This window comes from Shewanella sp. Iso12 (assembly GCF_012030025.1).
Lineage (GTDB): Bacteria > Pseudomonadota > Gammaproteobacteria > Enterobacterales > Shewanellaceae > Shewanella > Shewanella algae.
On sequence record NZ_JAAUHW010000013.1, the window covers coordinates 1 to 57,671 of the forward strand.

The 57,671-nt window shown below is 53.6% G+C and carries 49 protein-coding genes and 1 other RNA gene (1 of these 50 running past the window's edge); 25 read left to right on the forward strand and 25 right to left on the reverse strand.

Annotated elements, in window-relative coordinates; translation table 11 throughout:
- Positions 1-219 precede the first annotated feature (219 nt).
- Positions 220-1,494, forward strand: a complete 1,275-nt coding sequence (locus tag HCX89_RS18230; protein WP_167716950.1) for a CinA family nicotinamide mononucleotide deamidase-related protein — start codon at positions 220-222, stop codon at positions 1,492-1,494.
- 87 nt (positions 1,495-1,581) lie between these two features.
- On the opposite strand, the gene HCX89_RS18235 is transcribed toward HCX89_RS18230, so the two are convergent.
- The 3 genes from HCX89_RS18235 to argE form a co-directional block, all read right to left on the reverse strand.
- The gene (locus HCX89_RS18235) at positions 1,582-2,121 is read right to left on the reverse strand and encodes a DUF1439 domain-containing protein (protein ID WP_101057634.1); all 540 of its coding nucleotides are present in this window, start codon (positions 2,119-2,121) and stop codon (positions 1,582-1,584) included.
- A complete protein-coding gene (gene ppc / locus HCX89_RS18240) occupies positions 2,118-4,754 on the reverse strand; it encodes a phosphoenolpyruvate carboxylase (protein ID WP_167716952.1) in 2,637 nt (878 codons plus the stop codon). Before ppc ends, HCX89_RS18235 begins: the two co-directional genes overlap by 4 nt.
- 144 nt (positions 4,755-4,898) lie before the next feature.
- Positions 4,899-6,050, reverse strand: coding sequence for an acetylornithine deacetylase (gene argE / locus HCX89_RS18245; RefSeq protein ID WP_167716954.1), 1,152 nt, complete (start codon positions 6,048-6,050; stop codon positions 4,899-4,901).
- 264 nt (positions 6,051-6,314) lie between these two features.
- On the opposite strand from argE, the gene argC reads away from it, so the two are divergent.
- The 5 genes from argC (at position 6,315) to argH (ending at position 11,719) form a co-directional block, all read left to right on the forward strand.
- Positions 6,315-7,295 carry an N-acetyl-gamma-glutamyl-phosphate reductase gene (gene argC, locus HCX89_RS18250; protein WP_167716956.1) on the forward strand — a complete coding sequence of 327 codons (981 nt, stop codon included), beginning with the start codon at positions 6,315-6,317 and terminating at the stop codon, positions 7,293-7,295.
- Positions 7,296-7,328: 33 nt separating this feature from the next.
- Positions 7,329-8,111: an acetylglutamate kinase gene (gene argB, locus HCX89_RS18255; protein WP_167716957.1), complete on the forward strand. Its 783-nt coding sequence runs from the start codon at positions 7,329-7,331 to the stop codon at positions 8,109-8,111.
- Between the two features lie 11 nt (positions 8,112-8,122).
- The gene (locus HCX89_RS18260; protein WP_025889295.1) at positions 8,123-9,028 is read left to right on the forward strand and encodes an ornithine carbamoyltransferase; all 906 of its coding nucleotides are present in this window, start codon (positions 8,123-8,125) and stop codon (positions 9,026-9,028) included.
- Between the two features lie 34 nt (positions 9,029-9,062).
- A complete protein-coding gene (locus HCX89_RS18265; RefSeq protein ID WP_025889296.1) occupies positions 9,063-10,286 on the forward strand; it encodes an argininosuccinate synthase in 1,224 nt (407 codons plus the stop codon).
- A gap of 65 nt (positions 10,287-10,351) precedes the next feature.
- Positions 10,352-11,719: an argininosuccinate lyase gene (gene argH, locus HCX89_RS18270; RefSeq protein ID WP_167716959.1), complete on the forward strand. Its 1,368-nt coding sequence runs from the start codon at positions 10,352-10,354 to the stop codon at positions 11,717-11,719.
- A gap of 84 nt (positions 11,720-11,803) precedes the next feature.
- On the opposite strand, the gene HCX89_RS18275 is transcribed toward argH, so the two are convergent.
- Positions 11,804-14,338: a penicillin-binding protein 1A gene (locus HCX89_RS18275; protein WP_167716961.1), complete on the reverse strand. Its 2,535-nt coding sequence runs from the start codon at positions 14,336-14,338 to the stop codon at positions 11,804-11,806.
- A 182-nt stretch (positions 14,339-14,520) separates the two neighbouring features.
- On the opposite strand from HCX89_RS18275, the gene HCX89_RS18280 reads away from it, so the two are divergent.
- The 9 genes from HCX89_RS18280 to HCX89_RS18320 all read left to right on the forward strand — a co-directional run bounded on the left by HCX89_RS18280 (position 14,521) and on the right by HCX89_RS18320 (position 23,672).
- On the forward strand, positions 14,521-15,600 hold the full coding sequence (locus HCX89_RS18280) for a pilus assembly protein PilM (RefSeq protein WP_025011592.1): 1,080 nt from the start codon (positions 14,521-14,523) through the stop codon (positions 15,598-15,600).
- Complete coding sequence (locus tag HCX89_RS18285; protein WP_028780990.1) at positions 15,588-16,175, forward strand: PilN domain-containing protein; 588 nt, start codon at positions 15,588-15,590, stop codon at positions 16,173-16,175. The genes HCX89_RS18280 and HCX89_RS18285 overlap by 13 nt, the downstream gene beginning before the upstream one ends.
- Complete coding sequence (locus HCX89_RS18290; RefSeq protein ID WP_025889304.1) at positions 16,172-16,792, forward strand: type 4a pilus biogenesis protein PilO; 621 nt, start codon at positions 16,172-16,174, stop codon at positions 16,790-16,792. The genes HCX89_RS18285 and HCX89_RS18290 overlap by 4 nt, the downstream gene beginning before the upstream one ends.
- Positions 16,789-17,307, forward strand: a complete 519-nt coding sequence (locus HCX89_RS18295; RefSeq protein ID WP_025011594.1) for a pilus assembly protein PilP — start codon at positions 16,789-16,791, stop codon at positions 17,305-17,307. Before HCX89_RS18290 ends, HCX89_RS18295 begins: the two co-directional genes overlap by 4 nt.
- A 21-nt stretch (positions 17,308-17,328) precedes the next feature.
- Positions 17,329-19,383, forward strand: a complete 2,055-nt coding sequence (gene pilQ, locus HCX89_RS18300; RefSeq protein ID WP_025011595.1) for a type IV pilus secretin PilQ family protein — start codon at positions 17,329-17,331, stop codon at positions 19,381-19,383.
- 317 nt (positions 19,384-19,700) lie between these two features.
- A complete protein-coding gene (gene aroK, locus HCX89_RS18305; RefSeq protein WP_025011596.1) occupies positions 19,701-20,216 on the forward strand; it encodes a shikimate kinase AroK in 516 nt (171 codons plus the stop codon).
- Between the two features lie 8 nt (positions 20,217-20,224).
- Positions 20,225-21,301: a 3-dehydroquinate synthase gene (gene aroB, locus HCX89_RS18310; protein WP_167716963.1), complete on the forward strand. Its 1,077-nt coding sequence runs from the start codon at positions 20,225-20,227 to the stop codon at positions 21,299-21,301.
- Positions 21,302-21,317: 16 nt separating this feature from the next.
- Entirely contained in the window at positions 21,318-22,784 is a 1,467-nt protein-coding gene (locus tag HCX89_RS18315; protein ID WP_167716965.1) for an AAA family ATPase, read from the forward strand.
- Between the two features lie 48 nt (positions 22,785-22,832).
- Positions 22,833-23,672 (forward strand): Dam family site-specific DNA-(adenine-N6)-methyltransferase, encoded by an 840-nt coding sequence (locus HCX89_RS18320; RefSeq protein ID WP_028780988.1) that lies wholly within the window; start codon positions 22,833-22,835, stop codon positions 23,670-23,672.
- Positions 23,673-23,693: 21 nt separating this feature from the next.
- On the opposite strand, the gene HCX89_RS18325 is transcribed toward HCX89_RS18320, so the two are convergent.
- Positions 23,694-23,882, reverse strand: a complete 189-nt coding sequence (locus tag HCX89_RS18325; protein WP_025011598.1) for a DUF2970 domain-containing protein — start codon at positions 23,880-23,882, stop codon at positions 23,694-23,696.
- Positions 23,883-24,233 (reverse strand): hypothetical protein, encoded by a 351-nt coding sequence (locus HCX89_RS18330; RefSeq protein ID WP_025011599.1) that lies wholly within the window; start codon positions 24,231-24,233, stop codon positions 23,883-23,885.
- 192 nt (positions 24,234-24,425) lie between these two features.
- On the opposite strand from HCX89_RS18330, the gene rpe reads away from it, so the two are divergent.
- Genes rpe through trpS form a run of 3 tightly spaced genes read left to right on the forward strand, consistent with a single transcriptional unit; the run spans position 24,426 to position 26,797 of the window.
- A complete protein-coding gene (gene rpe / locus HCX89_RS18335) occupies positions 24,426-25,094 on the forward strand; it encodes a ribulose-phosphate 3-epimerase (protein ID WP_025011600.1) in 669 nt (222 codons plus the stop codon).
- 6 nt (positions 25,095-25,100) lie between these two features.
- A complete protein-coding gene (locus HCX89_RS18340) occupies positions 25,101-25,784 on the forward strand; it encodes a phosphoglycolate phosphatase (RefSeq protein ID WP_167717035.1) in 684 nt (227 codons plus the stop codon).
- An 8-nt stretch (positions 25,785-25,792) separates the two neighbouring features.
- A complete protein-coding gene (gene trpS, locus HCX89_RS18345) occupies positions 25,793-26,797 on the forward strand; it encodes a tryptophan--tRNA ligase (protein WP_093981879.1) in 1,005 nt (334 codons plus the stop codon).
- Positions 26,798-26,854: 57 nt separating this feature from the next.
- Here trpS and HCX89_RS18350 read toward each other — a convergent pair whose 3' ends face one another.
- On the reverse strand, positions 26,855-27,745 hold the full coding sequence (locus HCX89_RS18350) for a LysR substrate-binding domain-containing protein (protein WP_167716967.1): 891 nt from the start codon (positions 27,743-27,745) through the stop codon (positions 26,855-26,857).
- A gap of 122 nt (positions 27,746-27,867) precedes the next feature.
- On the opposite strand from HCX89_RS18350, the gene HCX89_RS18355 reads away from it, so the two are divergent.
- Entirely contained in the window at positions 27,868-28,743 is an 876-nt protein-coding gene (locus HCX89_RS18355) for a DMT family transporter (protein WP_044733485.1), read from the forward strand.
- Positions 28,744-28,782: 39 nt separating this feature from the next.
- On the opposite strand, the gene HCX89_RS18360 is transcribed toward HCX89_RS18355, so the two are convergent.
- From HCX89_RS18360 to HCX89_RS18375, 4 genes are all read right to left on the reverse strand, one after another.
- Complete coding sequence (locus HCX89_RS18360; RefSeq protein WP_025011605.1) at positions 28,783-29,352, reverse strand: BON domain-containing protein; 570 nt, start codon at positions 29,350-29,352, stop codon at positions 28,783-28,785.
- Entirely contained in the window at positions 29,349-29,942 is a 594-nt protein-coding gene (locus tag HCX89_RS18365) for a phosphoheptose isomerase (RefSeq protein WP_028780981.1), read from the reverse strand. Before HCX89_RS18365 ends, HCX89_RS18360 begins: the two co-directional genes overlap by 4 nt.
- Before the next feature lie 96 nt (positions 29,943-30,038).
- Positions 30,039-30,365 carry a YraN family protein gene (locus tag HCX89_RS18370; protein WP_025889313.1) on the reverse strand — a complete coding sequence of 109 codons (327 nt, stop codon included), beginning with the start codon at positions 30,363-30,365 and terminating at the stop codon, positions 30,039-30,041.
- Positions 30,366-30,373: 8 nt separating this feature from the next.
- Positions 30,374-32,203, reverse strand: coding sequence for a penicillin-binding protein activator (locus tag HCX89_RS18375; protein ID WP_107006164.1), 1,830 nt, complete (start codon positions 32,201-32,203; stop codon positions 30,374-30,376).
- A gap of 88 nt (positions 32,204-32,291) precedes the next feature.
- Between HCX89_RS18375 and rsmI the strand changes: the two genes are divergently transcribed.
- Both rsmI and rnpB read left to right on the forward strand, forming a co-directional pair.
- Entirely contained in the window at positions 32,292-33,134 is an 843-nt protein-coding gene (gene rsmI, locus HCX89_RS18380; RefSeq protein WP_144221170.1) for a 16S rRNA (cytidine(1402)-2'-O)-methyltransferase, read from the forward strand.
- Between the two features lie 44 nt (positions 33,135-33,178).
- Positions 33,179-33,548: RNase P RNA component class A (rnpB, locus tag HCX89_RS18385), an RNA gene on the forward strand.
- A gap of 45 nt (positions 33,549-33,593) precedes the next feature.
- Here rnpB and HCX89_RS18390 read toward each other — a convergent pair.
- The 3 genes from HCX89_RS18390 to HCX89_RS18400 form a co-directional block, all read right to left on the reverse strand.
- A complete protein-coding gene (locus tag HCX89_RS18390) occupies positions 33,594-34,388 on the reverse strand; it encodes an ABC transporter substrate-binding protein (RefSeq protein ID WP_167716969.1) in 795 nt (264 codons plus the stop codon).
- 68 nt (positions 34,389-34,456) lie between these two features.
- Positions 34,457-36,106, reverse strand: coding sequence for a hypothetical protein (locus HCX89_RS18395; protein ID WP_174840170.1), 1,650 nt, complete (start codon positions 36,104-36,106; stop codon positions 34,457-34,459).
- A 157-nt stretch (positions 36,107-36,263) separates the two neighbouring features.
- Positions 36,264-37,484 (reverse strand): threonine/serine exporter ThrE family protein, encoded by a 1,221-nt coding sequence (locus tag HCX89_RS18400; RefSeq protein ID WP_025889321.1) that lies wholly within the window; start codon positions 37,482-37,484, stop codon positions 36,264-36,266.
- 216 nt (positions 37,485-37,700) lie between these two features.
- On the opposite strand from HCX89_RS18400, the gene HCX89_RS18405 reads away from it, so the two are divergent.
- Together HCX89_RS18405 and HCX89_RS18410 are read left to right on the forward strand one after the other, a co-directional pair.
- Positions 37,701-38,105, forward strand: coding sequence for an MAPEG family protein (locus tag HCX89_RS18405; RefSeq protein ID WP_025011611.1), 405 nt, complete (start codon positions 37,701-37,703; stop codon positions 38,103-38,105).
- Positions 38,106-38,280: 175 nt separating this feature from the next.
- On the forward strand, positions 38,281-40,647 hold the full coding sequence (locus HCX89_RS18410) for a YgiQ family radical SAM protein (protein WP_167716971.1): 2,367 nt from the start codon (positions 38,281-38,283) through the stop codon (positions 40,645-40,647).
- Between the two features lie 58 nt (positions 40,648-40,705).
- On the opposite strand, the gene HCX89_RS18415 is transcribed toward HCX89_RS18410, so the two are convergent.
- Positions 40,706-41,317 carry a TetR/AcrR family transcriptional regulator gene (locus tag HCX89_RS18415; protein WP_071237687.1) on the reverse strand — a complete coding sequence of 204 codons (612 nt, stop codon included), beginning with the start codon at positions 41,315-41,317 and terminating at the stop codon, positions 40,706-40,708.
- A 545-nt stretch (positions 41,318-41,862) separates the two neighbouring features.
- Here HCX89_RS18415 and HCX89_RS18420 point away from each other — a divergent pair.
- On the forward strand, positions 41,863-43,320 hold the full coding sequence (locus HCX89_RS18420) for an MFS transporter (protein WP_167716973.1): 1,458 nt from the start codon (positions 41,863-41,865) through the stop codon (positions 43,318-43,320).
- Here HCX89_RS18420 and HCX89_RS18425 read toward each other — a convergent pair.
- The 5 genes from HCX89_RS18425 to speFL form a co-directional block, all read right to left on the reverse strand.
- A complete protein-coding gene (locus HCX89_RS18425; RefSeq protein ID WP_167716975.1) occupies positions 43,317-46,010 on the reverse strand; it encodes a DEAD/DEAH box helicase in 2,694 nt (897 codons plus the stop codon). The genes HCX89_RS18420 and HCX89_RS18425 overlap by 4 nt on opposite strands.
- A gap of 271 nt (positions 46,011-46,281) precedes the next feature.
- The gene (locus HCX89_RS18430; RefSeq protein ID WP_107006159.1) at positions 46,282-47,436 is read right to left on the reverse strand and encodes a porin; all 1,155 of its coding nucleotides are present in this window, start codon (positions 47,434-47,436) and stop codon (positions 46,282-46,284) included.
- A 78-nt stretch (positions 47,437-47,514) separates the two neighbouring features.
- Positions 47,515-48,834: a putrescine-ornithine antiporter gene (gene potE / locus HCX89_RS18435; RefSeq protein ID WP_028780970.1), complete on the reverse strand. Its 1,320-nt coding sequence runs from the start codon at positions 48,832-48,834 to the stop codon at positions 47,515-47,517.
- Between the two features lie 58 nt (positions 48,835-48,892).
- Positions 48,893-51,058 carry an ornithine decarboxylase SpeF gene (speF, locus tag HCX89_RS18440; RefSeq protein WP_025011933.1) on the reverse strand — a complete coding sequence of 722 codons (2,166 nt, stop codon included), beginning with the start codon at positions 51,056-51,058 and terminating at the stop codon, positions 48,893-48,895.
- Positions 51,059-51,326: 268 nt separating this feature from the next.
- A complete protein-coding gene (speFL, locus tag HCX89_RS23120) occupies positions 51,327-51,458 on the reverse strand; it encodes a leader peptide SpeFL (protein WP_363325324.1) in 132 nt (43 codons plus the stop codon).
- 407 nt (positions 51,459-51,865) lie between these two features.
- On the opposite strand from speFL, the gene HCX89_RS18450 reads away from it, so the two are divergent.
- Complete coding sequence (locus tag HCX89_RS18450) at positions 51,866-52,201, forward strand: YkvA family protein (protein ID WP_025011932.1); 336 nt, start codon at positions 51,866-51,868, stop codon at positions 52,199-52,201.
- A 36-nt stretch (positions 52,202-52,237) separates the two neighbouring features.
- On the opposite strand, the gene HCX89_RS18455 is transcribed toward HCX89_RS18450, so the two are convergent.
- The 5 genes from HCX89_RS18455 to HCX89_RS18475 all read right to left on the reverse strand — a co-directional run.
- Positions 52,238-53,296, reverse strand: coding sequence for a porin (locus HCX89_RS18455; protein WP_167716977.1), 1,059 nt, complete (start codon positions 53,294-53,296; stop codon positions 52,238-52,240).
- 103 nt (positions 53,297-53,399) lie between these two features.
- A complete protein-coding gene (locus tag HCX89_RS18460; RefSeq protein WP_045283600.1) occupies positions 53,400-54,365 on the reverse strand; it encodes a formate dehydrogenase subunit gamma in 966 nt (321 codons plus the stop codon).
- Between the two features lie 18 nt (positions 54,366-54,383).
- Complete coding sequence (locus HCX89_RS18465; RefSeq protein WP_167716979.1) at positions 54,384-55,007, reverse strand: molecular chaperone; 624 nt, start codon at positions 55,005-55,007, stop codon at positions 54,384-54,386.
- Positions 55,004-55,552 (reverse strand): 4Fe-4S dicluster domain-containing protein, encoded by a 549-nt coding sequence (locus tag HCX89_RS18470; RefSeq protein WP_062793521.1) that lies wholly within the window; start codon positions 55,550-55,552, stop codon positions 55,004-55,006. Before HCX89_RS18470 ends, HCX89_RS18465 begins: the two co-directional genes overlap by 4 nt.
- An 11-nt stretch (positions 55,553-55,563) precedes the next feature.
- Positions 55,564-57,671, reverse strand: the 3' portion of a protein-coding gene (locus tag HCX89_RS18475) for a molybdopterin-dependent oxidoreductase (protein ID WP_025011929.1). 94 nt of this gene lie beyond the right edge of the window; 2,108 of the gene's 2,202 nt are visible here — the last part of the coding sequence; its start codon lies off the right edge, out of view; the stop codon is at positions 55,564-55,566.

A 57,671-nucleotide genomic window follows, 5' to 3' on the forward strand; every position in this document is an offset into this window, starting at 1 on the left:
TTATCCGCAGACTTTTTATCCAGTTCTGTGGTGAATTTTACCCCGCGATAAATCGATTTTTGCCTCTGAAAATTAACCCGCGCACAACTCTCTAAACTGCGTGTCATGTTGGTTTTCCACTCTCCCTGTTTCTCCCTTTCTTGTGTCTTCCAAGCCGTGCTTGCTATTCATCCAGTGGTTACTTAACGTATATGCAGTTTTTGCCAAAGGGATCTTTGAATGAAGTTAGAGATGATTTGTACCGGAGAGGAAGTGTTGTCCGGTCAGATAGTAGATACCAATGCCGCCTGGTTTGCCAATGTGATGATGGAGCATGGGATTGAGGTGCAGCGCAGGGTCACAGTGGGGGATAGACTCGAAGATCTGATAGCCGTATTTCAGGAGCGTAGTCTCCATGCCGATATCATTCTGGTTAATGGTGGTTTGGGGCCAACCAGCGACGATCTCTCGGCCGAAGCTATGGCCAAGGCCAAGGGTGAGCCTCTGGTTGAGAACGCCGAATGGCGTGCCAAGATGGAGGCCTGGTTCAGCCGTAACAACAGAGAGATGCCGGCCAGTAATCTGAAACAGGCTTTACTGCCTGAGTCTGCCGTCATGGTCGATAATCCGGTTGGCACGGCCTGTGGCTTTAGAGTCAAACTCAATCGTGCCTGGCTCTATTTCACTCCAGGGGTGCCATTTGAGCTGAAACATATGGTTCAGGAGCAGTTTCTGCCCTTTATCAAACAGGAGTTCGGCCTGGATGCAAAAGTCGCATTGAACAAGCTGTTGACCCTGGGCCATGGCGAATCGACGCTGGCCGATAAGCTGGAAGCATTGGAGTTGCCAGCAGGGATCACCATAGGTTATCGCTCCTCTATGCCACATATAGAGATCAAGTTGTTTGCCCGCGGTGATAAGGCCATTGCTCTGTTACCCCGAGTCACCAATCATGTACGACAGGTTTTGGGTACTGCGGTTGTTGCCGAAAATCGCGCGACACTGGCGGAAGAGATCCATCATAGATTGTTGAATTCAGGCCTTAGTCTTAGCCTGGCCGAGTCCTGTACCGGAGGTATGTTGACCAGCCAATTGGTGGCTTTTCCTGGCAGTTCTTCCTATTTGCATCAGGGGTTGGTGACCTACAGCAATGAGAGCAAGGTGCGTATTCTTGGGGTTCAACCTTCAACACTGGATGACCATGGCGCTGTGTCGATTGCCACCGTTGAGGAGATGGCGATGGGGGCCAGGGCGACACTGGATAGCGACTATGCTCTGGCCACCAGTGGTATTGCCGGTCCTGATGGTGGCACAGAGGAGAAGCCTGTCGGTACTGTCGCCATAGCCTTGGCAACCAAGGGAGGTTGTTACAGCCAGATGATTCAGCTGCCAAGACGTTCTCGAGAGCTGGTTCGCAGTCTTAGCAGCGCAGTAGCCTATGACATGCTGCGCCGCGAGTTGCTGGGCGAGGCGGTTATTGTTGACTACTCCTCTATTGGTCGATTTGCCAAATAGTCAAAGGCAGCAATAAGTTAAACCAGTAATAGGTTAAATAAAAATACGCAGCCAAGGCTGCGTATTTTTTGTGCTCTGAATATCGATTTATTTAAACTCCAGCACCAGTTTGCCTGGTTTAACCTGAAGGCTCTTGGTCATATCGGCCAGTCTCGCTTGGTTGCTGTCCTGGGTATCCAGAACATAAACCGGCTGACTTTCGAGGAAGTTGCGGATAAAGCCCATCAACTGTGGGGCAATACCCTGTAAAGCCCGCTGAATATCCTTGGGATTGGACTCGACAGAGGTCAACTCCAGACCACGGAGATAGACGCCATGGGTTTGGTTGTCATACCAAGGCTTGGCCTCAAACTCTGTTGTCAGGCTGGCACGCAGGGGAAACAGCGGCGTTCTGAGTATCAGCTCAGAGGTGGCTTTCACCGCCATGGTATCCGGCTTGTGCCCCAATTTGACTGTTACCCGATTCAACTGGATCTCTGTTGCCAGTGGCCCCTGGGTGTCTTGCATATCCAGTTGCAGCTCTTTATTCAGATAGGATTCCAGCTGTCCTTCGCTGATGCTGTATTGGCTGACACAGCCGCCCAACATCAGCATCAACCACAGAGACAGCAGTAGGGGCAGCCTCATCCTGTATTCCTCATGCCCGCCGCGACACCGGCTATGGTCAGCATCAGCGCCAGTTGCAATTGTTCCGAGGTTTCCTGTTCCTTGCGACTTCGGGCCAACAGCTCGGCCTGCAGGAAGTTGAGCGGGTCGATATAGGGGTTGCGAAGCCGCACCGACTCCCGGTTCCAAGGAGTATGCGACATCAGGCTGTCAGAGCGGGTCAGTTCGAGTACCGCCTGGATCCCCTGTTGCAGTCTCTCCCTGAGAGCCTCACCCAAATGACGCAGTTCTTCAGGCACCAGGCAGGTGTCGTAATAGCGGGCGAGGTTGGGTTCTGCCTTGGCATACACCATTTCCAGCATGGAGATACGGGTGTTGAAGAAGGGCCATTGGCGTTCCATCTCTTGTAGCAGAGAAAGCTCTCCTCGCTTGGCCGCGGCTTCGAGCGCCTCACCGGCACCGAGCCAGGCCGGCAGCATCAAACGGTTCTGTGACCAGGCAAATATCCAGGGAATGGCGCGCAGGCTTTCGATACCGCCATCCACCCGGCGTTTGGCCGGTCGGCTGCCGAGTGGCAGTTTACCCAGCTCCACTTCAGGCGTTGCTGCTCTGAAATAGGCAACAAAGTCAGCTTCTTCCCTGACTATGCTGCGGTAGGCCAGTACAGACTCATCGGCCAGTCGCTGCATGCATTGCCGCCATTCCTGTTTGGGCTCGGGAGGCGGAAGCAAAGTGGCTTCCATCACCGCCGAGGTGTAAAGCGCCAGTGACTGCACCGCCAACTTAGGGAGACCGAACTTGAAGCGGATCATCTCTCCCTGCTCTGTCACCCTGATCCGTCCGTCAACTGAGCCCGGAGGCTGTGACAGAATCGCCTGGTGAGCAGGGCCGCCGCCACGACCGATAGTACCGCCACGGCCGTGGAATAGGGTCAGTTTGACGCCGGCCTTCTTACACACAGCAACCAGTTGTTCTTGCGCCCGATATTGTGCCCAAGCCGCGGCCATAACACCGGCATCCTTGGCCGAATCCGAATAGCCAATCATCACTTCCTGCATGCCTTTGGTGTAACCCAGATACCAATCGATATCGAGCAGGGCAGAGATGCAATCGGCGGCATTGTTAAGGTCATCCAGGGTCTCAAACAGCGGCACTACCCGCATGGGATAGTGACAGCCGGTTTCCTTGAGCAGCAAGAGAACCGCCAACACGTCGGATGGTTGACTAGCCATGGATATCACATAAGAGCCCAGCGCTTGTTGAGGCTGAGTGGCTATCAAGCGGCAGGTTGCCAGTACCTCGGCCACCTCGTCTGATGGCTGCCAGTTTACCGGGATCAAGGGTCTGCGATTAGCCAGTTCCCTGAGCAGGAATGCCTGCTTTTCTGTCTCATCCCAATGGTTGAAGTCACCCATGCCCAGATAGCGGGTAAGCTCGGCAATGACATTGGCGTGGCGCTCTGCATCCTGGCGGATATCCAACCTAAGCATATGAATGCCGAAGCAAGCCAAGCGGCGCAACATATCCAGCAGCAGGCCATTGGCTATCAGGCTCATGCCGCAATCGCACAGGCTTTGATACAGCATCAGCAGCGGCTTTTTCAGGTCGTCCTGGTGCCAGATGATGCTATGGCTGTCGATTTCGGGCTGATGACCTTCGAGGCGGGCATTGAGATAGTCTATGGTGTTGCGCAGCTTTTGGCGTAGATCTCTAAGCACGTCACGATAAGGTTCACAGCTGCCGTTGGTATACTGGCTCAGCTCCTCGTTGGCTTCTTCCATGGACAATTCGCCAACCAGAGAGACGATATCTTTGAGATAGAGTCTGGCGGCGGCATGGCGGTTACGATCCAATACTTCCTGAGTGACCTTGGCGGTAACAAAGGGGTTGCCGTCACGGTCGCCACCCATCCAGCTGGAGAATCGCACCGGAGCGATATCAATCGGTAGCTGGCTGCCGGTGCGCTCTTCTACCTGGTCGTTGAGCTGGCGTAAAAAGTCGGGAATCGCCTGCCACAGTGAGGTTTCGATAGTCGCCAAACCCCAGCGGGCTTCATCTACCGGCGTCGGGCGTTCGCGGCGGATCTCATTGGTATGCCAAATCTGGGCAATTAGCTGCCGCAGTCGCAGATTGATCTGTTTAAACTCGCGCTCGCTGAGCTGATCGTTTTCCAGAGCCGTCAGACAATCGACCACAGATGAGTACTTCTGGATCAGGGTGCGGCGGGATATCTCGGTCGGGTGTGCCGTCAGTACCAGATCTATGTTCATCTCCCTCAGACAGGACAGCATCTGCTTCTGATCTATCGGGCCGTTCAGCATGCGTCCGAGCAGTTGCTCCACGGGATCCGGTACACACACCAGTTCATCACAGTTGCGGCTGATGGTATGAAACTGCTCGGCGATATTCGCCAGGTTGAGAAATTGGTTAAAGGCTTTGGTGACCGGCACCAGTTCGTCATCGGGCAAGGCCGTCAGCAGTTCCAACATCTGCTGACGGGCGCTTTCATCACCCTGACGGGAACTCTTGGCCAGTTGGCGGATCTGCTCCACCTTATCGAGAAATGGCTCCCCCAGATCGGATCGCATGGTGTCGCCGAGGATCTGCCCAAGCATACTGACGTTGGATCTTAAGGATGCATACATATCTGCCATCGTGTTGATTGCTCCAAAGAATAGTGAGAAAGAGTCGTCGTTTCGGGCGGACTTGAGTAGAGCACAATAACCAGCACTGTGCCCTATGGTCAATACGCTGAGGTATTTGCCTCACGTTGTTTCCAGCAGCTGTGGGCTGGATCATTATTTTATACAGGCATGATAAATAAGCTGTTTCAGCAAATTTATCGTAGGTTTGATCTGCGCCGTATCCAAATATTCATCCGGTTGATGAGCCTGCTCTATGCTGCCGGGTCCCAATACCAGAGTGTGGCACCCCAGTTGCCGAATATAAGGCGCCTCGGTGGCATAGTTCACCACTTGAGGTGCCTGTCCCGCCAGGCTGGCGACCAGTTGGCTCCAGGGAGAGTCTCTATCATCGGCAAACGGCTCCGAGCCGGGATAGAGTTCGCTGATGGAAACTGACCCTGGGAATTGTTCGCAGACCGGCTGTAAATACTGCTGCAGCATGAGTTGCAGATCGGTCAAAGCCAAACCGGGAAGCGGGCGAATATCCAGATGCAGATCACAGCAACCACAGATACGGTTGGCAGCATCGCCGCCGTGGACATGGCCAAAGTTCATGGTTGGGTAAGGCACACTGAAGGCGTCTTCGCGATAGTGTTCGCTCAAATGCTGCTTGAGTTTAAGTAGTCGGCCTATGATCAGATGCATCACTTCTATGGCATTGAGTCCCTTGGCCGGATCCGATGAGTGGCCGCTGCGGCCCGTTACCCGAATGCCTTGAGCCATGTGCCCTTTATGCATATAAACCGGCCGTAGGCTGGTGGGTTCGCCTATGATGGCAAATTCAGGCTTGATTGCAGTGTTGGCGGCAAAGGCCTTGGCCCCATTCATTGTGGTTTCTTCATCGGCACTGGCGAGAATATAAAGAGGTCGCTTCATTTGTGTCAGCGGCAGTTGTTTCAAGGCCTCCAATATCAAGGCAAAGAAACCCTTCATGTCACAAGTTCCCAAGCCATACCAAAGGTTATCTTTTTCGGTTAGCCGAAAGGGATCATGCTGCCAACGGCCTTCATCGAACGGTACTGTGTCTGTGTGCCCGGCCAGCAGTAGGCCACCTTGGCCAGTGCCCAGGTTGGCCAGCAGGTTATGTTTGTTGCGACTGCCGGGCACCGGTTGGCGGCGGCACTCCAACCCCAAATCGGCAAACCAGTTGGCCAGCAAGTCGATAACGGCAGCATTGGATTGATCTTGTTCGGGCTCCAGGGCACTGATGGAGGGCGAGGCGATAAGCGCACTGAAGCTTTCTGTGAGTTCCGGCAGTTTTTTCATGACTATTCCGCAAAACATTAAAAATAACTATTCATATATATTGCATAAATAAATCGCTGTGTTAGTCTAGCAAACAGCTAAAGCCAGTGTCATCTTTCATGGTGACTAAATTCAGTGAGACTAAGTATGTTGAGTTCGACCTTGAGCTTGATTCAGACCAAAAACTGCAATAACTCCCTGCGACGATAAACTTGTCATTAGGCGCTGAGCCACGGGCTTTCGTTGTGCCCTTCCTTTTTTGATTAGCTTGAAGAATTAGAAACCATGAAAAATATCGCCATCATAGGGGCCAGTGGATATACAGGTGCCCAGTTAACCGCCCTGATCCAAGCTGAGCCAGAGTTAAGCATTCAAGGGTTGTATGTCTCTGAAAATAGTCTGGATAAGGGCAAAAGCCTGGCCGAGCTTTATCCTGTATATCAACATATCTCTGCGGTGTTGCAGCCGTTAACGCCAGAGGCCAAACAGCAGATAGTGGCGCAGGCCGACGCCGTGGCGCTGGCGACCGAACATTCGGTAAGCCTGGAATTGGCAGCTTGGTTTTATGCCCAGGGGCTGGCGGTATTTGATTTGAGCGGTGCCTATCGTTTCAGCGATGCTGCAAACTACCCCAAGTGGTATGGCTTTGAGCATAACCAAGCCGAAGTATTGGCACAGGCGGTTTATGGCCTGGCCGAGTGGAATGCCGAGGCGATTGCCAACAGCAATATGATTGCGGTTCCCGGTTGTTATCCCACGGCATCTCTGTTGGCGCTTAAGCCGCTCAAGTCACTGATGACTGATGCCTTCCCCGTTATCAATGCCGTTAGCGGTGTGACCGGAGCCGGGCGCAAGGCGCAGCTGCACACCAGTTTCTGTGAAGTGAGTTTAACGCCCTACGGTGTGCTTGGTCACAGGCATCAGCCCGAAATCGCCAGCCAACTGGGGCAGGAAGTGATTTTTACTCCGCACCTTGGCAACTTCAAACGCGGCATTCTCGCCACCATTACGCTGCAGCTCAAGCCGGGTACCAGGACTGAGGACGTTGCCGAGGCTTACAGCATCTACCATGGCTCGAGCATAGTCAGCGTAAAGCAGAACCAATTTCCCAAGGTGGATGACGTGGTACACACGGGCAATTGTCATCTGGGGTGGAAGTTTGATGAACAGAACCATTATCTGGTGGTGGCCAGTGCCATAGATAACCTGATGAAGGGCGCTGCCAGTCAGGCGCTACAATGCATAAAGATTCACTTTAAATACTAATTATTCCCGGAACGGTTAGAGAGAGTTGTCACTATGAGCACGAAAGACAAGGTGTTGGTTCTGAAAGTTGGCGGCGCACTGATGCAGTGTGAGATGGGAATGGCCAGGCTGATGGATACGGCGGCGAAAATGTTGGCCCAGGGACAGAAAGTGGTTCTGGTTCATGGTGGCGGTTATCTGGTGGATGAACAGCTCAAGGCCAATGGCATGGATACGGTGAAGCTCGATGGCTTGCGGGTCACCCCGCCGGAGCAGATGCCGATCATCGCCGGCGCTCTGGCCGGTATGTCCAACAAGATACTGCAAGCGGCGGCCATCAAGGCTGGTGTCGCCAGCGTTGGCATGAGTCTGGCGGATGCCAACTTGGTCGATGCGGTAATTAAAGATGAACGTTTGGGGCTGGTGGGTGAAGTTTGCCCCAAAGACGGCAGCTATATCAATTTCGTCCTGTCTCAGGGTTGGATGCCCATTGTCAGCTCCATTGCAGTATCCAGCGAAGGGCAACTGCTTAACGTCAATGCCGATCAGGCTGCCACAGTGCTGGCCAAGCTGGTGCAGGGCAAGCTGGTGCTGCTCTCCGATGTTTCCGGAGTATTGGACGGTAAGGGGCAGTTGATCGCCAGTCTTAATCGTAGCGAAATCGACGACCTGGTGAAATTGGGCGTGATAGAGAAAGGTATGAAAGTCAAAGTAGAGGCGGCGTTGGAAGTCGCAGAACTCATGGGGCAGCCGGTACAGGTTGCTTCCTGGAGAGATGCGGCGCAACTGGCTGCATTGGCTCAGGGCGAAGCCGTGGGTACGCAAATAAAACCATAGGAGAAGGCAGTATGAAGCACCTGTTGACCATTAAAGAACTCACCCAATCCCAGTTGCTGGCGTTGTTGGACTTGGCCAAGAAGATCAAGGCCAATCCGGCAGACTACCGACACGCGCTTGCGGGCAAGAGCGTAGTGATGCTGTTTGAAAAACCTTCCCTGCGTACCAGGGTCAGTTTCGATATCGGTATCCATAAGCTGGGTGGTCACTGTCTTTATCTGGATCAACAAAATGGTGCTTTGGGCAAGCGCGAATCTGTTGCCGATTTCGCCGGTAACCTTTCCTGCTGGGCCGACGCCATAGTGGCACGGACTTTCAGCCACAAGACCATAGAAGGCCTGGCCGAGTTCGGCACTGTGCCTGTGATCAATGCGCTGTCGGACTTGTACCACCCTTGTCAGGCACTGGCGGATTTTCTGACCCTGTCAGAACAGCTCGGTGACTTGAGCAAGGTGAAATTGGCCTATGTGGGTGATGGCAACAACGTGACCCATTCATTGATGATAGGCGCTGCTATTCTGGGTGCCAGCATGACGGTTATCTGCCCCGAAGGGCATTTCCCCGATGGTCTGATTGTCAATGAAGTACAGCAACTGGCGGCCGAGAATGGAGGCAGCCTGATACTGACTTCAGACATCGCCGCCCTGGAAGGTCAGGATGCCGTCTACACTGATACTTGGATTTCCATGGGCGACCAAACAGAACTTTCTGATATTGAAGCAAAATTTAATCCTTATCAAATCAATCAGCCGCTGATGGATCAGTATAAGGTGAAGTATTTTATGCATTGTTTACCCGCTCACAGAGGGGTAGAAGTGACAGATGAGGTGATGGATGGCAAAGGTTCTCTGATCCTGCAACAGGCAGAAAACCGCATGCACGCGCAGAATGCCGTTCTGGTAACACTTTTAAGCTGATGGCCAAGGGCCAGTTGAATCTAGGAAAATTAAGATGTCTATTGCACAGAAAAACACAGATGTGAAAAAAGTTGTCCTGGCCTACTCCGGCGGCCTGGATACCTCGGCCATTATTCCCTGGCTGAAAGAGAACTATAACAACTGTGAGATCGTTGCCTTTTGTGCCGATGTTGGACAAGGGGAAGCCGAACTCGAAGGTTTGACAGAAAAGGCGTTGGCTTCCGGCGCCAGTGAATGTCATATTGTTGATTTGAAAGAAGAGTTTGTTAAAGACTACATCTATCCCACCATAGCAACCGGTGCCATCTACGAGGGAACCTATCTGCTGGGCACCTCCATGGCCAGACCCATCATCGCCAAGGCTCAGGTGGAAGTGGCCCGTAAGGTCGGCGCCGACGCCTTGTGTCACGGTTGTACCGGCAAGGGTAACGATCAGGTGCGTTTCGAAGGCTGTTTTGCCGCACTGGCGCCGGATCTGAAAGTGATTGCCCCTTGGCGTGAGTGGACCATGGAGAGCCGTGAAGATCTGCTGGCTTACCTGGCCGAGCGCAACATCAAGACCTCGGCTTCGGCCACCAAGATCTATAGCCGCGACGCCAACGCCTGGCATATCTCCCACGAAGGTGGGGAACTGGAAGATCCCTGGAATGAGCCCAGCAAAGAGGTGTGGACCATGACAGTCGATCCGCTGGATGCGCCAGATGAGCCTGAGTATGTCAGCCTGAAAGTGGAAAACTGCCGGGTGACTGAAGTCAACGGTGAAGCCCTGAGCCCCTATGCGGCGCTGATGAAGCTGAACCAGATTGCTGCCGCTCACGGTGTTGGCCGTATCGATATCACTGAAAACCGGCTGGTGGGGATGAAGTCCCGTGGCTGTTATGAAACACCGGGCGGCACTGTCATGTTTGCTGCTCTGAGAGCGGTAGAGGAGTTGGTGCTCGACAAGACCAGCCGTAACTGGCGTGAACAGGTGGCCGCTCAGATGGCACATCTGGTCTATGATGGTCGTTGGTTTACGCCTCTGTGCAACTCGCTGTTAGCGGCATCCGAGGCACTGGCCCAGGACATTAACGGCGAAGTGGTGATCAAGCTCTTCAAGGGCCAGGCGGTTGCCGTGAAGAAACGTTCTCCCAATAGCCTGTATTCCGAGGCGTTTGCCACCTTCGGTGAAGACACTGTTTACGATCAGAAACACGCCGAAGGCTTTATCCGCCTCTACTCATTGGCGAGCCGTATCCGCGCGCTCAACAGCAAGTAAGCGTCAGTATATCAGGGGCGCATCGGCGCCCCTTAGTTTTTATGCCCGAGAAAGAGGACCTTATCATGGCTTTATGGGGTGGCAGATTCAGCGGCCAAAGCAGCGAACTTTTCAAACTCTTCAACGATTCCCTGCCGGTGGATTTCCGTTTACTGGAGCAGGATATCCAGGGCTCAGTCGCCTGGGCCGAGGCGATAACCCAGGCCGGCGTGTTAACCCAGGAGGAATGCCAGACCCTGACTCAGGCGCTGGCTGAGTTGCTCGCAGAAGTTAAAGATACGCCGGAGCAGATCATCGCTTCCGGCGCCGAAGATATTCACAGTTTTGTGGAATCACAGCTGATCGCCAAGGTGGGTGACTTGGGTAAGAAGCTGCACACCGGCCGTTCGCGCAATGACCAGGTGGCGACCGATCTCAAGCTGTGGTGCAAACAGGAAGGCGCACACCTGCTGAGTCTGTTGATTGAAGTCAAACAGGGGCTGCTGGCCTTGGCCGAGCGCGAGTTGGATGCCGTAATGCCGGGATATACCCATCTGCAGCGGGCACAACCCGTGACCTTTGGCCACTGGGCTTTGGCTTATGTTGAAATGTTTGAGCGGGATATCAGCCGCTTGCAGGACGCTCTGAATCGCCTCAACACCTGCCCTCTGGGTTGTGGCGCCTTGGCGGGCACGGCTTATGCCATTGACCGTCAGGCGCTGGCGGCCAGCCTGGGCTTTGCCTCTGCTACCCTCAACAGCCTGGACAGCGTGTCTGATCGTGACCATGTGATCGAGCTCTGCAGCGACGCCTCTATCAGCATGATGCACTTAAGTCGTATGGCTGAAGATATGATCTTCTTCAATTCCGGCGAAGCCAACTTTATCGAGCTGGCCGACAATGTCACCTCAGGCTCTTCCTTGATGCCGCAGAAGAAGAACCCCGATGCGCTTGAGCTTATCCGCGGTAAAGCGGGCAGGGTATACGGCAGCTTGATGGGGATCCTCACCACCATGAAGGCGCTGCCACTCGCCTACAACAAGGATATGCAGGAAGACAAGGAAGGCTTGTTCGATGTGATGGACAGCTGGAGCCTGTGCTTGAAAATGGCGGCTCTGGTGCTCGAAGGTGTCAAGGTTAACCGAACCAATGCGTTGGCCGCAGCTCAACAGGGATACGCCAATGCCACTGAACTGGCGGACTATCTGGTGGGTAAAGGCATGCCCTTCAGGCAGGCGCATCACGTTGTGGGTGAAGTGGTGCTGCAAGCTATTGCTGAGGGTAAGCCACTGGAAGCCTTGCCACTTGAAATCTTACAAAGCTATGCCGATATCATAGCGGAGGATGTTTATCCGCATTTGGGTATCGATTCTTGCCTGGCGAAACGCAATATTCTCGGCGGTACCGCGGTAGAGCAGGTCAAGGCCGCACTGGCTGCCAAACAGGCCAAATAGAAGCTATCCCTCGGATTCGAGCCAAACAAAAACGCGCCAATCGGCGCGTTTTTTAATGTTTAACAGACGGTGTTACACAGACAGTTACTGGAACAGCTCTTCCGGCGGTGTTTCGATAAAGATGTCGCTGTCATCTTCGGCGCCGGTGGCGTATTCCTTGGGTTCGGTACCCTGAATAAAGTACTCGAAGTCGCTGGTGTAGTCTGTCTTACGGGACAGCTTGCCGCTGTCTAAATCAATACGCACCGAAACGATTCCAGCCGGTGGAATGCTGGGTTCTTCCGGCGTTCCTTCCAGGGCATCGCGCATAAACTCGTTCCAGCCTGGGCCCGCGGTCTTGGCACCGGATTCGGCCCCTGAAATCTGATCTTTGGCGCCGCTGGCATTCCAGGCGGTACGTCCCAGCTCACGGCCATGGTCATCGAAGCCGACCCAGACAGTGGTGGCAAGCTTAGGATTGTAGCCACTGAACCAGGTGTCCCGCGATTCGTTGGTTGTTCCCGTTTTACCGGCTATGTCATGGCGTTTGACCACTCTGGCGGCGCGCCAGGCGGTACCGTTCCAGCCAGTGCCCTTGCTCCAGTTACCGCCACCCCAGATAACACTCTTGAGGGCATCGGTGATCAGGAATGCGGTCTGCTCGCTGATCACTTGCTTGGCGTGACGGGCACTTGGGCTGTCACAGCTGAAAGGATCTTCCTGAACCTGGGGCTGCAGCGGCTCTTGCATAGTCAAATCGGTTATCGCGTTATCCGCCATATCCTCTTCAGGCTTAAGCGGCGCATCACAAGCCAGAGCCGGATGAGCTTGTTCAAGGATTTCGCCCTGGGCATTCTGGATCCGTTTAATGAAGTAAGGCTCAACCAGGTAGCCCCCGTTGGCAAAGGCAGAGAAGGCAGTGACCACCTGCAAAGGTGTGGCAGATGGTGATCCCAGCGCCAGAGACTCGTTGCGGTTGAGCTCTTTGGCATCGAAACCAAACTGCACCAGCTTGTCGATGGCGGCATCCAGCCCAACATAACGCAGGGTTCTCACCGACATCACGTTGATAGACTGGGCCAGTCCCAGACGTAGCCTGGTGGGGCCGCCGTATACGTCGGGTGAGTTTTTGGGGCGCCATGCCGTACCTTGGCTGAGGTCGGGCTTGTTGATCGGCGCATTGTTGATCAGTGTCGCCAGGGTATAGCCTTTCTCCAGCGCCGTAGCATATAAGAAAGGCTTTATGTTGGAGCCCAGCTGACGTTTGGCCTGAGTTACCCGGTTGTACTGGCTCTGACTGAAGCTGTAACCACCGACCAGAGCCTGAATTGCACCATCTTTGGGATCTATCGAGACTATGGCGCTGGCAACCTGAGGCACCTGAGCCAATTGCCAGATATCGCCGTTGTTACGCACCCAAATCTGCTCGCCCACTTTCAGGAATTGTTCGGCTTTCTTCGGTGGTGCACTCTGGCGTTTGTCATTGATAAACTTGCGGGCCCATTTGAGGCCATCCCAAGGCAGAGTGAGTTTTTCTCCCGAGGCGAGCAGCACCTGTGCTTGCTGTTCCTCTACTTGCAATACGGCGGCTGGCCTGAGCTCCTGAATGGGCATAGTTTTCTTCAGGGTGGCAATCAACTCGCTCTCATCAGGCTGCTTGTCTGTCCATAGAACCGCTTCTGGGCCTCGATAGCCATGGCGTTCATCATAGGCGTAGACATTGTTGCGCAGTGCCTTCTGGGCTTTTAACTGCAGTGATGAGTCTATGCTGGTGTAAACATCGTAACCACCGGTATAGGCTTCCTCTTCACCATATTTCTGCACCATATAATCTCTGGCCATCTCTGAAATGTAAGGGGCATAGAGATCGATTTCGGCGCCATGGTATTTGGCGGTAATAGGTTGAGCACTGGCTTCGTTATATTCACTCTGGGTGATATAGCCGACCTCCAGCATACGGTTGAGCACCAGGTTACGACGGGTCAAAGCTCGGCTGGGGGAGGTGATAGGGTTGAGTGTTGAAGGGGCTTTTGGCAAACCTGCGATAACTGCCATTTCAGCAAGCGTCAAGTCTTTGACTTCCTTGCCATAATAAACTTGAGCCGCGGCGCCAACCCCGTAAGCACGCTGTCCAAGATAGATACGGTTGACATAGAGCTCCAGAATTTCATCTTTGGTTAGCAGCTGCTCTATGTGGATAGAGATAAATATCTCTTTGACTTTACGAATAATTGTCTTGTCTCGAGTCAGGAAGAAGTTCCTGGCCACTTGCATGGTAATGGTACTGGCACCCTGTTTTTTCTCGCCGGTGGCCAGCATAACCAATGCGGCGCGCACCACACCTATGGGGTCGATACCTTTATGCTCATAAAAGCGTGAATCTTCGGTTGCCAGGAAGGCCTGCAATAGTGGTTTGGGCACATCGGCCAACTCCAGCGGGATCCTGCGTTTTTCACCGAATTGCGAGACCAGTTTGCCGTCACTGGAATACACCCTCAGTGGCGTTTGCAGTTGAACTGTCTTGAGTGTAGCGACATCCGGGAGTTCGGGCAGGACGTAGAAGTAGGCTCCAACGATAGCTGCAACCCCAAGAAGGGCCAGACTGAATAGAGCTATGAGTATACGTTTTAACCACTTCACGAGATTATTCCAAAACTTGCTGCGGGCACAATAGTATATAAGGCGTTTTGTGCAGGGTGAAGCAAAAAGGCAGCGTCAAAAAATTAGCCGTTGTAATGTGCTCAAACATTTTATACAAAGGGGCGTAACAATTTGAAAATGTGCTAATCTAAAACCTAACAATAACAAAGTGACAAAGGACTATGCTTTCGAATCTATGGAAGCGTCAGGCTCCGCAAATGGTGGGTATTGACATCGGTTCTCACGAGGTCAAAGCGATCCTGCTGGGCAAGACAGGCGATGGTTATAAAATCCAGGCTTATGCCGCTGCTCCTGTAAAAAAAGGAGCCATCAATGATCATGATATTCGCGATCCTGAAGCCGTTATTGAAGCAATGAGACAGCTGAAGAGGCAATTGCCCAAATCAACTAAATTTGCTTCTGTCGCTGTATCCGGATCAGCCGTAATGACTAAAGTCATCTACATGGACGCCTCCTTGAGTGAGGTTGAAATGGAGGCGCAGATTGAGATTGAAGCGGATAACCTCATTCCCTATTCACTTGATGAGGTCAGCATTGATTTTGAAACGCTGAGCGTCAACAAGACAGACCCCAGCAAGGTTGATGTCTTGCTTAGTGCTTGCCGTACCGAAAATATTGATGCCAGAATCGACGCGCTGGACAGTGTCGACCTTGAGCCTAAAGTTGTTGATGTAGAAGGCTATGCTCTGGGACGTGCCCATGAATTGATCCTGGGGCAGCTTCCGGATGGCGCAGCAGATCAGGTTGTCGCTTTGGTTGATATCGGTGCCAACATGACCACCTTCGCCGTGGTGGAAAAAGGGGAAACAGCCTTTATCCGCGAGCAAGCATTTGGTGGTGAACTCTTCACTCAATCTATATTGTCTTTTTACGGTATGTCCTATGAGCAGGCGGAAAAGGCCAAGATAGAAGGTGATCTACCTCGCAATTATATGTTTGAGGTGTTATCGCCATTTCAAACGCAATTATTGCAACAGATAAAACGTACGCTGCAAATATATTGCACTTCCAGTGGTAAGGATAAAGTCGATCATTTGGTGCTTTGTGGCGGCACTTCCAAATTAGAAGGCATGGCTAATCTTCTAACCAATGAATTAGGTGTTCACACTATAATTGCCGACCCCTTTCAGGGAAGTTTACATGCGGACGATTCAGTAAAAAATGCCCTGCAACCCCATATCAGTAAATACATGGTGGCCTGCGGCCTGGCACTGAGGAGTTATGCTCAATGGCGAACATAAACTTATTGCCATGGCGTGAAGAAGCCAGGGAAAAACAGAAGCGCGATTATATAGGTATTCTGGCTGCTGTTTTTATTGGCGCCGCGTTATTGGTTTATTTGGCACTGAACTTTATCGACTTGATGACAGAGGATCAGCGTCAGCGAAATGCTTATCTCCAGTCAGAAATTAGTTTGCTTGACAAGCAGATAGCTGAAATCACCAAGATAAAACAGCGCAAAAAGGATATTGAACGTCGCACCGAGATTATTCTTAACCTGCAACAGGCGCGTAATTTGCCAACCCACGTATTGGATGAGCTGGTACGGGTTATTCCGCCAGGTATCTATCTTTCCAGCATAGAAAAGAAAGGCAGCCTTATCTGGATCGAAGGACGCAGTGAGTCCAATAACAATGTCGCCAACATGATGCGAAAAATTAAAGCATCAGAATGGCTTCAGGATCCGAGTATGCAGTCGATAGTCTCTCAACAGGAAGAACTCAGAGAGCTGCAACGCTTCAGTCTCAAAGTCAGTATCAAGGGAGCAAACCGGCTTGAAGGGACGGCACAGATGGCGAAAGGAGCGGGCAAATGAGTTTCGATTTGAGCCAGTTCAATGATCTGGACATGGAGAATATCGGCGGCTGGCCGACTCAGGTCAAGGCCGTATTTGCAGGCTTGCTGGCGATTCTGGTGTTCGTCGGTGGCTATTATCTGTTTGTTTCAGACGCCATAGATATTTACCAGTCTGAACAGGTGAAAGAGCAACAACTGCGTGATGATTTCAAGCAAAAGTATCTGTTGGCCGCTAACCTGAAATTGTATAGGGAGCAATTGGTACAGATGGAGGCACAATTTGCCGAACTGTTGAAGATGCTGCCATCAGAGAATGAAATGCCGGGTTTGCTTGATGACTTGACCTATGTCGCCACAGATGCGGGTCTGAAGATCCAGAGTCTGGATTGGGATGCCGAGATCCAACGGGATTTCTATATTGAGTTTCCGATACGCATGGCTGTGACCGGTGACTATCACCAATTGGGGCACATGGTCGGCGGAGTGGCCAAGCTGCCACGGATCGTCAGCCTGCATGACTTTGTGGTTAAGCGCGATCCATCCGGCACCTTGGCAATGGAAATTCTGGCCAAGACCTACAGATTTAAAGAGGGAACGGAATTACCGCCGGAGAAGGCTAAGGGGAAAGGTAAATGAAACAACTCATCCCCCTGATCGCGGCGGCGTTAATGCTTGGCGGCTGTATCGGTGACAGAACAGATCTTGAAGCCTTTGTCACCAGCACCAAGGCTCAGCATGTTGCCAGGATCCCGCCGTTGAAAGAGCCGCCTCAGTTTGAGCATTTTGATTATCAGGCAGATATGTTGCGTAGTCCCTTTGTGCCGCCTTCCCGGGAACTGACGGAAGAGGTGATAGATACCACCAAGGATTGCCTGCAGCCGGATCTCAAGCGTCGCAAGAGCCGTCTCGAAACCTATGCGCTGGACAACCTCAAGATGCGCGGCACCCTGAGCGAAGACAACGTGGTTTGGGCCTTGGTGGAAACAACCGATGGCAATGTCTATCGGATGGGAGTGGGCGAGTATTTGGGACTCTATCACGGCCGCATCGCCAAAGTATCAGCACAGAATATCGACATCATTGAATTAGTACCGGACGGTTCCGGCTGTTGGACAGAGCGCAACAGCAGCCTGGAATTGACCGGAGAATAACAAGCGAAGGATGAGGGAATAATGGAATCTTCTGCCGCGAATATCACCCCGAAGAATGCAGCCAAATGGATGCAGTTTATCCTGGGCAGCCTGCTCGTCCTGGGGCTCAGTCCCTACGCTGGTGCTGCCAACAAGCTGGTGGATGTAAAGTACCACGCCATTGTGGATCATCAACTGGAGCTGGAGTTGGTGTTTGACAAGCCGATATCTGAGCCGGAAATCAATTTGAGTGCCGATCCAGCCAGTATCCAATTGGACTTCAGCGACAGTATTTCGGCGCTGGAGAAAGCACAGATCCCTATTAATACTGCCGGTGTCGAGCAGCTGTCCAGCATGCAGGACGGCGATAATTTACGACTGGTTCTGGCACTGAAAAAAGTGAAACCTTATCAGGGTAAGGCGGTAGACAACGTTTATCGTTTGACTGTCAATGATGAGGTCATGGATCCCCAGAGCAAGGCCAGCAGTCCTTTCGTCAATAGCATAAAGAATATTGATTTCCGCCGCTTGGGTGACAATGGCGGAGAATTGCTGGTTGAGCTGCGTAATTCATCGGTTGCCGCCAATGTGGAGCAAGTTGGCTCCAGGCTGGAGCTGAAGTTGTATAACACAGATATTCCATCTGACATGTTATATGTCATGGATGTGCAGGACTTTGCCACTCCGGTGAAGAGCTTTGAGACCTTCAAAGAAGATCTGACTACCCGGGTGCTAATCGATATCAAAGGTGACTACGAATATAACTACAAGCAAGATGGCAATATGTTCACCTTGGCGATGAACAAGGTCGAGCGTGAAGTTCAACTGGAAGAAGAGAAGAAATACTCAGGTAAGACTCTGTCACTTAACTTCCAGAATATTTCCGTCAGGACCGTGCTGCAGATTATCGCCGATTACAATGATTTCAATCTGGTGACCAGTGATACAGTCGACGGCAGCATCACCCTGAGACTGGACGATGTCCCTTGGGATCAGGCGTTGGATCTTATCCTGCAAACCAAGGGGCTGGATAAGCGAATCGAGGGTAATATCCTGATGGTGGCGCCGGCGGAAGAGCTGGCCATACGTGAGGAAAATCAGCTCAAGAACAAGAAAAAGGTTTCAGAAGAGTTGGCACCGCTTTACTCAGAGTATCTGCAGGTGAATTACGCCAAGGCCAATGATATTGCCAACCTGCTGAAGGGAGAAGGTTCCAGCCTGTTGTCCAAGCGTGGCACTGTTGCCGTGGACGAAAGAACCAATACTCTGTTGGTTAAAGACACGGCCGATATCCTGGAAAATGTGCATAAGCTGATTGAAGTATTGGACGTACCTATTCGTCAGGTGCTGATTGAAAGCCGAATGGTCACGGTCAAAGATGATGTTTCGGAAGACCTGGGTATCCGTTGGGGAATTACAGATCAGCAGGGCAATAAGGGCACATCGGGTAGCCTGGAAGGTGCTCAGGACATAGCCAACGGCACCATTCCATCAATTGGCGATCGTCTCAATGTGAATCTGCCGGCAGCACCAAGCAATGCTACCAGCATAGCTTTTCATGTGGCCAAATTGGCTGACGGTACCGTCTTGGACCTGGAATTGAGTGCGCTGGAGCAGGAAAACAAGGGTGAAATTATTGCCAGTCCGAGGATTACCACTTCGAATCAGAAAGCCGCTTATATTGAGCAGGGTGTCGAGATCCCTTACGTGGAATCGGCTTCCAGTGGGGCGGCAACTGTACAGTTCAAGAAAGCGGTACTGTCGCTGCGGGTAACACCTCAGATCACCCCGGACAACCGCGTGATACTGGATCTGGAAATTACTCAGGACTCGCAGGGTAAGGTAGTACAAACTCCGTTGGGAGAGGCTGTCTCCATCGATACCCAGCGCATAGGTACTCAAGTGCTGGTGGATAATGGTGAAACCATAGTCTTGGGTGGTATCTATCAACAGAACCTGATCAGCCGGGTCAGCAAGGTTCCTGTATTGGGGGATATCCCCTTGGTCGGCTTCCTGTTCCGCAATACTTCGGACAAGAATGAGCGCCAGGAGTTACTGATCTTCGTAACGCCCAAGATAGTGACCGAAGAAATCTAGGGAAGGTGTGAATGGGTCATCGTGGCGTTCTCTTTTGTAGAGCGTGGCTTGCACAGCAATTGGCATTGAAGGCATGCCGGGGTCAGCCTAAGTTTTTTCCAAACCTGTAAAACCTCAATCAAAGCCAGTGCCAGTCGCTGGCTTTGATGTTTGGGCCCGGGGAAATTTGGCTTTAATAGTCGGCATTACTTGCCTTGGATGTCCTTAAGCTGAGATAATCCCCGGTCAAGTCTCATTAGAGCAAGGTAACAAATCCCGTCGATTTGATAGTAAGTCGACATTCGGCAAACTTTTCATAAGATTCAGACGTACAAGAAATGGCTGAAAAACGTAATATTTTTCTGGTAGGCCCTATGGGCGCAGGCAAAAGCACCATAGGTCGTCATCTGGCACAAATGCTGCATTTGGAATTCCACGATTCAGATCAAGAGATTGAAAATCGCACTGGCGCTGACATTGCCTGGGTATTTGACGTTGAAGGCGAAGAAGGTTTCCGTCGCCGCGAGGCTCAGGTGATTTCCGATCTGACCGAGAAACAAGGCATAGTTCTGGCCACAGGTGGTGGCTCAGTTCAAAGCAAAGATATCCGCAACTTCCTCTCTGCCCGCGGTATCGTGGTGTATCTGGAAACCACTATTGACAAGCAAGTGGCCCGTACCCAGCGCGACAAGCGTCGCCCCTTGCTGCAGGTAGATAATCCTCGTGAAGTGTTGGAAGCACTGGCAGACGTGCGTAATCCTCTCTATGAGGAAATCGCCGATGTTATCGTCAAGACAGACGAGCAAAGCGCCAAAGTTGTGGCCAATCAAATCATTGAACAATTAGGCTTCTAGGACGCAAGATGCAACAGATCCGGGTTGATTTAGGTGAACGCAGTTATCCTATCTTCATTGGCCAGGGTCTGTTGGCCCAGAGCGATTGCCTGACGGCGAGTGTCTCGGGTAAAAAAGTCTTCATTGTCTCCAATGACACAGTAGCTCCCCTGTATCTGCAGTCTTTGCAGCGCCTTCTGCTGCCTGCGGCTCAGGTTTTTGCTCATATTCTGCCCGATGGTGAGCAGTACAAGACACTGGCACAACTCGAAAGCGTATTTACGGCTCTGCTTGAGCACAACTGCGGTCGTGATGTGGTGCTGGTGGCTCTCGGTGGCGGTGTCATTGGTGACATGGTCGGCTTCGCTGCGGCCTGTTATCAGCGGGGCGTGGACTTTATCCAGATCCCCACTACGCTCCTGTCTCAGGTCGATTCCTCTGTGGGCGGCAAAACGGCAGTCAATCATCCGCTGGGCAAGAACATGATAGGCGCTTTTTATCAGCCACAACTTGTGCTGATAGATACCCTGTGCCTGAAGACTCTGCCGGTGCGTGAATTTGCCGCCGGCATGGCTGAGGTGATCAAATACGGCATCATTTGGGATGCTGACTTTTTCCTGTGGCTCGAAAACAATGTTGAGTCACTCAAATCGCAGCAGCCAGAGGCTCTGGCTTATGCCATACGTCGCTGCTGTGAGATAAAAGCCGAAGTGGTTGCCGAAGACGAGACAGAGCAGGGGGTTCGCGCTCTGTTGAATCTGGGGCATACCTTTGGTCATGCTATCGAAGCCGAAATGGGCTATGGCAATTGGCTTCACGGTGAAGCGGTTGCCGCTGGCACGGTCCTTGCTGCACAAACTGCAAAAGCCATGGAACTGATTGACGAGTCAATTCTCCGTCGCATCACTGAGCTGCTACAGGTATTCGATTTACCGGTAACTGCACCAGAGTCCATGGATTTTGAAAGCTTTATCAAACACATGCGGCGTGACAAAAAAGTTTTGGCTGGGCAAATTCGCCTGGTTTTGCCCACAGACATGGGTCAGGCCGGTATTTTTGCTCAAGTGCCGGAATTCCTACTCGAACAAGTGATCTGCCGCACTTGATCCTTGATGGGTAACAATGGTGGCAACCGAAGAACTTCTCCTACCCTCGCAAGAGGCACTGTTACAAAGACTGCAGCATCTGGCCTGTTATGGTCAGCAGCTGGTTTTGTTGCAGGGGCAGGCTGGAGCAGGTAAGACACGACTGTTGACCGCCTTGGCCAATGTGCTCGATGAGCATAATCTGGCGTTGGTCAGTTGCCCTCAACATGCCGATGCTGCAGAAATAAGGCGCAAGTTGCTGATCCAGTTGCTGCCCGATCCCCTGTTTGACGACGAGCAGCCTCTGGCCGATACCCTGCTGCGTTATCTGGGTGAGATGCGCAAGCCTATCCACATTCTGATCGACGATGCCGACAATATGCCCTTGGCGCTTTGGGCTGAGTGTTTATTGCTGACTCAGCTGCAGGCCAGAGGTGAGCCTATCACGTTGACCTGTTCTGTCTCTCCGGAGTTTGCCGAGCAGCTACAGCTTCAACTGCCCAAAGCACAGAAACAACAGGTGTTGCCGGTTAAGCTTGAGCCGCTTTCTCTCGTCGAGCGTGAGGGCCTGTATCAGACACTGTTGACTCGCAGCGCAGTGCACACTTTCACGCCACGGGCCATAGTGGTCAAGCAGTTGGAGAGGCAACAAGGCACACCGGCCGAGGTATTGGCATTGCTGGAGCTGGCATTGAATGGTGAGCCGCCGAGGCCAAGGGTATTCCCTTGGAAGACCATACTGATATCGAGCCTTGCCGCGCTTATCTCTCTGGCGCTGCTTTCTTGGTATCTGCTGCGCTCGACCGAACCTCTGCCTGAACTACCCAAGTCAGCCCTGGTGCTGGAGCATAGTACAAGTCCCTTAAGCCAATTTGCCGAACGTTGGCTCGATATTGACCGGGATCAGGAGGCGCTCTCAACTACGCCCGTTTACGTTCGCCTGGAACAAGTACAAAGCCAGGTAACAGAGCCGCAGGTGGTCTTGGAGCAAAAAAATGCTCAGCATGTAGAGACTCAAGTGGTTACAGCGAGAGCCCCAGAGTCAGAATCTGAGCTACTGAGTGACGCCAAGGCAATATTGGATGTGCAAACCGCTCCTGTTACTACGCCGGTTACCCAAAAGTCGCAGGTCAAAGAGGCCGCTAAGGCTTCTCAAGATACCAAGCCGCAAGAAGTTCAGAATAAATCTGAGCTCGAACAAGAGCCCAGTGCCGGAGTGCTACCGACACAGGGTTATACTTTGCAGTTGGTGAGTCTGAAACGTGAATCGTCACTGACGGCGTTTATGGCCAAGCTGAAAAAAGTGGCAAATGTCAGGGTAGCCAAGCACAAGGATTGGTGGGTGGTATTGGTAGGGGAATATGCCAGTAAGCAAGAGGCCATCGAAGCCGGTAAAGTTTTGCAGCAGACTTTGGGCCTGTCTCAACCTTTGGTCAAGTCATGGCAATCACTGCAGCACTATCGCTTACAAGCTGGCCTAAGTAACAGTGAAATTTCATCTTAAACGGAGTACAATCCCCACTTTCGTTTTTCCGGGCACCAATCAATTTTAATGAAGAAAAAACAAAGAGCCTTTCTTAAGTGGGCCGGTGGTAAATTTAAACTGGTTGATGCCCTGACTCAGCACTTGCCCAAGGGTGAGCGCTTGGTTGAGCCCTTTGTCGGTGCCGGTTCTGTGTTTCTCAACACAGATTATCCGAGCTATTTGTTGTGCGATATCAATCGCGATCTGATCGATCTTTACTCTATCATTCAGACTCGTCCAGAAGCATACATAGGGGCGGCGGCGGACCTGTTTGTACCGCGGATGAACGATAAAGAGCAATACTATCTGGTCAGAGAAAAATTCAATCGCAGTCGTGACCCCTTCGAGCGGGCAGTCTATTTTCTTTATCTCAACCGCCACGGCTTTAATGGTCTGTGTCGTTATAACCGTAAAGGCTCATTCAATGTGCCCTTTGGTTCCTACAAGAAGCCGTATTTCCCTGAGAAAGAGATCCGCGGTTTTGCTGCCAAGGCACAAAATGCCGAGTTTCGCTGCATTGGCTACGAGCAGGCGTTTGCCCTGGCTAAAAGCGGTGACGTGATTTATTGCGATCCGCCATACGCACCTTTATCGACCACCGCCAGTTTTACCACTTATGTCGGTGCCGGCTTCTCTTTGGATGACCAGGCACTGCTGGCCAGGCATTCCCGTCATACCGCCATTGAGCGTGGCATTCCTGTGCTTATCAGTAACCATGATATTCCGTTGACCCGCGAGCTCTATCACGGCTCGAGAATGGAAGCGATACAGGTTCAACGTAACATCAGCCAGAAAGGCAGCACCAGAACCAAGGTGAATGAGTTGATGGCTCTGTACGACGAAACCTATCACAACGAGAACGACTGAAAGTCATCTTTGCCAAAGTAATCAGGCGAGTACTCTATTTACCAGCAGCAACAGACCTAGTACCAGTAGTGCGGCTAGCAACACGCCCGTGATGATATAAGGGAGAGGTGAGGAATTGGCGCTGAAGTCCCTGACGCGATTGGACTCACTCTGCACGCCGAAGAAGGCTGCCAGCGTACTGTAAAGGTAACGCCAGTAGCGGCCAAGCATCTAGAAACCGTTATTGGAATTCGCCGGAGCCATATCATCAACCGGTTTACGTTGATGGCCGTGCAGCAACTCCAACAAGTCAACAAAATGGAATTGACCCGAACGACTCTTGCCGCTGAGCCAACTCTTCCAGCTCAGATCATCTTCCTGAGTCGCACAGCGATTATTGGGATGGCTGGAAGGCAGGTTGGGATTGTAATCATTTTCCTGGCTGCAGCTACAGGCCAGATTATTGCTGGAAGAACCCAGGCTTTGGAAACCAACGGCAGTTGCTCCCACCACGCCAGCGGCGACAGCGAGTATGACTGCTGACTTGATGCTGTGTGTGAAAACCTGCGGTTTCTGGTTCATCCTGTTCCAATCCCAAATGTGACATCGGTCAATTATAACAAAGCCGTTGATAAATTGAACAGCTTTTTACCAAGTAACAACTTTATTCCAACTTATGGCGCTTTTCAACGGCAGAAATGGGCGCCAGGCTATAGAGCCCGAGCGCCTTGGCGGGTAAAATAGGCGACTTCTTAAACATCCTGTGAGAATGCTATGCGCCCATATCTTATTGCTCCTTCCATTCTGTCTGCCGATTTTGCCCGCCTGGGTGATGATGTTAAAGCCGTATTGGATGCGGGGGCCGACGTGGTTCACTTCGATGTGATGGACAACCATTATGTACCTAACCTGACCATAGGCCCCATGGTCTGCAAGGCGTTGCGTGACTATGGTATTACCGCCGATATCGATGTGCACCTGATGGTGAAGCCGGTCGATCGCATAGTGCCTGACTTTGCCAAGGCGGGGGCTTCTATCATCACTTTCCATCCAGAGGCCAGCGAGCATGTGGATCGTACAGTGCAACTCATCCGCGACAATGGCTGTAAGGCGGGTTTGGTTTTCAACCCTGCCACGCCACTGCACTACCTGGACTATGTGATGGATAAGCTGGATGTGATTTTGCTGATGTCGGTCAACCCAGGGTTTGGTGGTCAGTCATTTATTCCATCGACACTGGACAAACTTGCCGAAGTGCGTCGCCGCATCGATGAGAGTGGCCGCGATATCCGCTTGGAGGTCGACGGTGGGGTTAAGGTGGACAATATTGCCGAAATCGCCGCCGCCGGTGCCGATATGTTTGTTGCCGGTTCTGCCATCTTTAGCCAACCGGACTATAAAGCTGTTATCGACCAGATGCGCAGTGAACTGGCAGGAGTGTAAGTTATGATCGCAAGCAGTATCAGTGCGATCGCCTTTGATTTGGATGGCACTCTGGTGGACAGTGTGCCGGACTTGGCCGCTGCGACCCAGGCAACCTTGGCCGATATGGGACTGCGTGGTTGCAGCGAAGACCAGGTTCGCAGCTGGGTAGGCAACGGTACAGAGATGTTGATGCGCCGCGCGCTGACCTCGAGCCTGGGCGATGAGCCGGATGCCTCTGTCATGGCCGATGCCATGCCGGTATTTATGAGGCATTATGAGGCTTGCCTTGAGCGTTACAGCAAGCTCTATCCCGGGGTTGAGTCCGTGCTTGGCACCCTGCAGCGACGAGGTTTCAAGCTGGCAGTGGTCACCAACAAGCCTTATCGATTTACTGTGCCCCTATTGCAGGCCTTTGGTATTGAGTCGTTTTTCAGTGAAATTCTCGGCGGCGATTCACTCACTAAGATGAAGCCGGATCCCTTGCCGCTGACCCACCTGCTGGATAAATGGCAGTTGCAGCCTCGGCAGATGTTGATGGTGGGCGATTCCCGCAACGACGTTCTGGCGGCGAAAGCCGCAGGTATTGCCTCAATCGGCTTGACCTATGGCTACAACTACGGTGAAGATATTGGGCTTTGCGGCCCAGATGCCGTATGCGATCATTTTGAGCAAATTTTGGCGCATTTGCCGCCACAGCAATCGGAGTAATGAAATTCATGAGCAGTCCCAAACCCATAGTATTGAGCGGTGCCCAGCCCTCAGGCGAGTTGACCATAGGTAACTACATGGGTGCCCTGCGTCAGTGGGTAGCCATGCAGGACAGCCATGATTGCCTCTATTGCGTGGTGGACCTGCATGCCATCACAGTGCGCCAGGATCCCAATGCCTTGCGTGAAGCTTGCCTAGACACATTGGCGCTGTACCTTGCCTGTGGTGTCGATCCCAAGAAGAGCACAGTGTTCATTCAGTCCCAGGTGCCGCAGCACACTCAGCTGGGGTGGGTTTTGAACTGTTATACCCAGATGGGTGAGCTGAGCCGCATGACTCAGTTCAAGGACAAGTCGCAAAAACACGCCAACAATATCAACGTGGGTCTGTTCGGTTATCCTGTACTGATGGCGGCCGATATTCTGCTGTACCAGGCCAATGAGATCCCAGTCGGTCAGGATCAGAAGCAGCATCTGGAATTGACCCGGGATATCGCCACCCGCTTCAACAACGCCTATGGTGACACCTTCACAGTGCCCGAGCCTTTTATCCCTGAGCTGGGTGCCAAGGTGATGTCGCTGCAGGATCCCACCAAGAAGATGTCCAAGTCAGATGACAACCGCAACAATGTCATCGGCTTGCTGGAAGATCCCAAGGCGGTGATGAAGAAGCTGAAAAAGGCGATGACCGACAGCGATGAGCCGCCTGTGGTGCGTTTCGACATAGACAACAAGCCTGGGGTGTCCAATCTGCTGAGCCTGATGTCCGGGGTGACAGGCCAGAGCATAGTCGAACTGGAAGCCGAGTTTGAAGGCAAGATGTATGGCCATTTGAAAGTGGCCGCCGGTGAAGCCGTGGTCGGAATGTTGGAGCCACTGCAACAACGCTTCCGTGAATTCCGCGAAGACAGAGCCTTCCTGGAGTCGGTAATGAAGCAGGGCGCCGAGAAGGCCCAGGCCCGCGCCGAAGTCACAGTGAAGAAAGTTTATGAGAAGATAGGCTTGCTGGTGTAAATCAGCCAATCTTGAGAGCCGACCTACAAGGTCGGCTTTTTTGTGGCTGCGTTCGAGTTACTGCGGTTGTGGCTGGCTTGCCATCAACATCAGCCAATCGGCAAAGGCCGCTATCGCCGGTTCTTTGAGGCGCCGCTCCTTACAGCAAAAAGTGAACTCAAACCCTGTATGCACGTCCGGCAGTTCGGCCTCAATCAAACGGCCACTGGCAATATCGTCCTCTACCATAAAGTCAGACGCCAGTGCTATGCCTTGACCGGCAATCGCGGCCTCAATGGCCATCAACACATGGCTGAAAATATGCTGCCTGTGATTGGCTGTCAGAGTCACACCGTTGGCCTCGGCCCAACGGTTCCAGTCCAGCCCCAAAGGGCCTTCATCCACAGTCAACAGCGGATACTGCTGCAGACTCTGAATCGTTATCTGTCCGGCTCTGGGGGGCAATTGCGGGCTGCAAACCGGAATAAGCCGCTCCTTGTGCAGCACCGCCTGCCAGTATCCCCGTCGTTTGAGGCCACCACTGATAAAGAGATCGGCCACGCTGTCGCTGAGCTCGGGATCTTGAGTCACCATCTCCAGCCTGATCTGCACCTCAGGATGACGGCGGCGAAAGTCGCTGAGTCTGGGGATCAACCATTTAACTGCAAAAGAGCTGTAAACCGCCAGTTTCAGCTCGCGATTGGGTTCACCGAACAAACGGCCAAGGTCAGCCAGCTCGTTGAATATTCGCTCCAGTTCCCAGTAGAGGATCTCTCCCTTGGGTGACAGTTTGAGACTGCGCCCCTGACGTTGGAACAGGGACTCACCAAAGTGTTCCTCCAGTAATCTGACCTGGTGGGACACGGCACTCTGGGTGATGCACAGCTCTTCGGCGGCGCGGGAAAAGTGGCTCTGGCGCGCAGCTGCCTCGAATACCTGCAGCGCTCTCAAGGGGGGAAGTTTTCGCATCGGCTATTCTTTCCGGAAATTTAGTATGAATTTAATTCATTTATACGCAAAAAACATCATTTCAGTTTGGTTTTTAACCCGGATATGATGCCGCCGATTGAGAGTCGTTCAGGATAACCAAGATGCAGAGAACCGTTGCTATCGGTTTGATTTTATTGACCGTAGGAAATCTCTTCAGCGCTTTTTATGACGTATCGGTCAAGTGGTTACCGGATGATGCCAATGCGGCGACTTTCCTGTTGGTGCGCCAGGTGACTGCGGTACTTATGTTGCTGCCCCTGTGGCTCAAGGCCGGTCGCCCGGGGACTTCTCATTTTAAGATCCACCTTTGGCGTGCCAACACAGGAGCTGTTGGCGCGCTCTTTTTGATTATTGGTTTGATGGCGCTGCCCTTGGCGACTGTCAGTTCACTGTTCTATTCGGCGCCTTTGATGATCATGGTGCTGGGAGCCGTATTCCTGAAAGAACAGATTACGCCGTTGCAGTGGGGGATTGCGGCGCTGGGATTTGCCGGTATCTTGTTGATCCTCAGGCCCAGCGAGTTGGAGTTGGCCGGCATTGCCGTGCTGGTTTCGGCCTTTACCTTCTCCTTAAACCAGATGAGCCTGCGCAAGCTGCCCAGTACCGAGGCCGCCAGTCTGACTTTGCTCTGTTACAACCTGCTGAGTTTGCCGCTGATCCTGCTGGTGGCGCTGTCGCAACAACTGGCCGGGCTGAGCTGGCCACTGCTTGGAGTGGCGCTGTTATCCAATGCCTTCCTGCTGGCATATAACTGGTTCTGTGTCCTGGCCTATCGCAGGGCCAAGGCCAGTGAAATTGCCGTAGCCGAATACAGCGGGCTTATTTTTATTGTCTTCCTCGGCTGGCTGCTGTTCGATGAGTGGCTGGATACTTTGAGCTGGGTAGGGGCTGCACTGGTGGTGCTGCCGACTTTGTGCCTGCCCGCCATCGCCAAGTTGATGAAAGCCCGCGAGCTGAAAGCACAAGAGCCGGTGTGACCGGCTCTCGTTCGACTCGATATGAAGGTATGAAGGGCGTTAAGGGGTGACGTAGTCGAACACCTTGATAACCTTACGTACTCCAGCGGTGTTGCGGGCGATTTCCACTGCCAGGTCGGCTTGTTCACGCTCGACCAAGCCCAGCAGAAAGACTTCGCCATTCTCTGTGATCACCTTGATCTTGGTGACATCCAGATTCTTGTCGTTGAGCATCCGCCCCTTGACCTTGGTGGTGATCCAGGTGTCGTTGCTGCGGGTAGTGAAGGACGTTGGGTTGCCGATACGGATCTGATTGTGGATCTTGCCACCCAGTTGCAGCTCTTTGACCAGCCGAATCGCCTTGTCCCTGAGCATGGAGTTGGGCGCCTGACCTATCATCAACACATTGCCGTTCATGCTGACACCGGTGATATTGGTCTGATTCTTCAGATCATCTTCCGCTCCTAGTACACTGGAGATACGAAAATCGGCATTGGTGTCATCCAACTGGGTCTTGAGCGAACGCTCATCGTTAACCACCATGGCGCCGCCAACTGCACCCACCATTACGGCTCCGGCACAGCCGGTCAAACTGGTAAGCAGTAGACACAGGGGCAGCAGACGTCTCATTGATGTTCGTCCTGCGGGAACAGGGTGCGGTCAATGTTGTCGCACAGGCAATGGATAACCAGCAGGTGCACTTCCTGAATGCGGGCCGTGACATTGGAAGGGACGCGGATCTCCACATCATTGGTGCTCAGCAATCCGGCCATGGCGCCGCCGTCTTTACCCGTGAGCGCTACTATGGTCATATCCCGGCTCAGCGCGGCTTCCATCGCTTTAATGACGTTGCCTGAGTTACCGCTGGTGGAAATGGCCAGCAGTATGTCACCGGGTTGACCCAGTGCCAGTATCTGCTTGGAAAACACTTCGTCGTAGCTGTAGTCGTTGGCGATGGCCGTCAGGGTAGAAGTGTCTGTGGTCAGAGCTATGGCCGGCAGAGGTGGGCGTTCCACTTCGTAGCGGTTCAACAGCTCGGCTGAAAAGTGCTGGGCATCACCGGCGCTGCCGCCGTTACCACAGGCAAGGATCTTATTGCCACCCAACAGACATTGCACCATCATTTCTGCGGCCTTGGCGATAGACTCAGGCAGCGCCTCTGCGGCGTCAATCTTGGTCTGAATCGACTCGGTGAAGCTGTCTTTGATACGTTCTAACATGGATAAGTCCTTCACTATCAAGTGTTGCTATCATGCCATAGGCCAGGGGCTTTGTTCAGGCATTAAAGTGTAAATTTGTTTCGGGTTAAGCGCTTACTAAAAAGCGTCCTGTAGCCATTGCACCTTGCCGGCATCAATGGCCAGTAGATCGAAGCGACAGGGGGCATTGATCCTGTGTTGCTGCAGATACTGGCTGGCGGCTTTGCGAAGCCGGGTTATCTGGGCCTGGCTCAATGACTGCAAAGCACCGCCGAATCGGCTGGGTGAGCGGTATTTTACCTCAACAAACACCCATTGGCTGCCCTGTTTCATCACCAAGTCCAGTTCGCCGAAACTGTAGCGCACATTCTGTTCGACAAAGGTCAGGCCCTGTTGTTCCAGATAGCGGCGAGCCAGACGCTCGCCTTCCTGTCCCAGATCCATAAGCCGGGTTACAGTGGCCGCAAAACGCCGCGCTGGTATTTGGCCCAGCTGAGCTGACGATCGATCACGCCATCCGGGCTCACCGTCAGTTGGCCGCTGCGGCCACTGTACTGGTATCCGGGGAAGGCATGCATCTGGGCCAGACGATTGACCAGCTGCAGGGCATCATAGCCCATCACATACAGGCGTTTTTGGGCATTGCCCCAAGTGGGCCACAACTTGTTGACCGCTTCGGTTTCTTCACTGGCCTGCAGCAACCAGGGGATATCACTGATGGTGATATTGTTCAGTTCAATCGCGGTTTGCTTGGCGTTGTCTTCCTGACGGGCGCGGCTACTGGTATACAGTGGCACTTGCTCGGCAAAGACACTGAAGTTGACATCGATAAAGGGTTTCAGCAGTGGCAAGTCCTGAATCCCCGAGATCATATAGATGGCATCGATATCGGTACGGGAGCGGAAGTCGGCCTTCACCTTACTGCCCAGCAGTGCCTTAATGGCTTGGATCCTCGCCTTGCTGTCAGTCACGCCAAGGGCTTCTTCCACGGTTTCGCGCATCTTGTCACCGTTATCATAGAAGTGAACCTCGGCATCACTGTCGGTCAGCTCCATCCAGGTCTGCTTAAAGCTCTGGGCCATACGTTGGCCTACGGCATCATTGCTGGCCAGCAGCAGTGGCACCTGTATGCCATCCTGATACATGCGTCGGGCGGCATCGCTGGCTTCCTGAGTGGGAGACAGGGCGAAGTAGTACTTATTCTGTTGCGGTTGCAGCTTATCTATTTGATTGAGAAACAGTTGCGGCGGGGTATCTGTCTTTGCAGCTTGCTGGGCCGCCATCACCTGTTCCACTTCGTTTTGCAGCAGCGGGCCGATCACAAATTCGGCGCCGCTCTGCAGCGCTTGCTGGTAGGCTTTATCGGCACCTTGGGCCGTGTCGAAGAAGTTGAGGCTGACATTGCTGTCCGGGTCGCTCAGATAACTGGCCAGTATGCCCTGACGCACAGTGTTGGCGACTCCGGCTCTTGGGCCCGAAAGTGGCAGCAGCACGGCGATATTGCTGGGTCTGTATGGCTTGGCACTGAGCGCCAGCTGCAGATCCGAAGGCAACTGCACCGCCGCAGGATGATAAGGATTACGTTTCTGCCAATCACTCAACTGGCGGATCAGGCTTGAGGGATCCACCGCGTAGTGTTTGGCCAGATAAGCCAGCTGCAGCCAGCCGGTAAATACGGCATCGCTCTCTTGAGCGGCAAAGCTCTGCAGGGTTTCTTCCTGCAGCGGCTTGAGCAATTGCCAAATTTCGTCGTTAACCTCGCCGGTCGCCTTCACCGGCAGATACTGACTGAGCTTACTCAGCTCACGCACTTGCTCCACGGGTTGCTGGTTGGCAGCAAACAGTCGGGCACGGGCTTGGTGATAACTGGCCCATTGCCAATCGGCCAGTTGCCAATTGCCGGGGTAATTCAGGGTGCTCAGGGCCTCGGCGTTTTTGCCGGTCAGTTCTTGCAGGCGGGCGCTGAGAAAACGGTGCTCGGCCTGGATTTCATCCACAGGGCTTAGCCCGGCCTGCATTGAACGCAGAATATCTGCAGCGGCATCTGTATCACCTTGCTTGAGGTAAGCATTGGCGGCCAATAGCAGGTAACGCTCGCGGTTTTCCTTGCTGGGCGCCTTGGCGGCAAATGCCAAATACTCGGCCGGGGCTTGCGGGGCACTGACCAGAGAAACGACGGCCAGCTGATCTTTGTCTGCTGATGGCGTGCTGCCACAGCCCCACAGGCTGGCAAGCAAAATCGCAGCAGAAATGTATTTAACTCTATTCAGGCTTTTTAACACAGGGCTTCACTCTGGTAAGATGCTGGCTCTAGTTTAACCTTCTATTGTGCCTGACGAAAGTCTCGGCACTTTCATCTCCGAGGTAGTTATGGACCTGTCGGTCGCGCTGTATATAGTTCCCACTCCCATAGGCAACCTGGGGGACTTGAGCCCCAGGGCTCTGGAAGTACTGAATCAGGTGGCGTTGATCGCCTGTGAAGACACTCGCCACAGCGGTAAATTGCTAAGTCACTTCGGCATAGATACCCGCACCACAGCGCTGCATGACCACAATGAACGTGCCCGTGCGCAGTGGATTGTCGAACGCCTCGGCGAAGGTGAAGCCATAGCGCTGATCAGCGATGCCGGTACGCCGCTGATTTCCGATCCCGGCTATCACCTGGTATCCCATGTGCGCGCCGCCGGTTATCCGGTGATCCCGCTGCCAGGCCCCTGCGCCGCCATTGCCGCGCTGTCGGCATCTGGCTTGCCCTCGGATCGCTTTTCGTTTGAAGGCTTTTTGCCGGCTAAAGACAAAGGGCGCCAGGATAAACTGCTGGCGCTTAGGGAAGACCCGCGCACCCTGATTTTCTATGAGTCTCCCCACAGAATTCTGCCCAGCCTCAAGTCGCTGGTGGAGGTCCTGGGGCCGGATAGGCAGATGGTGATGGCGCGGGAACTGACCAAGACCTTTGAAACCTTCCTCTGCGGCACCACGGCCGAAGTGCTGGCGCAGGTAGAAGCCGATGCCAACCAGCAGCGCGGTGAAATCGTGCTTATGCTGCACGGTTTTGTCAGTGAGGAAGCAGACGAAACGTCCGCCGCGGCGTTGGATACCCTCAAACTACTCTGTGATGAATTACCGCTGAAGAAGGCGGCCGCCATTGCGGCACAGATCCATGGGTTGAAGAAAAATGCTCTTTATAAAAAAGGGCTTGAGCTGGGCTGGTAAGGAAATGCCTTGGTGTGAAGCCCGCTATGGGCTATAATCCGCGCCGAGTTGGCCGGGCAGTCGCTGCGTTCGCAAGAACGGGGAGGAAAGTCCGGGCTCCATAGAGCAGGGTGCCAGATAACGTCTGGGCGGCGTGAGCCGACGACCAGTGCAACAGAGAGTAGACCGCCTGCCTTCGGGCCGGTAAGGGTGAAAGGGTGCGGTAAGAGCGCACCGCGCGGCTGGTAACAGTTCGCGGCACGGTAAACTCCACCCGGAGCAAGATCAAATAGGGTTCCACTATTCTTCGGAATTAATGCGTGGCTCGCGTTGGAACCGGGTAGATTGCTTGAGCCTGTGAGCGATTGCAGGCCTAGAGGAATGACTGCCGCTCCTTCGGGAGAACAGGACCCGGCTTATAGGCCAACTCACCAAATAAAACGAGGCCGCCCGTGTTATCACGGGCGGCCTTTTGCTTTTCTACTCGAGTGGAATGTTCATGGCTTGGGCTTGCTCAGGCTGCCATTGGGCCGGTTCAACCTGCCAGCGCTGCAGTAACTGGTGCCAGGCTTCTCCCTGCTGCAACTCCAACAACAGCCGATTGAAGCGGGCTATGGTCTGTCGGTCATTATGACGGATATCGAATGCCAGACAGTAGTAAGTCTTGGGTTGGCTGGGTAGATAGTCCAAGCCTTCAATCCCCTGTTTCCCTGCGTACCAGCGACCGACATCCCGGTTGACAAAATAGGCATCAAAACGCTTTCTGGCGAGCATTTTCAGTGGTAACTCATCGCTTTGTGGAAAGGTAACCACCTGCATGGGGGGGACTTGTTGCCGGATCAGTTCCTGATTCAATTTTTGCAGGGCATTGTGGGTATTGGATGGTGAGAATACTGCCACACGCTGATCCGATAGCTGCTGCATCTGCTTCAAACTCAGTGCCTTGAGGCTGAAGAAACCATATTCAGACTGCAACAAGGGGACCGAGAAATAGTATTGTGAGGTGCGATAATCTGCCCAGGCCAGCCCCATGGCACCGGTTTCTCCCGAGTTCATCTGCTGCCTGGCGCGGCGATTAGGCCACAGCTTGAGTTGGCAGCCTTCCTCCCAGCGCTGGCAGGCCAGGCGAGTCATCTCTACCATGATGCCCTTGAGTTCTCCTTCTTCCTGAAAGCTGTATGGCGCAAAATCAAAAAAGGCGATTTTCAACGTGCTTGCCTGTGCCGATATCAGGCACGACAGGCCGAGCAGTACGGAGGAAAGGAGTTTTTTCATGTCAGGTCCAGGTTGCTGTGACCCTTCAAGTTTAGTGCAGAGTTTGCCGCTGGGGTGGCAGAGTCAGCCTAGAAACTCTGCTTCACTTGAAAGCGCCATTCCCAGCCGTCCACTTCCTCGCCCCGGGTAAAGGGCACGCTGAAATCGATATGGGCGACATGACCATAACTGGAACGGGAAGAGTAGATTCTGGCACCTATGCCGATAGAGCCTATGGGGCCTGAGACTTCGTTGTCATTGGCCATGGCACCACCAAAGGCCTGACCGACATCGATAAAGGCGGCCCAGCCCAATTCTGCCAGTTGGTAAAGGTTGATATTGGGGTAATAGCGGATTTCGCCGGTCAGCAGCCATTGATTGTCACCGTGCTGGTAGTCGTTGGGATAACCGCGAATGCCGGTTTCATCCCCCAGCGCAAAGGGATGGTCGATATAGTTGTTGTTGGAGTTGGACAGCCGCACCTTGGAATAGGCGGTCCACTTGGGGGTGAACTTATAGAAATACTCGGCGGCAACATTCACTTGATAAAAGTCCCGTTGCCGGGTGGCCAGGGTGGCTTCACCGCCAAATGCCAGCAATAGCAGCTCCTTGCCCTCAAAGTAACCGCGGCTGCTGCGCCAGTTGAGGTGATAACCCAGGCTATCACTGTCTTTGGTTTCCAGCCCCAATTTAACGCTGTGATGCCAGCCGAGGTTGAAGTCTTCGTTATAGTTGACCAGGTGAATATTGGTCAGTACCCGAAAATCATCCTGCAAGTATTCCCATTCTACCCAGGGGTAGAGAAAGTCTCTATCCTGAGGCAAGGGCTGCTGCGGGTATTGAGGCAGGGCGTAAAAGCTGTGCTTATCCTGGGTGACTCCAAGGCGTAATCTTTGCCGGCTCTGGTTTTCTTTGGCGAACATAAAGCCCCAGTAGAGGTTGCGATAGCGGAGCTCTTCATTGAATTCGTTGATGTCGAGGCCGTTTTGGCGAATGGTGTCGATTCTGTCTTCATCCAGATACTCGGCGCCGTAGGCGCGTGTGTCGTCCAGAGTATAGAAAGGCTTGTCGAAATACAGCTGTTTGGCCTGACCATCGCTGTTGTCATAGAAGTTGGCCGCCACAGTGGCATTTTTGATGATGTTCAGCGGCATTTCGAACGCGACTTTGTAGCCGGTTCTGTCCTCGTCGGATTGGTACTTCAAACGGGTGCGGATCCCCAGGCCAAGAATATTGTCGTCTTTCAGCCCTACGGAGAAGCTGTTGTTGCCGCCGCTGCGTCCCAGGCTGATGGTGGGCAGCAGCGACCATTGATCCCAGGTTTCCACCAGCAAGGTTTCACCATCAGGCTGTTGATCGGCACTCGGGTCGGCCTTGACCACAGAGATCCTGGCGTCTCTGAGATAGGCTTCACGCCTAAGAATTCGCTGCGCTTCTTCCAATTGCCTTGGGGTCACTTCCTGCCCCTCCTGGATACTGAGGCGATTGAGGATCACCGACTCCCGGGTATTGATATGCAAGGCGTTGGCCCAATTGTGCAGGAAGATGGCGTTGTCGGCAGACTCGTCGAAAATTGGGTTGCTGACCACCACAATTTTGCCAACCCTGAACCGCTCAGGGAGTGGATTTTGGCCTTGGGAAGACGAGGTTGTGCTATCGCCTTTGGTGCCTGTGTCGGCCAAAACGGAGAGGCTGGCAAACAGGGTTGCCAGAAGCAAGACACTGCGGCTTGTTGCCATAGACTGCCTCCTCTCGGTAGTGAATATCGGGCTGATATTCACACTTCAATAACACAACCGAATAGGCGGTTAGTCAAGGCGACAGTCGAAATAAAGTAATGATTTAGCTTGTAATAAACTATCTTTTTCCGGCGCTAAATGCCCACGGCAGCAGCGTTTAGAGGGTGTTTCTCGGCGGCACCACCACGTTGGAGAAGATAAGCCCGGCGATCAGTGACATGAATATCAGAAAGATTTGCGACCCCAGATGCGACTGGTTCAACATGGTTTCACCCGAGATCAGCACATTGAGGCCGATATAGGTCTTGGAGCCAGGCACCAGGATGACTATCCCCTGCAGCAGGGCGATGGAGGCCGGTGCCTTCATCCAGCGGGCAAACAGGTTGGCGTAGATACCCACGGCCAGGGCGCCGAAGAAGATCCCCAGAGAATCCCCCAGATAGAGGCCGCCGAACATGGCGGAGAAGAAGGCCACAATACCCGCCAGTACGCCCCAGGGGGCATCTTTGAGCCTGGCCTTGAAGATGAACACCAGCGCCATGGAGAGGATGGGCACCGCCGACCAGATGGCCCAGCGAGGCAACGGCATGGGCTCAATATAGAGGGATTCGCCGAACAGGGCATTGCCTATTGCCACGCCGAGTACGGCGCCGAAGTAGAGTTTGAATAGCAGCATTACCGCATCCATGATCCTCATGGTGCCTGACATAAGATCCCTTGCCGCCAGTTCGGCCAGGCCCAGGGTCAGCGCCAGGCCGGGAATAAAGACGATGATCCCCGACAGTACCACCACGGGGATATTCAGCCCGGCATCCAGTTGCGCCAGGCCACAGGCGGCGAAACCGGCCAGCATGGCGGCCAGAGGCTCCAGCAGTTCGGCCATCCGCCGCGAGCGTTCGGCGCTGAATACCAAGCCATAGACCAGCATGCCTATCAAGGCCGACCAGAACACATCATTCCAACTGCTGCCCATCAGCATAGCAAAGGCGGCGGCCGAGGTGCCAAAGGCACCCAGGGTTAACATGGGGCCATAAGGATTGGGCTTGTTGGCTATCTCATCCAGCCGTTCCAGCGCTTCACTCAGGCTGCGTTGCCCCAGGCTCAGTTCCTGCACTAAGGCGTCGGTACGGGCCAGCGACCCCAGATCCAGCTCGCCGGGTTTAACCCTGGCAACATGGTTGTATTCCTGATCTGTGTCGTGCTGCAGCACAAAGGTCATCGAAGTGGGGGAGATCAGAAAATAGCCTTCGATGCCGAGCGTCTTGGCCACTGTCTGCAAGTGGGTTTCGAGCCGATAAGCCGGGGTGCCGAACTTATGCAGAGCCTTACCCAACTTAATGATAAAACGGCGCTTTTCAATGAATTCTTGATTATCCACTCGGTTTCCCACTGTGCCCTTGGTTGGATGGACGGTTTTTTGCCCGCGCGGATTCTACAGCAAGGGTACTGAATCCGGTTAATGACATTTTAAAAATTATTTCCTTTATGTGACCTTAAGTGCAAGCTTGTTGCGTTAAGGTTGATTGGCTGCGCTTGGACAGCGTCGCATCAGCCAAGGCTGAACAGAGAATTTCAAAAGGAGATAAAAGAACTTATGTCATTGTTTATATCGGGTTTTTATGCCGCATTGACGGGGCTTTTGGTCTTGGCTTTGGCCTACCGGGTGGTGCGTTTGCGCCGTGCTTACAAGATAGGCCTGGGCGATGGCGGTAACGATGCACTGCATTTGGCCAACCGGGTACACGGCAACCTGCTGGAAAATGCCCCGATAGCCTTGTTGCTTTTGGTGCTGGCCGAGGCCAACGGCATGGCCGGCGTTTGGTTACATCTACTGGGGACGATTTGGCTGGTGGCCAGATTACTGCATGCCATAGGTCTGACCCAAGGCAAGGGCGGTTACCACCCGGGCCGTTTCCTAGGCACCTTGTTCACCTGGATAAGCATACTCGTGCTGGCGCTGTTTAACCTATGGCAGTATGTGGGGCGCTTATTGCTCTGAGCCCGAGATAAGCCACAATCCTAGTAGGGCCTTGGCTTGCAGGCACAAACAAGGGGCACAAATAGTCGGCAATTGGTGAAAAATTAGTCACACTTAACCAGGTTAGCCTGTTATACTCCGCGGCCCTGAGGCAGCGTGGCTGCCGTGTGTCGAATCCTCTGATGGTCAGTCTCAAATGCAAGTCGAATCCAGCTTATTTCAGTATCCCAAGTATTGGGCCGAGTGTTACGGCACGGCTCCCTTTCTGCCCATGTCCCGCAAGGAGATGGAACAACTGGGATGGGACAGCTGTGATGTGATCCTGGTGACAGGTGATGCCTATGTAGATCACCCCAGTTTCGGCATGGCGGTGATTGGCCGTTTGCTGGAAGCGCAGGGATTCAGAGTGGGGATCATCTCGCAGCCGGATTGGTCCAGCAAAGAGGCCTTTATGAGCCTGGGTAAACCGAATCTGTTTTTCGGGGTCACTGCAGGCAATATGGATTCGATGATCAACCGTTATACGGCCGATCGTAAACTGCGCCACGACGATGCCTATACCCCGGGCAATGAAGGCGGCAAGCGCCCGGATCGCGCCGTGACTGTTTATACCCAGCGCTGTAAGGAAGCCTTTAAAGAGGTGCCCGTAGTCATAGGCGGTATCGAGGCCAGCCTGCGGCGGATTGCCCACTATGACTATTGGTCCGACAAAGTGCGCCGCAGTGTGATTTTTGATGCCAAGGCCGACATCCTGATCTACGGTAATGCCGAGCGGCCGCTGGTGGAAGTGGCGCACCGTCTCGCCAAGGGTGAAACCATGGCGCAGATGCAGAATATCCGCGGCACAGCGGTTATCCGAAAAGAGCCACTGCCAGAATGGCGCGGCATGGACTCGCGCAAGATAGATCAGTTGCACAAAATTGACCCTATCCCCAATCCCTATGGCGCCGATGATGTCGGCTGCCAGAACTTGTCCGGGCCATCCGACAAGAAGATCTTCGACAACGACGCTCCCAAGCCCATCAGTGTGCAGCCACCCAAGCCAAGGCCCTGGGAGCAGACCTATGTGTTGCTGCCGGCCTTCGAGCGGGTGAGTGAAGACAGATACCTGTACGCCCATGCATCGAGGATTTTGCATCAGGAGCAAAACCCAGGTTGTGCCAGAGCCCTGTTCCAGCCCCACGGCGACCGTGGTGTTTGGGTCAACCCACCGGCCTGGCCGCTCAACACAGATGAGATGGATGCGGTATTCGACTTGCCTTACGCCAGGGTGCCACACCCGGTTTACGGCAAGGCCAAGATCCCGGCCTACGACATGATCAAGACCTCAATCAATATCATGCGAGGCTGTTTCGGTGGCTGCTCATTTTGTTCGATAACCGAGCATGAAGGGCGGATTATCCAGAGCCGCTCGAAAGAATCCATTATCAAAGAAATTAAAGATATACAGCAGAAAGTGCCCGGCTTTACCGGGGTAATTTCCGATCTCGGCGGCCCAACGGCCAACATGTATCGTCTCGGCTGCAAGAGCGAAAAGGCCGAAAAGACCTGTCGGCGCTTATCCTGTGTCTTTCCCAGTATTTGTGGCCATTTGGACACAGATCATCAGCACACCATAGATCTTTATCGCGCCGCCCGGGATGTTCCCGGGATCAAGAAGGTGCTGATCGCCTCCGGCGTGCGTTATGACCTGGCGATTGAAGATCCGCGTTACGTTAAAGAGCTGGCCAAGCACCATGTGGGCGGCTATCTCAAGATAGCGCCGGAACATACCGAAGAGGGGCCTTTATCCAAGATGATGAAGCCAGGTATGGGCACCTACGACAAGTTCAAGGAGCTGTTCGACCAATACTCGGCCGAAGCGGGTAAGCAGCAGTATCTGATCCCCTATTTTATTTCGGCTCACCCGGGCACCACGGACGAGGACATGCTCAACCTGGCGCTGTGGCTCAAGGAGCGTAAGTTCAAGCTGGATCAGGTGCAGAACTTCTACCCATCGCCTATGGCCAATGCCACGACCATCTACCACACAGAGCTGAACTCATTGAAAAACGTCAAACACAGCAGCGAAGAGGTGCCGGTGGCCAAGAAGGGACGTCAGCGGCGACTGCATAAGGCCTTGCTGCGCTATCACGACAGCGCAGGTTGGCCGCTGATCCGCGAGGCGCTTATCGCCATGGGGAAACAGCATCTTATCGGCACTGGGCCACAGCATCTGGTGCCCCCGGAAGGCCGCGCCGAAGCCTGGGCCGGTAAGCATAACCGCAAGGGGGCCGACAAGGGCCGCCAGGGACTCACCCGTTTCAGCGACAATCAGTTTGCAGAGCGCAGCGGCAAAGCCGCCAAGGGTAAGTCCACCGAAGGGGCCAAAGGCGGTAACAAGGCCGGAAAAGGCAAGAGCGGCGACCACACAACAACAGGCAAAGTGGCAACAGCTAAAGGCTCCAAGCCCGGCAGTGGCAAAGCCAGACCCGGAGCCAGGCCTGTCTTTGGCCATGCTCAGAGCCATACTCAGGGTAAAAGTCAGGGTAAAAGCCAGGGCCAGAGTAAGAAATCAAAGTAAAAACCCAAGACGATAGAGGGCGCTAGCAAGCCTTTGTTCTAAACAAGGGCTGCGTAGGCTAACAGCCCAGCAGACGCCGGAATTCCAGTGACAGATCTTCGCCGAGTTGTTGCGCCGTCGCTTGGCGGTCCGTGATGCCGTTATGCATGGCGTTGTCTACCGCGCCATGCATGCCGTGATAGAGGATGATGGCGCTCAGCTCTGGCCTTTCCAACTGCCAGGCGCCATGGCGCTTGCCGCTTAGCAAAAGCTCAATAATCTGCGCCAACACCCGATCCCGCTCGCTGTTGCCGTGACCGTGGTAATAGTTGTCATGGAAGAGCAGGTCGTGCAGCTCTATACCGGCCAGATAGGCGTTGACACTGACCCGGCACCAAACATCCAGTCGTGTCGGCCAGTCATCGCTATCGCAGGCATCCATTGCCAGTTGCACCTGCTCGACAAAATGCCGGCTAAAGCGTTGCCGCAGAGCCGAGAGTATCTCCGGCTTGGCATTGAAGTAGTGGTAAAAAGTCCCCTTGGCGACCTTGGCCTCGCGCACTATGTCGCTGACTGTAGTGGCTTCAAACCCCTTCTCAATAAATAACTTCTGTGCCGCATCCATGAGTTCATCGAGACGAACCTCTGCCGGTTTAGTGCGTGGAGCCCCCGGGGTGCTGTTATTTGTCATTAGCCATACCACTCAATATAAGAAGTTTGATCTGCCAGGAAACTGCGTTGGCCAGGATAATGTTTTTCTTGGCCGATTGGCCGCCAAATTCTTTCATACTCGCCGAGTGAATCAAGCCCCTGTGCATAAGGAAGGTGCGAATAAGTCCTCGTGGCACTCTGGCTTACACAGCAATTGGCGTTCAAGGCATCTGACTGAAGGCATGCCGGGGCCTGTCGAAGTCGGATAACGCAGAGAGCCGGTTGCTGTGAAAGCCCCGAAGGGCGTGGCTTACAGGCCTGCCTGCTGTGTTGTGCTTCTTGCAAAGGACTAGGGCCATTTGCGGCGAACCACGCCTTGCATCCAAGCCAGTAAGCCGACGCAGAGCACACATGGGATTTGTTCGCACCTTCCTTAGGTCGGAATCGGCATTCATCCTACCTAAAGTGCTGATCCAAGGCCAGATGCCGACCATCCAGTGATTGTAAATGCCATTGACCGACGGTCGGTCGAAATCTATATTGAGAATTATTCTCAAAAATAACTGAGCTTCAAGGAGGAACAGCATGTCTTCTCTGCGTCAGGTCGCTCTGCTTGCGGCCATCTGTCTGGGCACTTTTATGGCAACTCTGGATATCAGCATAGTCAATGTCGCCTTGCCGACCATGAAACAGGAGTTGGCAATCAGCATGGCGGATTCCCAATGGGTGGTGAACGCCTATGCCCTGTGTTTATCGGCTTTAATTCTTTCTTCCGGGCCGCTGGGCGACCGTTTTGGCCGCAAGTTGTTGTGGCTCTGCGGGGTCGTGCTGTTCACTCTGGGTTCAATCGCCTGCGCCATGGCAGACTCTCTGTGGCTGTTACTCCTGGGAAGGGTGATTCAAGGGATTGCCGGTGCCGCCGTTATCCCGGGAGCCCTGTCTCTGTTGACCCACGCCTTTTCTGACGTTGGCGCCCGCACCCGGGCGATAGGCATCTGGTCATCGGTCAGCGCCCTGTCTCTGATACTGGGGCCGATAGTCGGCGGTTTGCTGGTGCAGCATGTGGGTTGGCAGAGCATTTTCTGGATCAATGTCCCCATAGGCTTCATCGCATTACTGCTGGGGGCTTGGGGGCTGGACGAGAGTGCCGACCCGGAACAGGCGGCACTGGATTTTGCCGGGCAGTTGCTCAGCATACTCTTCCTTGGGGGACTGACCTATGGCCTTATCGGCTTGGGTGAGCATGATTGGTTGAGTTATCACACCTTGGTGCCGCTGCTGTTGGCCGCCATTTTGTTTGCGGTCTTTATCCGGGTTGAACTTAAGGCGCCGCGGCCACTGCTGCCGCTGAAGCTGTTTCGGCAGCGGGACTTTAGTTGCTATAACTCGGCTTCCTTTGTGTTGGGCTTTTCTGCCTACAGCAGCGTGTTTTTTATGTCGCTGTTTTTTCAGGAAGCGCAGCGTTGGGATGCTGCCGAGGCCGGTTGGCGGATGGCGCCCGAGTTTATCGCCATGGCTGTGGCGGCCATGGGGTTTGGCCGCCTGGCGGCGAACTTTGGAGTCAGGCGACTGATGAATCTGGGGTATGGATTGATGGCTTTGGCGCTCATGTTGCAGTCAAACCTGCAAGGGGAAACGGCTTATTTTCTGACGGCGGGCTATCTTGCCCTGCTTGGTTTGGGAATGGGGCTGGCGGTACCGGCAACCAGTGAGCTGGTGATGGCCAGTGTCGGAGCTCAGCGCTCGGGCATGGCTTCGGCCACCATGAATGCCGTGAGGCAGACGGGTATGACCTTGGGGATCGCCCTCTTGGGTACTCTAATGAGTCGGGTCATCTACACGGCCAAAGAGACTGAAAGTGGGGGACAGTTTGAACCGAGTGGGATAGCGGCGATAAATCATCAGGCGGTTGCCGCCGGCTTTGGGGTCGCCATGTTTTGGGCCGGCGTGCTTTGTTTGGGGATGACCTTATGGTTACTGCTGCTGCGTCATCCCCGTTTGGGCTCGCTTGCGGCAGCCAAAACCGCTTCTGATGATTGTTAACTCTGGGGTTCCCGAGTCAGCTTACTGCGAATGCGTTCGATACAGGCACCGGGATTTTTCAACCAGAGTCCATAGCTGATGGGCAACATGGGCACCTTGGCCCGCTGCAGTATCTTGTATGTGTCCAGTTCAAAAAAGTCCATCCAGGGGCCGGGAAAGCCGATGAGATCCAGCGCCAGATACTCGCCCTGCCAGCGGCAGAGGATATCCACCTCTGTGCCGGCTATCTCATAGCCCGGCCAGGTTTCGATATTGTGCCCAGCCAAGGCGTCACAAAGCTGGCGCTGAAACTGATCCAGCTGGTCATTTTGCCTGTGCCGAGCATTGAATTGACGGCTGGATTCCAGATAGAGACGCAGCAGTGAGTTGCTCGGCAGCTCTTGGGCCGCTACCGAAACAAACAGGTGCTGTTGTTCCCTGGCGCGGGTAATGGCTACATTGAACACATCTTCGCGGTTGAGATATACCGCGGCTCTCTTGCTCTGTGGGTCAACGGCGAAGGAGAGATACATAATGTCGCGCTCCTCTCCCTGAAAACCAAAGGGGGTGTCGGCCCGCAGGCGATACTTTTCCAGCTCGGTGGCGGAAAACTGTTTGAACAAAGCATCGGCCAGCGCATCGGCCTGAGCCCTAAAAGGCGATAACACTCCCAGCGACTTGGTCATTCCCGCTTGTTCGCAGCTGTCTATCTGCTGCCTTATCAGGTTGCACAGTGCACTGATTTCAGCCTGGTTGACTCCCTGTTCACTGCGCTCGCCCATCACTGAGTGCAGATGCAGATGGCCGCTGCTGGTACAGGGTCTGTGCTGCATTATCCGCAGCCGCTGCTGATAAAACTGTGAGTTGCTGAAGCTGATAAGCTCGGGAGCGCTGCGAAAGTGCTCATCGAGAAAGGCGATCTGCTGCTGGGAGGCTATCTGCTCGGCCACCAGATCCAAAATCGATTTATCGCGATAGCTGCAGATGCCGGATTGCGCTGTGGACACGCCATGCAGTTGTTGCAACGCCTGCTCTTTGCTGCGGGACAGGAAAGAGATATGCCTGAGTTGCTTGCCATCGCCGACCACCAGGGCCCGTTTGGCCCGAAACAGCGCCGGTAAGGCGCTGGTGATATTGCTCTGGCTGGCTTCATCGAAGATAACCAGATCGAATAGCTCCCGCTGGAGCGGCAATACCTTGTGAAGGGTGTTGAGGCTCACCAGCCAGATGGGAAACGCCTGCTGCAACACCTGGTAATCCAAGGTATCGAACAGTGCAAACTGCCGCTGTGAGGTGCGGGAACGAATCGCTTGATTGAAAGTTTGCAGCTGTTGCCTGTGGTTGTTCAGCAAGCCGGCGACCCGGCTGGCTTTGACATTTTGCAGCAACTTGGCTGCCAGCGCCTCTTTGGTTGTCAGGCTATCGTTCAACTCATCCAGGGTGTCCCAATGTTGGCTCAGGTTTTCCATGCTGTGGCCAAACAGAGCAAGATAGAGCTGCAACAACCAGCGCCGCTGTGAGCGTTCCAGTTTGTGCAGCCTTTGACCGCGGCGAATGGCGCGGCGTAAAAATCGCAGCAGCCGGCGTTCTGAGTTGTCCAGTTGCCGGTTCAATAAATTGAGCTGGCTTTCCAACTGCTGCGGGGGTGTGTGCTCAAGTGAATGATAGCCGTCCAGCAGATTGCTGAGATAATCCTTCAGCTGTTTCAGGAAGGCCTTTTGTCCCGCCCGCAGGCTGATGTCCTTGAGCCCGAACTGACTCTCAAGCTTGTCGTTAATGACATCAAGCGCATGCTCGTTGTTGGCAACGATCAGCACAGACTCGCCCCGGGCCATATGTTCGGTCGCGACAGCGGCTATGGTATAACTCTTGCCGGTTCCCGGCGGCCCGACAACGCAGCCAAGACTGTGGCCGGCGCCTATCTCCAGCACTTGCTGCTGTGCCCGGGACAAGAGGCAGGGCAGGTACTGGCTTTTGAGGCGGCGCTTGGCTTCGGTCTTGGGTGGCAGTTGTGTTCCCATCAGATTCTGCAGCGGCGCCGAGAGTTCGGCCGCATTCATCATGGCAGAGATCTCATGCAGAATGCCGCGACTGGCGCTGGGGCGTTTCAGAAACACCAGTGCCGATGCCGGCACCAGAGTTAACTTACGCTTGCGGGTCAGGCGGGCGAGGCTGTCATAGCCTGTCAGTTTGGGGAATCCCAGCAGCCCCAGGGTATCTATGTTCTGGTGGCTCTGGCTCAACAGCGAGGTCCAGCTGTCGGGGCGCTCGGGAGCGAAGATGGCATCAAAGCCGGCTTCCATAGTGTCTTCCGGCAGCAACAGCCGCAGCAAGGGTTCGTTAATCTGCAGTGCCCCCTCTTTGAGGGAAACATAGAAGCTGCCGTCATCCTCTTCCAACTGGGCTTCTTTAAAAACCAGAGGGCTGAGTACAGTGCGGGTTTGCCCCTCTTCCTTTAATTGGCCGACCACAAAATGGGAAACGTAAAGCAGTTGGCGCTCGCGCTGGTACATGGCGATTCTGGGCAGGAGCTGCGCCCCGGCTTCATGGGCGATTGGCTGTCTTGGCAGGAAGCCTGAAAGCAGCGAATCCTCGCCCTCAATAAATAGCCTGTCTTCCTGGTTTAGTTTGCCAAGGTGCCACAGATTAAGGTCGACACAATCTTCCTTATAGCAATCCTGGTAGTAAGCGAGTAATGGTTTGGCGGGCATGACCTTGGCTATTTTTTTTGCGTTGGCGCGGCTGCATCCACTGAAGCCGCGGGATGGCAAGTATCCTAACGGTTTAGGCGTAAGCTTTCCAGAAATGCGCCATGATGCCGGTCGTTTTGAGTGGAGCCTGGGGGCATATCTCCCGCCAAACTTTTCGGATTCAAGTAAAAAAAACCACCCTGGAAGGAAGTGGGGTCAGGGTGGCCGAGCGTGCCTGGCAAAAAGGGTACTGCCAGCAATGGAGCGGGAGTGTGCCGCTATAGAAGTTCAGTTAAAAGAAGTAGTTGATCCCCACTGCGAAGTTATTGTCCTGGGCGGCATCTTCGGCCGGGTCATCCATGTCGCTGAAGTCCAGTTTGGCCTCAAAGAACATCACAGTGTCTCTGCTGTATCTATAGTGCAGACCCACCATGGCAAACTGGCGACGCCAGTTCCCTTGAATGGCGCTGTGCTGATCTGTATCCAGATCCAGGTAGCTGAGCATGGCAATGGGCACAAAGCCGTTGTCGTATTGGTAGGCCACCATCAGTTCGGCGCCGGTGGCGTCGTACAGTTCACCGCCAACCAGTTCGTTGTTGTCACTCTTGTGGGCGTTGAAACCCACATACAAACCGCTGGCTTCACGGTTGGGTGCATAGTGATAATAGTCGCCATACATGGCACCTATGCCTACTATCTGGTTGGTCACCTTGAGTTCGCTGCCTTCCAGGTGGCCATCGATATCACCACGGTTGAAGCCGGCCAGTAGTTTGAACTTGTCGGTGACGCTGTAGGTCAGGCTGGCACCGTAGCTGGAATCAAAGTCCAGTTCAGAGTTGGCCAGTGGTTCGCCATTGCTGTCCTGTACCGAGACCTCACCATCTTGCTTGGCGGCGTATTGCAGTGCCAGATGCAGCGGGCCAAAGTCATTGCGGTATTGGAATGCGGCATCGGCGCGCCCTGTACCCGTCAGGCCACCATCGCCGAAGGTGTAAGCGCCGACGGCATAACCGGCCACGACATTGGGTAAGTCAGTGGTACCGGCCACATCATAATAGGCGCCCCACTGCTTCCCGAAGGTCAGGCTACCCCAGGTATCGTGGGACAGACCGACATAACCCAGGCGGTTGTTAAGGAAGTCATCGGTTTTCTCTGCGGCGAGTCTGCCACCCTGTAGCACCAGATTGTCATCACTGGTGACCATATTGATGCCCCATTCGGTGACGGCATAGGCGGTCCAGCCGTTGCGCTCTTTACGCTCGAAGCTCAAACGTATCCTTGACGTGTCGTCAATTACTGAGGTCTCGTGGCCATCATTGTAGGCGGCGAAACCCAGCCAGCCGCTGATGCCAAAGCTATTGGTATCATCGTTGTACAGATCGATTGCCTGGGCTGAGCCGCAGAGCAGCAGCGCAGGGATTGCCAGCGCCAGTATTGTCTTGTTCATAGTCCACCTCATCCAATATTGTTATTGATTTAACTTTTAGGTGGGCGCGCACGCAGGGGGAGTGCACACCCGTAAGCCTTAAGCGTGTTTCAATTTTTGCTTGTCGTTTTTGTTGGAAATAATGCCGAACAGGGTCCAACCGAAGAAGGTTGCGATAGAACCCAGCATCACGGCGGTTTCACCTGAGCTATAGAGGGCATAGAAGCTGTACAGGGCACCAATTACGGCCATAAAGTTGGCAATTCGGGCCTGTTTTACAGGGATATTCAATTGCTTTTGCATCACACCCAGAGCAGCCATGGAAAGGATGTATGGGATGATGTTGGTGACCACGGCCAGGTTAACCAGCGCCTCAAACTGTTTGCTCAGCGATGGGCTGATGGTCATCAGTGACAGTACCGTTTGTACCGAAACGATGATCAGCATGCCGACAACCGGGGCGTCTTTCTTGGTCACCTTGGAGAAGGCTTTAGGGAAGAAACCTTCATCGGCAGATGACTTGAACACCTGGGCGATGGTGAACTGCCAACCCAGCAGGGAACCGGTACAAGAGATGATGGCACAGGCCATGACGATGGAACCGATAGTGGGGTTGAACATTTGCGCAAAGGCCAGACCGAAAGGTGCGTTGGACAGCGCCAGCTCACCGTTGGGCACAATACCGGCGATCACGTTGGTAGAGATGATATAGATAACCGCTGCACCTATGGTGCCGCCCATTACCGCGATAGGCACGTTTTTCTCTGGGTTCTCTACTGCTTCAGAGTTGGCACAGGCAGATTCCAATCCCAGGAAGGCCCACAGTGTCATGGCGATTGAACCACCCAGAGCCTTGAAGAATGGCATGTCGTGGGGGTTCCAGGCCGCTTTGTACAGGTCAAAGTCGAACCAGAACCAACCTATGAGGGACACCCCGATAACCGGAATGATAATCCCCCACACGGTAACACTGGATACCTGACCTGTGATGCGGGCACCACCGAAGTTGGCCACAGTGGCCAGCCAGAGCACACCTATGGTGGCCAGACAGATAGCGATGGGGCTGAGTTCGACACCGAACAGCACGGCACCATAGCCCACAGCGGAAATCGCGATGGCCACGTTGGCGATCAACAGAGATACCGCATAGGTATAGTTGGCCATAAAGTTGCCACTGCGACCGAAGGCATACTCGGCATAACCGCCCATACCACCGGATTTTTTGCTGAACATACCGCACTTGGCAAAGGCGTAGGCCAATGCCGTTGAACCCGCCGCCGTCACCAACCAGGACAGAATTGAAATCGTTCCCACCTGAGCCAGCTGGGTTGGCAGCATAATGATACCTGAGCCCATCATGTTCACTATGGTGAGTATGGTTAGCTGAACCACGCCAATTTTATTATTTGCTTTGCTCATAATTATTTACCTAAGTCATGTTGCCAGGTGGCGGGGCGCCATGCCCCGCCGCTTATGGTTAAGCTTTCAGGACATAGCCCATGGCCTGTTGCCGGCCTTCAGGGGTTTGTTCCAGATATACGCCTTGCAGCTCAGGTGAGAAACCCGGCAGCAGATTGATCCCTTCTTCCAGGGCGAGGAAGTAACGTTGAACTGCGCCACCCCAGATCTCGCCGGGAACCACACAGAGCACTCCCGGTGGGTAAGGCAGGGCGCCTTCGGCCGCGATGCGTCCTTCCACCTGTGACAGGGGCACCAGCTCCACATTGCCGCGGATAAACTCTATGTTGGCTTCCTGTGGGTTCATCACGGCTTTGGGGAAGTGGGCCTGGCGGAACATCTCTTTTTGCAGCTGTTTTACATCATGGCTGACATAGAGGTCATGCATCTCCTGACACAGCTGGCGTATGGTGTAACCCTGATAGCGTTCCTTGTTGGCGTTGTAGACATTGGGCAGCACTTCAGACAGCGGCGCATCTTCATCGACCAGCTTCTCGAAGCGGGCAATCTGAGATACCAGATGCTGCATCTTGGCCATGTTTTCGGCCGGGGTGATCAGGAACAGAATCGAGTTGAGGTCGCACTTCTCCGGAATGATGTTATTTTCACGCAGGAAGTTGGCCAGAATCGTCGCCGGAATACCGAAGTTGGTGTACTTGCCGGTTTCGGCATCGATACCCGGAGTCGTCAGCAGGAACTTACAAGGGTCGACGAAGTATTGGCCTTTCTCATACCCCTCGAAGGCATGCCATTTCTGACCGGGTTCGAATTCGAAGAAGCGCAGGTCATCGGCCATCTGTTCGGTTTCATGATCCTGCCATGGGGTGCCTTCTATCATTGGAGGAATGAACGGCTTGATATATTTGCACTTTTTCAGCAGCAGTTTGCGGGCTTCGATACCGGCTTTCACCGCCTCACGCCACAGGAAGCGGCCACTGGCGCCTTCGTGCATCTTGGCGTTGACATCCAGTGCGGCAAACAGCGGATAGAAGGGGCTGGTGGAGGCGTGCAACATAAAGGCGTTGTTGAAACGTTTATGGTTGCAGTATCTGTCCTGGCCTTTGATATGGCTGTCTTTCTTGTGGATTTGCGAGGTTTGTGAGAAACCAGCCTGCTGTTTGTGTACCGACTGGGTCACCAGGATCCCCGGATCTTCTGCGGTCAGCTCCAGCAACAGAGGTGAGCAGTCGTTCATCATAGGGATAAACTGCTCATAGCCCACCCAGGCGGAGTCAAACAGTATGTAGTCACACAGGTGACCTATCTTGTCCACGACCTGACGGGCGTTATATATGGTGCCGTCGTAGGTACCCAGCTGGATTACCGCCAGACGGAAGGGGCGCTTGGCATCGGCACGGCTGGGGTCAACCTTTCGGACTTCTTCGCGCAGATAGTTTTCGCTGAAACAATGGGCATCGATACCGCCGATAAAGCCGAAGGGGTTACGGGCAGTTTCCAGATAAACCGGGGTAGCACCGGCCTGGATCAGCGCGCCGTGGTGGTTTGACTTATGGTTATTGCGGTCAAACAGTACCAGATCGCCCTTGGTCAGCAGCGCATTACACACAACCTTGTTGGAGGCTGAAGTGCCGTTGAGGACAAAGTAAGTCTTGTCGGCATTGAATACTTTGGCGGCATGCTTCTGGGCATCACAGGGGGCGCCTTCGTGGATCAACAGGTCGCCCAGTCTGACGTCGGCGTTACACATGTCGGAGCGGAATACTGTTTCGCCAAAGAAATCAAAAAACTGACGGCCAACCGGGTGCTTACGGAAGAACTGGCCGCCTTGGTGTCCTGGGCAGGCAAAGGTGGAGTTACCCATTTCCACATATTTCTTCAGTGTACCGAAGAAAGGTGGCAGCAGGGCCTGCTCATATTTATTGAGCGCGGTTTCTACCTGTTTGCCGTAAAACTCAGTACTGCTGCTGGCGCACAGCTCAAATACGCCGGTAATGGAAGAGCAGATATCATCGGGAAAGGCTTCTTCACAACATACGGCAACGAAGATCGGCAGTTTCAGGCCTGTGTTATTGATTTTGTCGACTATACCGTTATTAACGTCTGTGACTGAAACAACCACGGCACCAATATCGCAAAAGTCGGTAGTTAATACGTTGACCACTTCTCTTTCAGTATCAAAACAAGAACGAACAGATAAACTTGCTGCAATTTTTAGTGATTTCATAAAATAACCTTATTTAAAAAAGTCAGCAGGGCTCGTATCGGAAAATAAATTCCAATATTAAAATTTAGATAAAGTCAGCCCTGGGCTGATATATTCAAGCAGCGATATTTATGTAAGGCGTAGAGATACCATGACGAATGCTTCGTCAGAGAAAAGGTATAAGAAAGCCTTACCGTTACGCGTGCAGGATATTACCGGCCGAGTAAAAGCAACTAATTGTATGTATTGGGGATGCTAAGGAGATGGATGCGCGGAGCAGCCTATCTCCTCAGTCAGCGATGATTGAGGCGGGGAAAAAGTAGGAGTAGTCAAAATAGTCACGATGGGTTGGCATCATGATATGTCGGGTGCGCCTTATATGCGCCATGATTTTGGACTTTCTCTTCATATACAACTCCATTACGTTTAGAGAAAAGCACTGGTGATAACTTAATTGCGAGTTTATATCCGGCCAAAAAATAAAAGTATGAGCTAAGTCATAGTTCCAATCACTTGTGAAAAAGTGTATCTGCTTATTTTAAATTTTTATTGTTTTTAATGAGTTGTACCAAAAATTTACACTTTATATTTATATATTGTTTTGGTTATACATAAAATAAGGAACATTTAAAATAAATGGATATGTATGATATATCGATATATTTGAGATTATGTTGCGATTATTTGATTAAATATTCACTTTATTAAGACTGTTGCATAAAGGTAAATGAGTCGGCGGATTATTCCAGTATCAACCATTTGTATGGTGCTTGACGTTGTCGGGGCCTGGGTTGAATACTGTCCTCTATATCGGCAGTGGAGAGTGAGATGGAACAAGAGCAGTACAGCGACAGTGGTTTCTGGGCCAAACTCAAGGGTTATGCCAGGCAGGCCGGCAGGGAGGTAGTGCAAAAGGCGCTCTGGCTATACTATGCCGCCCAAAGACCCGATACCCCAAAATGGGCCAAGACGGTGATCTTTGGCGCCCTGGCGTATTTCATTACTCCCTTGGATGCCATTCCGGATCTGACGCCCTTGGTGGGTTTCAGTGATGATCTCGGTGCGCTGGCAGCGGCACTGACCATGGTGAGCCTCTACGTGAATGCCGAGGTGAAGCAGGAAGCCGATCAGACGCTGAAGCGCTGGTTTGGGGATGAGCAGTAACTCAAGGTTGGCCGTCCCTGGCCCAATGGAGAAGGTTCAGAAGCGCCAGTTCAGATCGAAGTCGTAGCGAATGCCTATGGCAATGCTCTTGTCGGTGGCACCTTGTTCGTTGTCTTGCTGCAGGTACTCCAGGTGCAGGCGTACATTGCCGGCGGGGTTCCATTCCAGCGTGGTGTTGAAGCCCTGATAATCCAGGCTGATATCGGGCTCCAGGCCATCATCGAAGCGGAAGTAGCCCAGCTTGAGTTTGTAGTCCTGCCACAGCGGGATGGCCAGCGCGGCGTCCAGGGTGCTGCCGTCCCTGTCTTCGGAGCCTGTCAATTGATAGTCTTTATTCTGGTAGGCGAGCGCCAGATAGATGCCGTTGTCGAAGCTGTAGGCCACAGCGGCGGCGCTTGTCTTATCCTTGCCGGTTTTCAGCTCACCCTCGAAATTGTCCTGTTCCAGATAGCTCACCCCCAGATGCAAACCATGCCAGTCAAAGCCCAGACCCGCATTGATGGCATCGGCGCCGCTGTTATCGCCTTCACCATCGAAACGCGCCGAGGCCATCAGGGTAAAGTGTTGCAACTTAAACTGGTACAACGCCAGGTTGTCGGCGAAGAAGGGGCTTTCCTGGTTGTAGGCAAACGGGCTGTTGGCGTTGTTGAATATGTCTGTGTATTCGGCCACCAGGGTGTATTGTACCGGCCGCTGGCGGCCAAAGCTGAGTTGACCATAGGGTGAATCCACCCCGGCAAATGCCAGCCGGGCATCGCCGAAGCTGCCATCACCATTGAGGTTGATTTTCCATTCACCCTGAGCCAGCAAGGCCCAGCCGGGGGCAAATTCGGTGCGCCCCTTGACGCCGATGCGGGACAGGGCATCGCCCACATCCCACTCATCTGTGATGTCACTGTCGCTGTAAACCAGGGTCGGGCGCAGTGAGCCATAGAGACTGAAGCTGGTGTTCTCGGCGCTGGAGCTGACTTGTTGCTGCTCCAGGCGTTGCAGGCGCTGGTCAATCTGCTGCCAGTCACCGTTGCTGTTATTGTCGGCCGCCATTGCCGTCAGCGGCAGGGCACAACTGAGTAAATACAGGGAAGATGTTCGCATCTGTTTGTCCCTCATTTGGGTATAGGGATCCCCGACCCATCAGGGCCGTGGTTGCCATAGATTTGGAAAACCCTCCCCCGGGAGCAGGAGGAGGGCGCAGGGGTTATTTGCCTTTGGAGAGGCTGTCGTACCAGAGGTTGTGGTGCTGTTTCGCCCAGTTTTCGTCGCACTTGCCACTGAGCATACATTCCATACCGCCTTCAGAGATCACTGTGGCCATATAGATGTGCACTATTGTAAAGGCGCCGAGTACGAAGGCACTGACAAGGTGGAGGATCAATGCCAGATTGGCACCGTCTTTGGTGGCCACCAGGCTTGGGAACATAAGCACCAGACCCGAGCCGACCATCAGGGCACCGAACAAGGCGAAGCACCAGAACCAGAGTTTTTCACCGGCATTGGCAAAACCGGCATCCGGATGCTTGCCTTTGAAGGGGCCGAAGTTCAGATAGCCGCCAACCACTTTGAGCCAGCCGATATCACAGGCTTCCGGCAGCTGCTTACCGGCCCATTTGACCACCATGACCGCCCATCCCAGGATGAAGGGGAAGGCCATCAGGTCATGCAGGGCTACCGAAGTACCGATAAAGCCGGTCCAGTGGGAGGCGCCCATGTTGGGTTCCAGCCAGAAGCGGCCGGCAACCATGATAAGGCCTGTGATGATTAGCAGCAGGCAGGCGATGGCGCCCACCCAGTGCACCAGCACATCCATGCCACTCCAGCGGTCGACCTTTTTGCCGGAAAAGCCCTGGCTCAGCTTGGCTTTACCATTGATGGCCACGAACAATGCCAGCAGTACTATCATGCCAAAGAAGCTGTAGCTCAGGAGGTCGGCCCACCAGGAGGCCGGCGCCAGAGTATCGAGATACCCTTGATTGACGGGGGGCAACGCGTCCGGGAACTGTACCTGTTGCGGCATGCCCCTGAGTTCAGGGATATCGCCCTGAATTGCCACTTCCTGTATCGGTTGCCACTGTTGTGGCTCGGGTGTCAGAGTGTCGGCGGCCAGCAGCGGTAAGCTGAATACTAAGGCCACAGCACCTGAGATAAAGGCATTCAAACTTTTCATGTCAAATCCTTAAACATCTTATTGATGCTTTGCAGTCGGAGTCTCGACCCCGGAATTCTTCAGTCTGGAAGTGAGGAAGTCTTCCAGCACCTGGGCATAGCAACGCCAGAAATCCAGCCGTGAATGTTGGCTGATCCCCTGGGCAAACGCTTGATACCAGGTGCCAAGATGTTGCTCGAGGAAGACTTGCGCCAACTGCTCCAGCTCATCGGCTGCGGCCGGGTCTTCGTTTTGCTGCTGATGGCGCAGGGCCTCGGCACAAAACAGAAACTCCAGCTCATTGCCTATATAGTCAGCCGGTTCGTTGAAACCTGTATCTGTCACCAGTCCCAGCTGCTGGTAGAAGTCGGCGACTTCCAGAGTGCGATCCGTATGGATCTGCCGGCCGACATCGCGGTAGACAGACTCATAGGGAGGCACCAGCAACTTGGTGGGGCCGATACACATACGGTTGAAGTCACACTCAAGTTCCAGAGGCTCTGATTGCCAATGTTTGGCTTGTTGGAGCAACTCTGGATAGCGCTGCTCCTGTTCCAGCCAATCGATAAGCCGCTTGAGCGATTCAGGGCTTGAGGGGGCAAACAGCATTCCCTTCAAGGCCTGATAGCCGCTGGCGACCGGACCGAGGTCGAGATGTGTCATGGCCGCTCCTTGATGATGACCATATTGGGCTTGGTGATGCAGTCGCCGTAACCTACGCCTTGTTTACTGGCTGAAGGTTTCTGGGCCAACACCTGCTGTACTCTGTCGGTATCCAGACACTTGACCGGACAACCGTCGACACAGGCGGGCTTGAGACCCTGATCGATAAGCTCAATACACATGTTGCACTTGGCGGCTTTGCCATCGGTTTTCAGCATGACTACCGCATCATAAGGGCAGGCACTGACACACAGGCCACAACCGGTACATTTCTCGCGGTTGAGTACTACCAAACCATCGTCACGCACTGTATAGGCCTGAGCCGGGCACACCATGAGACAAGCCGGGTTGCCGCAATGCATGCAGGAATGGCTGAGCCACATATCCACCATGCCGTCGTCACGTTTGACTTCGTAGCGGTCTACCTTGCGGAAGCGCACGTCTTCCGGCAGCTCATTGTGGATCTGGCAGGCTATGGTGCAGGCCTGGCAGCCGACACAGTTTTCCTGTCTGAAGACGAATCCGAGTTGATGTTTGTTTTCCATGAGGATCTCCTTCAGGCTTTGGCCAGTGCCACGCGGGTTGAGTGATAGGCCGAGCAGCCGCCCATATCGGTCAATTTGTCTGTGGTCAACGAGTTGGTGCAGCCTTCGGTGCCGTTGGGATTGAGCCTGAGCCAGTTACACTTGGGAGTCATCAGCGAGCCCTCTGGCACACCTGTGGTGACCATGGCCACAAATTTGGCTTCACCTCTGTGGTTGCTGAGTTTGACTGTGTCGTTGTTGGCAATGCCGTATTGCTGGGCATCTTTGGGATTGATCTTGACGTAGTAGGCTGGAATGGCGCGGATATATTTCACGTTGTAGAAGGAGCTGTTAACCCGCTGTGGTACCCCGGAAGATAGCAAGCGGAATGGCAACTCTCGCTCTCTGGGTTCCATCTCATCCTCTGGCAGGCCCCAATCCAGTACCGGATGGAAACCGGCATCGGCCATCAACTGAGAACTGAATTCAATCTTGCCGCTTGGGGTTTCATATTTACCGTCGGCCAATACGGGCTGAGGAATGTCCAGCTTGATGTATTTCTCCTTCATCAGCCGGTCATAGGTTACTCCTTTATAGTACTCGGAGTCGGTATCCAGCAGTTCGCGGATCACATCGTCATTGCTTGCCTGGAAGGCGGGGTCTTCAAAGCCCATTGCCTGGCCCAGCTCGCGGAAGAAGGTCCAGTTACACTTGGCTTCACCCAGAGGTTCAATCACCTTCTGGCACACCTGTACATAGTAGCCGTGGTAGTCACCGACAATATCATCGGTTTCAAACTGGCTGGCAGCCGGGACTATGATGTCGCAGTACTGCAGAGAGTCTGTCATTACCATGTCGTGGCCGACAACAAACAGGTCTTCGCGCTTCATCCCCTCGAGCACCGCATTGGTATCGGGTGCCACAACCACAGGGTTACCGTTGTAGATGATCATCCCGTGGATCGGCTTGCTGGGCTTGTCGTGGCTGGTGGGATTGGTTGGATGCAGCGCCTTGGCCAGCTCTGTCATATTGATCCGCTGGGCATCCGGATTCGGGCGCATATACTTGCCGCTGGCCTGGTACTGATTCAAGCCACCACCGGCATGAACGTTGTCATAGATAAGGCCGTTACCGCGTTTACCGAAATTACCTGTGACAGCCAGCAGCATGGCGACTGCGCGAGACATACGGGCACCGTTGAAGTTGCGCTGGAAGCCATAACCCATACGCAGCATGGTTTTTTCGTTTTCACCCAGTACCTGGGCAAATTCAAACATCTTGGCTCTGGGGACCCCGGTAATGGCTTCGATTTCGTCGTAGCTGATTTCATCGAGGCGCTTGAGCAACTCGTCGTAGCCTATGGTCTGTTCGGCAATAAATTTATGATTAACCAGATCTTTTTCTACAAGATACTTCATGATACCGGCACACAACTGTACGTCTGTGCTGGGGCGAGGTTGCAGGTAGATGTCGGCCTGAGAGCACAAAGGTGTGCGCTGTGGGTTGACCGCCAGCAGCTTGGTGCCGCGATCCCTGGCCTGGTTGATGAGCTTGATGGCTATGGTGTTGGAAACGACTTCATCGTGTCCCCAGGTCAGATAGACGTCACTGAGCAGCACATCTTCAGGATCCGGGCCGAGGAAGGTGCCGTAGAGTGACTTGAGGCCGTCGTAGGCGGCGTAGGTACATACCTTACGTTCCAGAATGGAGGAACCGATACGGTTCCAGAAACGCTCGCCGGAGGCCGACATGCCGATAGCACCATAGTTACCCGAATAGCTGTAGGGCAGAATTGCTTCCGAACCGTGCTCATTGATGATCTGCTTAAAGCGGCTGGCGATCTTGCTGTAGGCTTGATCCCAGGTGATCCGGCGCCACTTGCCTTCACCCTTCTTGCCCACCCGTTCCATGGGATGCAGGATACGGTCGGCGGCATAGGTGTACTGAACATAACTTTGCCCCTTGAGGCAGGGTGCCTTGCCAGTCTTGGCCTGTTCCTCGGCGCCGGTGACATAAGTCATTCTGCCGTCCTGAACCCGGAACTTGAGCAGACAGCGGGCGGCGCAGTTACGCAGGCAGCTGTGGTACACGACTTTGCCGTTACGCTTGGCCAGCAACCCTGAATTGGCTCCCGCCTCTT

Coding starts and splice junctions, on each gene's coding strand:
- HCX89_RS18230 (WP_167716950.1), top strand. CDS start 220: ATGAAGTTAGAGATGATTTGTACCGGAGAGGAAGTGTTGTCCGGTCAG.
- HCX89_RS18235 (WP_101057634.1), bottom strand. CDS start 2,121: ATGAGGCTGCCCCTACTGCTGTCTCTGTGGTTGATGCTGATGTTGGGC.
- ppc (WP_167716952.1), bottom strand. CDS start 4,754: ATGGCAGATATGTATGCATCCTTAAGATCCAACGTCAGTATGCTTGGG.
- argE (WP_167716954.1), bottom strand. CDS start 6,050: ATGAAAAAACTGCCGGAACTCACAGAAAGCTTCAGTGCGCTTATCGCC.
- argC (WP_167716956.1), top strand. CDS start 6,315: ATGAAAAATATCGCCATCATAGGGGCCAGTGGATATACAGGTGCCCAG.
- argB (WP_167716957.1), top strand. CDS start 7,329: ATGAGCACGAAAGACAAGGTGTTGGTTCTGAAAGTTGGCGGCGCACTG.
- HCX89_RS18260 (WP_025889295.1), top strand. CDS start 8,123: ATGAAGCACCTGTTGACCATTAAAGAACTCACCCAATCCCAGTTGCTG.
- HCX89_RS18265 (WP_025889296.1), top strand. CDS start 9,063: ATGTCTATTGCACAGAAAAACACAGATGTGAAAAAAGTTGTCCTGGCC.
- argH (WP_167716959.1), top strand. CDS start 10,352: ATGGCTTTATGGGGTGGCAGATTCAGCGGCCAAAGCAGCGAACTTTTC.
- HCX89_RS18280 (WP_025011592.1), top strand. CDS start 14,521: ATGCTTTCGAATCTATGGAAGCGTCAGGCTCCGCAAATGGTGGGTATT.
- HCX89_RS18285 (WP_028780990.1), top strand. CDS start 15,588: ATGGCGAACATAAACTTATTGCCATGGCGTGAAGAAGCCAGGGAAAAA.
- HCX89_RS18290 (WP_025889304.1), top strand. CDS start 16,172: ATGAGTTTCGATTTGAGCCAGTTCAATGATCTGGACATGGAGAATATC.
- HCX89_RS18295 (WP_025011594.1), top strand. CDS start 16,789: ATGAAACAACTCATCCCCCTGATCGCGGCGGCGTTAATGCTTGGCGGC.
- pilQ (WP_025011595.1), top strand. CDS start 17,329: ATGGAATCTTCTGCCGCGAATATCACCCCGAAGAATGCAGCCAAATGG.
- aroK (WP_025011596.1), top strand. CDS start 19,701: ATGGCTGAAAAACGTAATATTTTTCTGGTAGGCCCTATGGGCGCAGGC.
- aroB (WP_167716963.1), top strand. CDS start 20,225: ATGCAACAGATCCGGGTTGATTTAGGTGAACGCAGTTATCCTATCTTC.
- HCX89_RS18315 (WP_167716965.1), top strand. CDS start 21,318: ATGGTGGCAACCGAAGAACTTCTCCTACCCTCGCAAGAGGCACTGTTA.
- HCX89_RS18320 (WP_028780988.1), top strand. CDS start 22,833: ATGAAGAAAAAACAAAGAGCCTTTCTTAAGTGGGCCGGTGGTAAATTT.
- HCX89_RS18325 (WP_025011598.1), bottom strand. CDS start 23,882: ATGCTTGGCCGCTACTGGCGTTACCTTTACAGTACGCTGGCAGCCTTC.
- HCX89_RS18330 (WP_025011599.1), bottom strand. CDS start 24,233: ATGAACCAGAAACCGCAGGTTTTCACACACAGCATCAAGTCAGCAGTC.
- rpe (WP_025011600.1), top strand. CDS start 24,426: ATGCGCCCATATCTTATTGCTCCTTCCATTCTGTCTGCCGATTTTGCC.
- trpS (WP_093981879.1), top strand. CDS start 25,793: ATGAGCAGTCCCAAACCCATAGTATTGAGCGGTGCCCAGCCCTCAGGC.
- HCX89_RS18350 (WP_167716967.1), bottom strand. CDS start 27,745: ATGCGAAAACTTCCCCCCTTGAGAGCGCTGCAGGTATTCGAGGCAGCT.
- HCX89_RS18355 (WP_044733485.1), top strand. CDS start 27,868: ATGCAGAGAACCGTTGCTATCGGTTTGATTTTATTGACCGTAGGAAAT.
- HCX89_RS18360 (WP_025011605.1), bottom strand. CDS start 29,352: ATGAGACGTCTGCTGCCCCTGTGTCTACTGCTTACCAGTTTGACCGGC.
- HCX89_RS18365 (WP_028780981.1), bottom strand. CDS start 29,942: ATGTTAGAACGTATCAAAGACAGCTTCACCGAGTCGATTCAGACCAAG.
- HCX89_RS18370 (WP_025889313.1), bottom strand. CDS start 30,365: ATGGATCTGGGACAGGAAGGCGAGCGTCTGGCTCGCCGCTATCTGGAA.
- rsmI (WP_144221170.1), top strand. CDS start 32,292: ATGGACCTGTCGGTCGCGCTGTATATAGTTCCCACTCCCATAGGCAAC.
- HCX89_RS18390 (WP_167716969.1), bottom strand. CDS start 34,388: ATGAAAAAACTCCTTTCCTCCGTACTGCTCGGCCTGTCGTGCCTGATA.
- HCX89_RS18395 (WP_174840170.1), bottom strand. CDS start 36,106: ATGGCAACAAGCCGCAGTGTCTTGCTTCTGGCAACCCTGTTTGCCAGC.
- HCX89_RS18405 (WP_025011611.1), top strand. CDS start 37,701: ATGTCATTGTTTATATCGGGTTTTTATGCCGCATTGACGGGGCTTTTG.
- HCX89_RS18410 (WP_167716971.1), top strand. CDS start 38,281: ATGCAAGTCGAATCCAGCTTATTTCAGTATCCCAAGTATTGGGCCGAG.
- HCX89_RS18415 (WP_071237687.1), bottom strand. CDS start 41,317: ATGACAAATAACAGCACCCCGGGGGCTCCACGCACTAAACCGGCAGAG.
- HCX89_RS18420 (WP_167716973.1), top strand. CDS start 41,863: ATGTCTTCTCTGCGTCAGGTCGCTCTGCTTGCGGCCATCTGTCTGGGC.
- HCX89_RS18425 (WP_167716975.1), bottom strand. CDS start 46,010: ATGCCCGCCAAACCATTACTCGCTTACTACCAGGATTGCTATAAGGAA.
- HCX89_RS18430 (WP_107006159.1), bottom strand. CDS start 47,436: ATGAACAAGACAATACTGGCGCTGGCAATCCCTGCGCTGCTGCTCTGC.
- potE (WP_028780970.1), bottom strand. CDS start 48,834: ATGAGCAAAGCAAATAATAAAATTGGCGTGGTTCAGCTAACCATACTC.
- speF (WP_025011933.1), bottom strand. CDS start 51,058: ATGAAATCACTAAAAATTGCAGCAAGTTTATCTGTTCGTTCTTGTTTT.
- speFL (WP_363325324.1), bottom strand. CDS start 51,458: ATGGAGTTGTATATGAAGAGAAAGTCCAAAATCATGGCGCATATAAGG.
- HCX89_RS18450 (WP_025011932.1), top strand. CDS start 51,866: ATGGAACAAGAGCAGTACAGCGACAGTGGTTTCTGGGCCAAACTCAAG.
- HCX89_RS18455 (WP_167716977.1), bottom strand. CDS start 53,296: ATGCGAACATCTTCCCTGTATTTACTCAGTTGTGCCCTGCCGCTGACG.
- HCX89_RS18460 (WP_045283600.1), bottom strand. CDS start 54,365: ATGAAAAGTTTGAATGCCTTTATCTCAGGTGCTGTGGCCTTAGTATTC.
- HCX89_RS18465 (WP_167716979.1), bottom strand. CDS start 55,007: ATGACACATCTCGACCTCGGTCCGGTCGCCAGCGGCTATCAGGCCTTG.
- HCX89_RS18470 (WP_062793521.1), bottom strand. CDS start 55,552: ATGGAAAACAAACATCAACTCGGATTCGTCTTCAGACAGGAAAACTGT.